This is a genomic window from Nocardia sp. NPDC056000 (genome assembly GCF_042269265.1).
In the GTDB taxonomy this organism is placed as follows: Bacteria; Actinomycetota; Actinomycetes; order Mycobacteriales; family Mycobacteriaceae; genus Nocardia.
On sequence record NZ_JBHJXS010000020.1, the window covers coordinates 1 to 56883 of the forward strand.

Annotated in this window: 54 protein-coding genes, 1 rRNA gene and 1 riboswitch (1 of these 56 only partly in view); of the genes, 25 read left to right on the top strand and 30 right to left on the bottom strand. The window is 66.6% G+C overall.

Annotated elements, in window-relative coordinates:
* Positions 1 to 85 (bottom strand): 16S ribosomal RNA (locus tag ACFC4D_RS42495); the annotation flags it as partial.
* A 500-nt stretch (positions 86 to 585) separates the two neighbouring features.
* Here ACFC4D_RS42495 and ACFC4D_RS42500 point away from each other — a divergent pair.
* Positions 586 to 867: a hypothetical protein gene (locus tag ACFC4D_RS42500; protein WP_375960810.1), complete on the top strand. Its 282-nt coding sequence runs from the start codon at positions 586 to 588 to the stop codon at positions 865 to 867.
* 81 nt (positions 868 to 948) lie between these two features.
* Here the strand turns inward: ACFC4D_RS42500 and ACFC4D_RS42505 are convergent, their stop codons facing one another.
* Entirely contained in the window at positions 949 to 1380 is a 432-nt protein-coding gene (locus ACFC4D_RS42505) for a DUF4189 domain-containing protein (RefSeq protein WP_375960812.1), read from the bottom strand.
* 208 nt (positions 1381 to 1588) lie between these two features.
* On the opposite strand from ACFC4D_RS42505, the gene ACFC4D_RS42510 reads away from it, so the two are divergent.
* Entirely contained in the window at positions 1589 to 1999 is a 411-nt protein-coding gene (locus ACFC4D_RS42510; RefSeq protein ID WP_375960814.1) for a VOC family protein, read from the top strand.
* A gap of 51 nt (positions 2000 to 2050) precedes the next feature.
* On the opposite strand, the gene ACFC4D_RS42515 is transcribed toward ACFC4D_RS42510, so the two are convergent.
* The 8 genes from ACFC4D_RS42515 to ACFC4D_RS42550 all read right to left on the bottom strand — a co-directional run bounded on the left by ACFC4D_RS42515 (position 2051) and on the right by ACFC4D_RS42550 (position 9666).
* Positions 2051 to 3376 (bottom strand): RNA polymerase sigma factor, encoded by a 1326-nt coding sequence (locus ACFC4D_RS42515; protein ID WP_376072121.1) that lies wholly within the window; start codon positions 3374 to 3376, stop codon positions 2051 to 2053.
* Between the two features lie 12 nt (positions 3377 to 3388).
* Positions 3389 to 3808, bottom strand: coding sequence for a YciI family protein (locus ACFC4D_RS42520; protein ID WP_375960818.1), 420 nt, complete (start codon positions 3806 to 3808; stop codon positions 3389 to 3391).
* A 201-nt stretch (positions 3809 to 4009) separates the two neighbouring features.
* Positions 4010 to 5632, bottom strand: a complete 1623-nt coding sequence (gene groL / locus ACFC4D_RS42525) for a chaperonin GroEL (protein WP_375960820.1) — start codon at positions 5630 to 5632, stop codon at positions 4010 to 4012.
* A 235-nt stretch (positions 5633 to 5867) separates the two neighbouring features.
* Positions 5868 to 6167, bottom strand: a complete 300-nt coding sequence (locus ACFC4D_RS42530) for a hypothetical protein (RefSeq protein WP_364649566.1) — start codon at positions 6165 to 6167, stop codon at positions 5868 to 5870.
* Positions 6168 to 6213: 46 nt separating this feature from the next.
* On the bottom strand, positions 6214 to 6948 hold the full coding sequence (locus tag ACFC4D_RS42535; RefSeq protein ID WP_376072124.1) for a Clp protease N-terminal domain-containing protein: 735 nt from the start codon (positions 6946 to 6948) through the stop codon (positions 6214 to 6216).
* Positions 6949 to 7012: 64 nt separating this feature from the next.
* The gene (locus ACFC4D_RS42540; RefSeq protein WP_376072127.1) at positions 7013 to 8101 is read right to left on the bottom strand and encodes an NAD(P)/FAD-dependent oxidoreductase; all 1089 of its coding nucleotides are present in this window, start codon (positions 8099 to 8101) and stop codon (positions 7013 to 7015) included.
* Between the two features lie 181 nt (positions 8102 to 8282).
* On the bottom strand, positions 8283 to 9182 hold the full coding sequence (locus ACFC4D_RS42545) for an RNA polymerase sigma-70 factor (RefSeq protein ID WP_376072130.1): 900 nt from the start codon (positions 9180 to 9182) through the stop codon (positions 8283 to 8285).
* A gap of 52 nt (positions 9183 to 9234) precedes the next feature.
* Positions 9235 to 9666 carry a hypothetical protein gene (locus ACFC4D_RS42550; RefSeq protein ID WP_376072132.1) on the bottom strand — a complete coding sequence of 144 codons (432 nt, stop codon included), beginning with the start codon at positions 9664 to 9666 and terminating at the stop codon, positions 9235 to 9237.
* Between the two features lie 177 nt (positions 9667 to 9843).
* Between ACFC4D_RS42550 and ACFC4D_RS42555 the strand changes: the two genes are divergently transcribed.
* Positions 9844 to 10653, top strand: coding sequence for an alpha/beta hydrolase (locus ACFC4D_RS42555; protein WP_376072135.1), 810 nt, complete (start codon positions 9844 to 9846; stop codon positions 10651 to 10653).
* Between the two features lie 84 nt (positions 10654 to 10737).
* On the opposite strand, the gene ACFC4D_RS42560 is transcribed toward ACFC4D_RS42555, so the two are convergent.
* The 4 genes from ACFC4D_RS42560 to ACFC4D_RS42575 form a co-directional block, all read right to left on the bottom strand.
* Positions 10738 to 11100, bottom strand: a complete 363-nt coding sequence (locus tag ACFC4D_RS42560) for a UBP-type zinc finger domain-containing protein (protein WP_375960831.1) — start codon at positions 11098 to 11100, stop codon at positions 10738 to 10740.
* A 15-nt stretch (positions 11101 to 11115) separates the two neighbouring features.
* Positions 11116 to 12591 carry an ATP-binding protein gene (locus ACFC4D_RS42565; protein WP_375960833.1) on the bottom strand — a complete coding sequence of 492 codons (1476 nt, stop codon included), beginning with the start codon at positions 12589 to 12591 and terminating at the stop codon, positions 11116 to 11118.
* Positions 12592 to 12601: 10 nt separating this feature from the next.
* On the bottom strand, positions 12602 to 14275 hold the full coding sequence (locus ACFC4D_RS42570; protein WP_375960834.1) for an FAD-dependent oxidoreductase: 1674 nt from the start codon (positions 14273 to 14275) through the stop codon (positions 12602 to 12604).
* Between the two features lie 102 nt (positions 14276 to 14377).
* On the bottom strand, positions 14378 to 14584 hold the full coding sequence (locus ACFC4D_RS42575; protein WP_364649591.1) for a hypothetical protein: 207 nt from the start codon (positions 14582 to 14584) through the stop codon (positions 14378 to 14380).
* Between the two features lie 223 nt (positions 14585 to 14807).
* Here ACFC4D_RS42575 and ACFC4D_RS42580 point away from each other — a divergent pair, with 223 nt between their 5' ends.
* Complete coding sequence (locus tag ACFC4D_RS42580; protein ID WP_375960836.1) at positions 14808 to 15260, top strand: SRPBCC family protein; 453 nt, start codon at positions 14808 to 14810, stop codon at positions 15258 to 15260.
* 48 nt (positions 15261 to 15308) lie between these two features.
* Positions 15309 to 15992, top strand: coding sequence for an SIMPL domain-containing protein (locus tag ACFC4D_RS42585; RefSeq protein WP_364649597.1), 684 nt, complete (start codon positions 15309 to 15311; stop codon positions 15990 to 15992).
* Here the strand turns inward: ACFC4D_RS42585 and ACFC4D_RS42590 are convergent.
* Positions 15989 to 17047, bottom strand: coding sequence for a beta-ketoacyl-ACP synthase III (locus ACFC4D_RS42590; protein WP_376072139.1), 1059 nt, complete (start codon positions 17045 to 17047; stop codon positions 15989 to 15991). The two genes, ACFC4D_RS42585 and ACFC4D_RS42590, sit on opposite strands and share 4 nt — an antisense overlap.
* Before the next feature lie 284 nt (positions 17048 to 17331).
* Here ACFC4D_RS42590 and ACFC4D_RS42595 point away from each other — a divergent pair, with 284 nt between their 5' ends.
* The 4 genes from ACFC4D_RS42595 (at position 17332) to ACFC4D_RS42610 (ending at position 22708) form a co-directional block, all read left to right on the top strand.
* Positions 17332 to 18048 (top strand): phosphatidylserine decarboxylase, encoded by a 717-nt coding sequence (locus ACFC4D_RS42595; protein ID WP_364649842.1) that lies wholly within the window; start codon positions 17332 to 17334, stop codon positions 18046 to 18048.
* Positions 18048 to 18926: a CDP-diacylglycerol--serine O-phosphatidyltransferase gene (pssA, locus tag ACFC4D_RS42600; RefSeq protein ID WP_375963719.1), complete on the top strand. Its 879-nt coding sequence runs from the start codon at positions 18048 to 18050 to the stop codon at positions 18924 to 18926. Before ACFC4D_RS42595 ends, pssA begins: the two co-directional genes overlap by 1 nt.
* A gap of 103 nt (positions 18927 to 19029) precedes the next feature.
* A complete protein-coding gene (locus ACFC4D_RS42605) occupies positions 19030 to 21264 on the top strand; it encodes an AAA family ATPase (protein ID WP_376072142.1) in 2235 nt (744 codons plus the stop codon).
* Positions 21265 to 21352: 88 nt separating this feature from the next.
* On the top strand, positions 21353 to 22708 hold the full coding sequence (locus ACFC4D_RS42610) for a hypothetical protein (protein ID WP_375960842.1): 1356 nt from the start codon (positions 21353 to 21355) through the stop codon (positions 22706 to 22708).
* Here the strand turns inward: ACFC4D_RS42610 and ACFC4D_RS42615 are convergent.
* From ACFC4D_RS42615 to ACFC4D_RS42635, 5 genes are all read right to left on the bottom strand, one after another.
* Complete coding sequence (locus tag ACFC4D_RS42615; RefSeq protein WP_375960844.1) at positions 22674 to 24029, bottom strand: DUF5933 domain-containing protein; 1356 nt, start codon at positions 24027 to 24029, stop codon at positions 22674 to 22676. The two genes, ACFC4D_RS42610 and ACFC4D_RS42615, sit on opposite strands and share 35 nt — an antisense overlap.
* Positions 24030 to 24191: 162 nt before the next feature.
* Entirely contained in the window at positions 24192 to 25337 is a 1146-nt protein-coding gene (locus ACFC4D_RS42620) for a glutamate--cysteine ligase (RefSeq protein WP_376072145.1), read from the bottom strand.
* 14 nt (positions 25338 to 25351) lie between these two features.
* On the bottom strand, positions 25352 to 26032 hold the full coding sequence (locus ACFC4D_RS42625; RefSeq protein WP_364649621.1) for a superoxide dismutase family protein: 681 nt from the start codon (positions 26030 to 26032) through the stop codon (positions 25352 to 25354).
* Positions 26033 to 26179: 147 nt separating this feature from the next.
* On the bottom strand, positions 26180 to 26761 hold the full coding sequence (locus tag ACFC4D_RS42630) for a LytR C-terminal domain-containing protein (RefSeq protein ID WP_364649624.1): 582 nt from the start codon (positions 26759 to 26761) through the stop codon (positions 26180 to 26182).
* 37 nt (positions 26762 to 26798) lie between these two features.
* Entirely contained in the window at positions 26799 to 27068 is a 270-nt protein-coding gene (locus ACFC4D_RS42635) for a DUF3263 domain-containing protein (protein ID WP_375963722.1), read from the bottom strand.
* A gap of 267 nt (positions 27069 to 27335) precedes the next feature.
* On the opposite strand from ACFC4D_RS42635, the gene ACFC4D_RS42640 reads away from it, so the two are divergent.
* The 3 genes from ACFC4D_RS42640 to ACFC4D_RS42650 are packed head-to-tail and all read left to right on the top strand — an operon-like array spanning position 27336 to position 29747.
* Positions 27336 to 27926: a peptide deformylase gene (locus ACFC4D_RS42640; protein ID WP_364649630.1), complete on the top strand. Its 591-nt coding sequence runs from the start codon at positions 27336 to 27338 to the stop codon at positions 27924 to 27926.
* Positions 27916 to 28884: a GNAT family N-acetyltransferase gene (locus ACFC4D_RS42645; RefSeq protein ID WP_376072147.1), complete on the top strand. Its 969-nt coding sequence runs from the start codon at positions 27916 to 27918 to the stop codon at positions 28882 to 28884. Before ACFC4D_RS42640 ends, ACFC4D_RS42645 begins: the two co-directional genes overlap by 11 nt.
* A gap of 47 nt (positions 28885 to 28931) precedes the next feature.
* Positions 28932 to 29747, top strand: a complete 816-nt coding sequence (locus tag ACFC4D_RS42650) for an exodeoxyribonuclease III (RefSeq protein WP_375960851.1) — start codon at positions 28932 to 28934, stop codon at positions 29745 to 29747.
* 15 nt (positions 29748 to 29762) lie between these two features.
* Here ACFC4D_RS42650 and ACFC4D_RS42655 read toward each other — a convergent pair whose 3' ends face one another.
* The 4 genes from ACFC4D_RS42655 to ACFC4D_RS42670 form a co-directional block, all read right to left on the bottom strand.
* On the bottom strand, positions 29763 to 30401 hold the full coding sequence (locus tag ACFC4D_RS42655; RefSeq protein ID WP_364649639.1) for a hypothetical protein: 639 nt from the start codon (positions 30399 to 30401) through the stop codon (positions 29763 to 29765).
* A 166-nt stretch (positions 30402 to 30567) separates the two neighbouring features.
* Positions 30568 to 32394 carry an acyl-CoA dehydrogenase gene (locus ACFC4D_RS42660; RefSeq protein WP_375960853.1) on the bottom strand — a complete coding sequence of 609 codons (1827 nt, stop codon included), beginning with the start codon at positions 32392 to 32394 and terminating at the stop codon, positions 30568 to 30570.
* Between the two features lie 185 nt (positions 32395 to 32579).
* On the bottom strand, positions 32580 to 33530 hold the full coding sequence (locus tag ACFC4D_RS42665; protein ID WP_376072150.1) for an oxygenase MpaB family protein: 951 nt from the start codon (positions 33528 to 33530) through the stop codon (positions 32580 to 32582).
* A 20-nt stretch (positions 33531 to 33550) separates the two neighbouring features.
* A complete protein-coding gene (locus tag ACFC4D_RS42670) occupies positions 33551 to 35467 on the bottom strand; it encodes an acyl-CoA dehydrogenase family protein (protein ID WP_376072152.1) in 1917 nt (638 codons plus the stop codon).
* A gap of 192 nt (positions 35468 to 35659) precedes the next feature.
* On the opposite strand from ACFC4D_RS42670, the gene ACFC4D_RS42675 reads away from it, so the two are divergent.
* The 4 genes from ACFC4D_RS42675 to ACFC4D_RS42690 all read left to right on the top strand — a co-directional run bounded on the left by ACFC4D_RS42675 (position 35660) and on the right by ACFC4D_RS42690 (position 41165).
* Positions 35660 to 36286 (top strand): TetR/AcrR family transcriptional regulator, encoded by a 627-nt coding sequence (locus ACFC4D_RS42675; protein WP_375960859.1) that lies wholly within the window; start codon positions 35660 to 35662, stop codon positions 36284 to 36286.
* 74 nt (positions 36287 to 36360) lie between these two features.
* Complete coding sequence (locus ACFC4D_RS42680; protein WP_376072155.1) at positions 36361 to 37566, top strand: homogentisate 1,2-dioxygenase; 1206 nt, start codon at positions 36361 to 36363, stop codon at positions 37564 to 37566.
* Positions 37567 to 37594: 28 nt separating this feature from the next.
* Positions 37595 to 38767: a fumarylacetoacetase gene (fahA, locus tag ACFC4D_RS42685; RefSeq protein WP_375960863.1), complete on the top strand. Its 1173-nt coding sequence runs from the start codon at positions 37595 to 37597 to the stop codon at positions 38765 to 38767.
* Positions 38768 to 38888: 121 nt separating this feature from the next.
* Positions 38889 to 41165: an MMPL family transporter gene (locus ACFC4D_RS42690; RefSeq protein ID WP_376072158.1), complete on the top strand. Its 2277-nt coding sequence runs from the start codon at positions 38889 to 38891 to the stop codon at positions 41163 to 41165.
* Here ACFC4D_RS42690 and ACFC4D_RS42695 read toward each other — a convergent pair.
* On the bottom strand, positions 41132 to 41830 hold the full coding sequence (locus tag ACFC4D_RS42695) for a TetR/AcrR family transcriptional regulator (RefSeq protein ID WP_376072160.1): 699 nt from the start codon (positions 41828 to 41830) through the stop codon (positions 41132 to 41134). The genes ACFC4D_RS42690 and ACFC4D_RS42695 overlap by 34 nt on opposite strands.
* Positions 41831 to 41925: 95 nt before the next feature.
* Here ACFC4D_RS42695 and ACFC4D_RS42700 point away from each other — a divergent pair, with 95 nt between their 5' ends.
* The 4 genes from ACFC4D_RS42700 (at position 41926) to ACFC4D_RS42715 (ending at position 47494) form a co-directional block, all read left to right on the top strand.
* On the top strand, positions 41926 to 43323 hold the full coding sequence (locus ACFC4D_RS42700; protein ID WP_376072164.1) for a lipase family protein: 1398 nt from the start codon (positions 41926 to 41928) through the stop codon (positions 43321 to 43323).
* 76 nt (positions 43324 to 43399) lie between these two features.
* A riboswitch (TPP riboswitch) is annotated at positions 43400 to 43526 on the top strand.
* On the top strand, positions 43518 to 45185 hold the full coding sequence (gene thiC, locus ACFC4D_RS42705) for a phosphomethylpyrimidine synthase ThiC (RefSeq protein WP_376072166.1): 1668 nt from the start codon (positions 43518 to 43520) through the stop codon (positions 45183 to 45185). Its footprint overlaps the riboswitch before it by 9 nt.
* Positions 45186 to 45367: 182 nt before the next feature.
* A complete protein-coding gene (locus tag ACFC4D_RS42710; RefSeq protein WP_376072169.1) occupies positions 45368 to 47092 on the top strand; it encodes a hypothetical protein in 1725 nt (574 codons plus the stop codon).
* A gap of 12 nt (positions 47093 to 47104) precedes the next feature.
* Positions 47105 to 47494 carry a hypothetical protein gene (locus ACFC4D_RS42715; RefSeq protein WP_376072172.1) on the top strand — a complete coding sequence of 130 codons (390 nt, stop codon included), beginning with the start codon at positions 47105 to 47107 and terminating at the stop codon, positions 47492 to 47494.
* Here the strand turns inward: ACFC4D_RS42715 and dmpI are convergent, their stop codons facing one another.
* The 4 genes from dmpI to ACFC4D_RS42735 form a co-directional block, all read right to left on the bottom strand.
* Complete coding sequence (gene dmpI / locus ACFC4D_RS42720; RefSeq protein WP_376072175.1) at positions 47495 to 47761, bottom strand: 4-oxalocrotonate tautomerase DmpI; 267 nt, start codon at positions 47759 to 47761, stop codon at positions 47495 to 47497.
* Between the two features lie 33 nt (positions 47762 to 47794).
* Positions 47795 to 48697 (bottom strand): LysR substrate-binding domain-containing protein, encoded by a 903-nt coding sequence (locus ACFC4D_RS42725; protein WP_376072177.1) that lies wholly within the window; start codon positions 48695 to 48697, stop codon positions 47795 to 47797.
* Positions 48698 to 48731: 34 nt separating this feature from the next.
* Positions 48732 to 49547, bottom strand: a complete 816-nt coding sequence (locus ACFC4D_RS42730) for a peptidylprolyl isomerase (RefSeq protein WP_376072305.1) — start codon at positions 49545 to 49547, stop codon at positions 48732 to 48734.
* Positions 49548 to 49768: 221 nt separating this feature from the next.
* Positions 49769 to 50419 carry a TetR/AcrR family transcriptional regulator gene (locus ACFC4D_RS42735; protein WP_376072180.1) on the bottom strand — a complete coding sequence of 217 codons (651 nt, stop codon included), beginning with the start codon at positions 50417 to 50419 and terminating at the stop codon, positions 49769 to 49771.
* An 87-nt stretch (positions 50420 to 50506) separates the two neighbouring features.
* Here ACFC4D_RS42735 and ACFC4D_RS42740 point away from each other — a divergent pair, with 87 nt between their 5' ends.
* Both ACFC4D_RS42740 and ACFC4D_RS42745 read left to right on the top strand, forming a co-directional pair.
* Positions 50507 to 51643 (top strand): epoxide hydrolase family protein, encoded by a 1137-nt coding sequence (locus tag ACFC4D_RS42740; protein WP_376072183.1) that lies wholly within the window; start codon positions 50507 to 50509, stop codon positions 51641 to 51643.
* A 119-nt stretch (positions 51644 to 51762) separates the two neighbouring features.
* Complete coding sequence (locus ACFC4D_RS42745) at positions 51763 to 52386, top strand: NAD(P)-dependent oxidoreductase (RefSeq protein ID WP_376072186.1); 624 nt, start codon at positions 51763 to 51765, stop codon at positions 52384 to 52386.
* Positions 52387 to 52389: 3 nt separating this feature from the next.
* Here ACFC4D_RS42745 and ACFC4D_RS42750 read toward each other — a convergent pair whose 3' ends face one another.
* Positions 52390 to 53538, bottom strand: coding sequence for a GTP-binding protein (locus ACFC4D_RS42750; protein WP_376072189.1), 1149 nt, complete (start codon positions 53536 to 53538; stop codon positions 52390 to 52392).
* 77 nt (positions 53539 to 53615) lie between these two features.
* Between ACFC4D_RS42750 and thiD the strand changes: the two genes are divergently transcribed.
* From thiD to ACFC4D_RS42765, 3 genes are all read left to right on the top strand, one after another.
* The gene (gene thiD / locus ACFC4D_RS42755) at positions 53616 to 54467 is read left to right on the top strand and encodes a bifunctional hydroxymethylpyrimidine kinase/phosphomethylpyrimidine kinase (protein ID WP_376072190.1); all 852 of its coding nucleotides are present in this window, start codon (positions 53616 to 53618) and stop codon (positions 54465 to 54467) included.
* Between the two features lie 133 nt (positions 54468 to 54600).
* Positions 54601 to 55842 (top strand): glycosyltransferase, encoded by a 1242-nt coding sequence (locus tag ACFC4D_RS42760; RefSeq protein WP_375960891.1) that lies wholly within the window; start codon positions 54601 to 54603, stop codon positions 55840 to 55842.
* 129 nt (positions 55843 to 55971) lie between these two features.
* Positions 55972 to 56883, top strand: the beginning of a protein-coding gene (locus ACFC4D_RS42765; RefSeq protein ID WP_376072192.1) for a glycosyltransferase family 39 protein. 1170 nt of this gene lie beyond the right edge of the window; the window shows 912 of its 2082 coding nt (coding positions 1-912); its start codon is at positions 55972 to 55974; its stop codon lies beyond the right edge, outside the window.

Sequence of the window (56883 nt, forward strand, 5' to 3'; positions counted from 1 at the left end):
ACCCCGAAGGGCCTTACCGCTCGACTTGCATGTGTTAAGCACGCCGCCAGCGTTCGTCCTGAGCCAGGATCAAACTCTCCGTTGAAGACTCTCAATCCCTGTCCGAAGACAGTAATTGGAAGAATTAACCAGAGTCCGAAAACCTTGGCAAAATCAAACGCCAGCAAAAGTATTTGCTGACTAAATGTCCGAACCAATCCACACGGGGGTGTGGAAGGCCGGAACCAATAAATTATTGGCACTGACATTCATCGACACACTATTGAGTTCTCAAAGAACACACGCACACAGAACTTCGCGGGCTCTTTGTCCCGGTCAGTCTCTGAGGCAACTTTTACAGCTTAGCTCTTACATCGCAGCAGAACCAAATCCGCTGGTCAGTGGAGCTAGTGTGACTGTCAGGCGCTCCTCGTACAACCTCGTTTCCCAGGCCCTTGGGGCTCCGGGTCGGTGTCCGTGTCGCTCTGACCTGGAATAAGTTACGTGTCGCTACGAACGAAGTCAAATCGGCTGGTCAGAGGCTTGAACCGGGCAATCCGAACGAATGGTCTTACCGATGCGCGGCCGAAGCGCACCCTTGTTCGTGTGTACGTCTGCGATTGGTCGATAACGAGCGGTGTCATCGGCGAGTTCGCGGAGCGAATACATCGCGAGGGTGAGGCGCAGTGGCGAGTCAGCTGGCTGCCCGGACGACTGCTCACCCGGGAACAGGCGCTCGCCGCCATCGAATTGGTGGAACTGCTCTACGACACCACCCGCGCGGATGACGCTGACGCCCGCACCGGGATCGCGGCGGCCGCCACCCTGCTCGGCATCCGGCCCATCGACGCCGCGGCCGCACTCTCCGAACGACATCCCGGACGATGACTCCCCCGGCAACGCCGAAGGCCGGCTCACCCAGTGGGTGAACCGGCCTTCGTGGAAACGCGAAAATCAGATCAGCTGAGATCAGTTCGCGTTACCCGTGCACTTGGAGACGACCAGGATGCCCTGGCTGCCCGCGGAACTCATCGTGCCCGGGCGAGTAGCGCCCGCGATCGCCTGACGCTCGGCTTCGAAGCGGGTCGGCGCGGTGCCCCAGAAGTAGCGCGCGTTCGAACCGGAGGTCTTGGCGACGGCGCCGCAACCGTCCTTGAAACGCACCGCGATGTGGCAGTACGTGGAATCGCCGCAGTCGCTGAGCGCGTCGCGGTCCGCCTCTTCCCAGTTCGGGTAGTTGTAGGCGGCGTGCCAGTCCTCGGTGTCATCGGTGTACTCGAGGATGGCGATCGAACCGTAGAGGCTGCCGTCCGGGCCAGCCTCGGCGTTGGCGGACCCAGCGCCAACCATGGCTCCGGCCAGCGTCGCGACGGCGGCCAGGCCCAGGGCAACCTTGCCCATTGCAAACATTCAGTACTCCCCATCAGAAACGGCCTCATTTGCAAGACCGGATCTGATCTTGACCGCTCGTATCATGAAAAGTCCAGCGGAATCTCATTCCCAGGGAACTCATCGGGAATTCAGAGAAAGCTCGAGTGCACCGATTAGTTTCGGCGGGGTCGGACGTCAGTACCGATGTTCCCAGTTCGAGCACAGAAAAGAGCAGCCCATGAGCACCGACCTCGCCCTCACCCACGTCTCACTGCTGGTCGACGACCAGGACAAGGCCCTCGAGTTCTACCGCGATGTCATCGGCCTCGAAGTCCGGCAGGACATGGCGTTCCCCGGCGGCCGCTGGCTCACCGTCGGCCCCGCCGCCCAGCCCACCATCGAATTCATCATCGAGAACCCGGCGATGAACCCCACCCCCGAAGCGTCGGCGGCCGCCGCGGCCCGGCTCGCCAGCGGTGCGCAGGGCACCCTGATCTTCCGCGTCGAGGATGTCACCGCACTGTTCAACCAACTCCAGGAAGCGGGCGTCCGGGTCGACCAGCCCCTCATCGACCAGCCGTACGGCATGCGCGACTGCGGCTTCCTCGACCCGTGGGGCAACCACCTGCGGTTCTCCCAGGTGCTCTGAAACTCATCCCAGAACTCAATACTGTTGCCCTGCAATGCCTTACAACGGGCATCAATCGAGAGCGGTGACCTTGCGTAACAGCAGGTCCCGCTCTCGGTCGTTCGCGCAGAGTTTCGCGGCCCGCTCGAGCTCATCGCGCGCCTCATCGGTGCGATCCAGGCGGATGAGCAGCTCACCGCGAACAGCCGGGAGCAGATGCGAATTCGGCAGCGCGTCGGCGGCCAGCAGTTCATCGACGATCGGCAGGGCCGCCGCCGGACCCTGCGCCATCGATACCGCCACCGCACGATTGAGATCGACGATCGGGGACGGTGTGAGCCTGCCGAGCGCCTCGTAGAGCAGCACTATGCGCTCCCAATTCGTGGCATCGACGGTCGGTGCGACGGCATGGCATTCGGCGATCGCGGCCTGCAAGCCATACGCGCCCAAACCCCGGCCGAGCTGACCGGCGCGCGCCAATGCGGCCCGGCCGCGGCGGATCGCGGCTCGATCCCAGCGGCGGCGATCCTGATCCTCCAGCAGCACCGGCTCACCATCTGGGCCGGTGCGGGCCGGAAAACGCGCCGCCGTCAATTCCAGCAGCGCCGAAAGACTGTGCGCCTCGGGCTCATTCGGCACCAGATGGGTCAGCACGCGCGCCAGCCGCCGCGCCTCACCGGCCAGATCGAAGCGGATCAGATCGCCGCCCGAACTGGCCGAGGAGCCCTCGGTGAAGATCAGGTAGACCACGCTCAGCACGGATCCGAGGCGTGCCGCCCGCTCGGCGGCGGGCGGCACCTCGAACGGAACCCGCGCCGCCCCGAGAGTTTTCTTCGCCCGGGTGATGCGGGCCTGCACGGTGGCGGTCGGAACCAGGAACGTCTTGGCGATCTCATCGCTGGTCAGACCGCCCACCACCCGCAGGGTGAGCGCCACCCGGGCCTCACGCGACAGCACCGGATGGCAGGAGATGAAGATCAGCGCCAGCACATCGTCGTCGATCTGGTCCGGATCCCACAGCACATCGGCATCCGTCGCCGGTTCGGCCGCGGTACCGCCCGATACGGCTTCGCCCTCACCCAGGTCACGGGCCAGCGCGGAGTACCGCTCATCGAGTGCGGACCTCCGGCGGAAACCGTCGATCGCGCGGCGGCGGCCGACGGTCAGCAACCAGGCCGCCGGATTGCGCGGCACTCCCTCGCGCGGCCAGGTCACCAGCGCTTCGGCCAGCGCCTCCTGCGCGAGATCCTCGGCCAGCGCGAAATCGCCGGTATAGCGCGCGAGCGCACCGACGATTCGCGCCGACTCGATCCGCCAGATGGCGGCGACGGCCTCACGGCCCGTGGCGGTGGGCTCGCGGCCTGCGGCGATGGCCTCGCGGCCGGCGGGATCGGTCATCAGTGGTGTCGCTCAGAGCTGACCGGTGGCCTCACGCCACTTGCGTTCCTTCTGAATCCACTCGTTGTCCTGCGGAAACTCATCGATGGTGGTGACCCGGCGAATCTCGGTCTTGAACCCCGGACCCGTCATCGGAGACCGCTTGGCCCATTCGATGGCCTCCTGCTTGGACGCCACATTCAGGATGTAGAAGCCGCCGAACAGTTCCTTGGTCTCGCCGTACGGACCGTCGGTGATCACCGGGGTTTCGGAGGAGAAGTCGATGACCACGCCCTCGGACGGATCGTCCAGGCCCTCGGCGGCGAGCAGTACGCCCGCGCGGATCATCTCGTCGTTGTAGGCGCCGACGCTGTTGATGACCTCGGTGAAATCGGCGGTCATCATGCTTCCCAGCGCTTCGTCGGTGGCCCGGAAAATCAGCATGTACTTCATGGCTCTGTACTCCTCAGGTCGACGGGTCCCGTTCGGACCCTTTCACCACAAGGTCGAATAGGGAAGGACGCGGATCGACACAGCCGGTGAAGTTTTTTCCACGAATTTTTTCGCCGGGCCCGTGACCCGGAAACGCCGGAAGCCGGCTCGCCCGCAGGCGAACCGGCTCCCAGTTCGAAAAGTGTTGCCGGAAGGCAGGACTCAGAAGTCCATGCCACCCATGCCACCGGTCGGGTCGCCCGCGGGGGCGGCCTTCTCCGGCTTGTCGGCGACAACGGCCTCGGTGGTGAGGAACAGCGCGGCGATGGACGCGGCGTTCTGCAGCGCCGAGCGGGTGACCTTGACCGGGTCGGCAACGCCGGCGGCCAGCAGGTCCTCGTACTCGTTGGTCGCGGCGTTCAGGCCGTGGCCGTCGGGCAGGTTGGTGACCTTCTCGGCGACGACGCCGGGCTCCAGGCCCGCGTTGAAGGCGATCTGCTTCAGCGGCGCGGACAGCGCGACGCGAACGATGTTCGCGCCGGTGGCCTCGTCACCGGTCAGCGACAGCTCGTCCAGAGCCGGAGCCGACTGCAGCAGGGCCACGCCACCACCGGCGACGATGCCCTCTTCGACGGCGGCCTTGGCGTTGCGCACGGCATCTTCGATGCGGTGCTTGCGCTCCTTGAGCTCGACCTCGGTGGCGGCACCGGCCTTGATGACCGCGACGCCGCCGGCCAGCTTGGCCAGCCGCTCCTGCAGCTTCTCACGGTCGTAATCCGAGTCCGAGTTCTCGATCTCGGTGCGGATCTGCGCCACGCGGCCCTTGATGGCCTCCGGGTCGCCCGCGCCCTCGACGATGGTGGTCTCGTCCTTGGTGATGACGACCTTGCGGGCCTGGCCCAGCAGCTCGATGCCGGCGGTCTCCAGGGAGAGGCCGACCTCTTCGCTGATGACCTCGCCACCGGTGAGGATGGCGATATCGGCCAGCATGGCCTTGCGACGGTCACCGAAGCCCGGCGCCTTGACGGCGATGGACTTGAAGGTGCCACGGATCTTGTTCACGACCAGGGTCGAAAGCGCTTCGCCCTCAACGTCTTCGGCGATGATCAGCAGCGGCTTGCCGGCCTGGATGACCTTCTCCAGCAGCGGCAGCAGGTCCTTGACGGTCGAGATCTTCGAACCGACGAGCAGGATGTAGGGATCCTCCAGGGAGGCTTCCTGACGCTCCGGGTCGGTGACGAAGTAACCCGAGATGTAGCCCTTGTCGAAGCGCATACCCTCGGTCAGCTCCAGCTGGAGCCCGAAGGTGTTGCTCTCCTCGACGGTGATGACACCTTCCTTGCCGACCTTGTCCATGGCCTCGGCGATGAGCTCACCGATGGACGAGTCGCCGGCCGAGATACCGGCGGTAGCGGCGATCTGCTCCTTGGTCTCGACCTCCTTGGCGGTGGCGAGGAGGCGAACGGTGACGGCCTCGACGGCCTTCTCGATGCCACGCTTCAGACCCAGCGGGTTCGCGCCGGCCGCGACATTGCGCAGGCCTTCGCGTACCAGCGCCTGGGCGAGCACGGTGGCGGTGGTGGTGCCGTCGCCAGCGACGTCGTCCGTCTTCTTGGCAACTTCCTTGACGAGCTCCGCGCCGATCTTCTCGTACGGATCCTCGAGCTCGATTTCCTTGGCGATGGAGACACCATCGTTGGTGATGGTGGGGGCGCCCCACTTCTTCTCCAGCACGACGTTGCGGCCCTTCGGGCCCAGCGTCACCTTGACAGCGTCGGCCAGGGCGTTCAGACCCCGCTCGAGACCGCGGCGAGCCTCTTCGTCGTACGCAATTGTCTTGGCCATTGCGTTGAGATCCTCCAGATCAGGGGATTGACACGATCTGGCCAGGCGCGGTGCCCGCGACGGACGACCTTGTTGGGCCTCACCGTCCCGACCTAGCACTCACAGGTCAGGAGTGCCAAAGCCATTTCTAGCACTCACACCCCTGGAGTGCAAGGTCGGGGAGGGCGCTGACGCCAGGTCCCGGGGGCTACGCCCCCAAACCCCCGGGAGGGGGATGGGAGATTCCGGGAGTGCGCTAGCGCACCAGACGGTCGTCGACCCGTAGGAGAAGGGCGATCAGGGCGTCGGTGCGGCGTTCCTCGGGGGTGCGCGGCTCGCCCTGATCGATGGTGACCAGTTCGGCGTCGTTCAGCAGGAGCTCGGCTTCGATGCGCATGATGGCCCGGACGAAGGCCGGGGCGATGTCCGGTGGGAGGTCGCCGTTGACGATGGTGCCGCCGTCAGGAGCGTCTTCCATGGAGACATAGGAGAGCGCGCGCACCAGATCGCTGCGCTTTTCCCCGGCAACCAGGTCGGAGATTTCCTCGTCCGCCATACCCACATGGTATCGGGCGTGGCCACTGGGACGGGTGAGGCGGGGTTTATTGCGAGTCTTCGGCCGGAACGGGCAGCGAGGCGAGCAGTTGCGCGAGGTCCTCGGACACGCCCTCCTTCTCCAGACCCAGACCGGACAACACGCCGCTACCGGCCTCCGTTTCGAGCAGCGCGAGCAGCAGATGCTCGGTGCCGACGTAGTTGTGGCCCAGGCGAAGTGCCTCGCGGAAGGTGAGTTCCAGAACCTTCTTGGCCTGAGAATCGAAGGGAATCAACGCCGGAATGGTGTCCGCGCTCGCGGGCAGGGCCGCGGTGGCCACCCGGCGGACGGCGTCGACGCTCACGCCCTTGCCCTGAATGACATGCACGGCAAGCGATTCCGGCTCGTGCAGCAGACCGAGCACGAGATGTTCGGGGGTGATCTCGGCATTGCTCGCATCGCGGGCTTCCTCCTGTGCACCGACCACGACCTTGCGGGCGCGCGGGGTGAAGCGAGCGAAACCGGCGCTCGGATCCATGGTCGCGGCGGCCGCGTCACCCGGATTCTTCGGGACGAAGCGCTTCTGCGCGGCCTGTTTGGTGACGCCCATGCTGCCGCCGATATCGGTCCAGGAGGCGCCGGAGCGGCGGGCCTGATCGACGAAATGGCCGATCAGATGATCGGCCAGATCACCGAGGTGTCCGGCGAGCACGACCGCGTCGGAGAGCTGTTCCAGGGCGTTGTCGGGGCGGGCTTTCTTGATGCCGTCGATCAGATCGTCGAGGCGGAAGGGATTCGTCATGCGTCAACTGTAGGTTGACCACGTAATGGTGGTCAACCTTTGGTTGACGAATATTTCGGCGAATTCAGGGCTTCGCCGCCATGCGGATCGCACCGTTGACGATCTGTTCCTTGACCCAGACCCCGGTCCGGCCGGTCAGCACCGTGCGGGCCGGGGAATCATCGGCGCGCACGAACTGGACGACCCCGTCGCGGCGACCCAGGCTGATGCACTGGAGGTGGTAGCGGAAACTCCACGGCGCGGGCGTCTTTCCGGCCAGGCGAGCGGTAAGCGCGGTGGCCGCGTACTTCCCGGTGGGCAGCGCGGTGGCGCACGCCATGCGCAGATCGCGCTCGGCGGGACCGGCGACCACCGCGGCATCGCCCGCGACGTAGATCTCCGGATGCGACCGGGAACGGAGTTCGGCGTCGACCAGCACCCGGCCACGGGCGTCCACCGCCAGGCCCGAATCCGCCGCGACCGCGGGGACCGCGAAACCCGTTGTCCAGAGCACTGTTTCGGCGGGCAGCTGGGTGCCGTCGACCAGTTCGAGACCGAACGCGGTGACCGCCGCGACCTTCGCACCGGAATGCACTCGCACGCCGAGCCGATCCAGCACCGCGCGAATGTGCTTGTGCGCCTTGGGTGAAAGCCAGGACCCCGGCTCCTCGGCGCTGACCAGCAGCACGTCCAGATCCGGGCGAGCCTCGGCCAATTCGGTGGCGGTCTCGATACCGGTGGAGCCGCCGCCGACCACCGCGATGCTGCCGGACAGGGCGGGGATGCGCGCCACATCCTCCGGGGTCGCGATCGGATAGGCGTATTCGGTGGCTCCGGGAACCGCGCTGGTATCGGCGTGACTGCCCAGGGCGTAGATGAGCGAGTCGTAGGACACCGACCAATCGCCCTGGAGGCGCACGACGCGCTCGGCGGTGTCGATGGTGCGCACCCTGGCCTGCACGAACTCGATACCTTTGCGCTCCAGCAGTTCTCCGAGATCCCAGCGGGCGATGTCCTGCCCGGTCAGCGCCTGATGCAGCCGCACCCGCTCCACCAGTTCCGGCCGCGCGTCGATGACGGTGACGCGCACGCCTTTCGCCTTCGCTGCCTGGCGTGCCGCCGACAAACCCGCGTATCCCGCGCCCAGGACGACGACTCGATGTGCTGTGGTCATGGGACCGACTCCTTCCGGCTGGACCGGCTCTCGCACCGGTTCCGACACCCTCTAGACCGGATAGGGGCGCGATCCCTGACAACCCCGGGGTGTGTGCCGCGTCACCGGGTGTGGATCCCGGGCCACAAGCACGCCGGGATGACGGGGTGCGCGGGGCGATGGGCCGACGCGGCGGTGTAGGTCAGGCGGTGCGGGAGGCGATGTGGTCGGCGCGCTGGAAGTAGGCCAGTTTGTCGGGGTTGACGACCAGGTGGAGGGCGGATACCTGGCCGTCGGCGAAATCGACGCCGACGACGCCGATGACGGCATCGCCGGTGCGGGCGACCAGGGCGGGCGCGCCGTTGACATCCTCGGCGGTGAGGGACAGTCCCGGGAAATCGCGGGAGAGCAGGCCGACCAGGTAGCGGGCCACCCGGCTCGCCCCGACCACCGCGCGGCGGGCCGCGTTGATCTTGTCCCCGCCGTCCGCGACCGAGACGATATCCGCGGTGAACATCGCTTCCAGCGCCCCCACATCACCGGATTGCGCTGCGGTCAGGAACTTTTCGATGAGGGCGTAGGCGTGCGCGGGCGCCGGGTCGAAGCGGGTGCGGTCCTCGCGCACGCGCTGGGCGGCACGGCGGTACAGCTGCTGGGAGTTGGCCTCGGACAGCTCCAGCATGTCGGCGATCTCGCGATGCGCGTACCCGAACGCCTCCCGCAGTACGAAGACCGCGCGCTCGGCGGGCGTGAGGCGTTCGAGCAGCGTGAGAAAGGCCAGCGAGACCAGTTCGCGCTGCTCCACCGATTCCAACGGGCCGAGTTCGCCCGCACCGGTCGCCACCGGTTCCGGAAGCCACGAGCCGACATAGGTTTCGCGGCGAGCGCGGGCCGAATCCAGGGCATTACGGCAGATATTCACCAGGATGGTGGTCAACCATGCTTCGGGGGAACGGATTTCGGCGTTGGCACTGCCCGCCCAGCGCAGATAGGTCTCCTGGACGGCGTCCTCGGCCTCGCTCGCAGAGCCGAGCATGCGGTACGCGAGCGCGAACAGGCGCGGCCGGTGCCGCTCGAACTCCACCACTGCACCGGCGTCCATGGGTTCACCTGTCCTCGCCCAACCTGATTGGACTTGGACATTACGCCCTGCGCTATTTCGCCGCCCCGATGGCGTTGGCGACGGGGGTATCGGTGTAGGCCGAGGCCAGGCAGGCGAGTTTGGCGGTGCCGAGGGCGACATTGGGGCTGCCGTCGAATTTGGAACCCGGGTTGGCGGCCAGCACCTGCTGGATGACCTGCTTCTCGGTGTCGCCGTCCAGGTTCCGGAATTCGCCGCAGGTGGTCTTCGCACCGTTGGGTGCGGTGGTCTGTTTGACCGCGGCGGTGCTCGCGGGAGCCGCGGTGGGCGGCTCGACCGGGGCGGCGGCGGGGGTGGAGGCTATCGGGGCGGCGGATTTGACCGCGGCGGAGGTGGACGTTTCCTTGCGTAGCTCGCTCGCATCGGTGGACTTGTCCGATCCACACCCGGTGAGGCCCAGTACCAGCGCGCCCGCGGCGAGGGCGACGATCGCAATCTGTTTCATAACCCTTTTCCGAGACCGTTCGCGCACCGGTCCGGCCCGGCGCTCGCAGCAGAGTACCCGGACACGGCGGGGCGGCGCACCGGGGTGCGAGGCAATCCGGCAGTGCCGGCCATAGCCGTCACGTATCGTCATTACGAGGCGAAATGAGACGAATTACCTTCAACCAGAGGAGGTCTCATGCCCGCACCGAAAACCCCCATCATCTTCGTGCACGGTCTGTGGATGCATAGCGACAGCTGGACCCCGTGGCTCGAATACTTCGACCGCGCGGGATTCGCGACCGTCGCACCCGGCTGGCCCGGCGACGGACCCGATCCCGGCAGCACCCGCGCGAATCCGGACGCGATCGCGAATCGCGGCATCGCGGAGATCACCGACCAGTACGCGAAATACATCGCCGACCTGCCCGCGCCTCCCATCGTGATCGGCCATTCCTTCGGCGGCCTGATCGCGCAGCGACTACTGGCACAGGGCAGCGCCATCGGCTGCGTCGCCATCGCACCGGCGCAGTTCAAGGGCGTCTACGCGTTGCCGCCCGCCCAATTGCGCAGTGCCGGGCCGATTCTCGCGCAGCCGTGGCTGCGGTCCAAGACCTGGTCGCATACCGCGGACAGTTACCACCGCTTCTTCGCGAATTCGGTGCCGCGCGCGGAATCCGATCAGCTGTTCGCGCAGTACGCGATTCCGGCTCCGGTGAAACCGCTGTTCCAGGCGGCGCTGGCGAATGTGAGCCCGAAATCCGAGGCGACCGTGGACGTGCTCGCCCCGCGCGGGCCACTGCTGCTGATCGCGGGCACCGAGGACCGCACCGTTCCGGCGGCCATCGTGCAGTCGGAATACACACTGCAGCAGAAGAATTCGGGTATCACCGAGTTCAAACTGCTGGAGGGGCGGTGTCACTCGATGGCCGCGGATCACGGCTGGCATTCGGTCGCTGATCTGGCGCTGGAGTTCCTGTCCGACCAGAAGCTCGCGCCCCAGGAATGAGTCGCACGCTTCAGTAATGAGCAAAGCCCCTGGGAGACAGTGTCTCCCAGGGGCTTTCACACGCCGTCGAGCAGAGCGGATCGCTCAGTTCAGGTGGCTCTGCCAATCCGCGGGCACCCGCTCGCGCGGGCCGGGGACCGTCTGCGTGGCCGGATGATGGTGCGGCGCGGCCAATTCCGGCCCGTCACCGTACATATCCTCGGTCTGATAGTTGTAGAACCAGGTCTCACCGGGCTCATAGCTCTGCGCGAACGGATGTCCGCTGCTCGCGGCGTGCTTGGAGGCGTGCTGCGACGGTGAACTGTCACAGCAGCCCACATGCCCGCACTGCGCGCAGCGGCGCAGGTGCAGCCACCAGCCCGCATTGGCGTCGCATTCCACGCATCCGGCGCCGCTCGGGGGCACACCGGGATCGATGCCCTCGATCTCCGCCGACTTGTCCGACATCATTGGCCTCCTGTATCAGCTTGCCGGGCTTGCTGTTTCGATGTTCTCAGGTGCGACCGCATCCGATGAGCCTTCCAGCGGCAGGCGCACGATGAACCGGGTATCGCCCGGTTCGGATTCCACCCGGATATCGCCGTGATGCTTGTTCACCACGATGCGGAAGGAGATGTCCAGGCCCAGGCCGGTGCCCTCGCCGACCGGCTTGGTGGTGAAGAACGGTTCGAAGATGCGGGTGCGGATCTCCAGCGGCACACCCGGCCCGGTGTCGCCGATTTCCACTGCGGCGCAGTCACCTTCACGATAGGTGCGAATGGTGAGCGTGCCCCGCCCGGCCATCGCCGAGATGGCGTTGTCGATCAGGTTGGTCCACACCTGATTCAGTTCCGCGGCGTAGCAGGGCACCGCGGGCAAAGCGTGGTCGTACTCCTTGACCACCTGGATATCGTCACCGATCTTGCGGCCCAGCATGACCAGCGTGCTGTCCAGCAGTTCGTGGATGTCGACGACCTGGAAGGGCGCGCGATCCATCTGCGAATACTGCTTCGCCGCGTTCACCAGCGTGGAGATGCGGGTGGTGGAATCCGCGATCTCGTTCATGAGCAGTTCGGTCTCGACGGTGTAGTTGAGCCAGCGGATCGCGCCCTCGAACACCGCGCCCTCACAACCGGTGAGCGTGCCGTGCACCTTCTCCAGCCAGTCGATATCGAATCCGGCCTGTACGAAGGTCGGCGCGATATCCCAGCCGTTGCGGATATCGTGCGCTTCGAGCCAATCGCCGAGTTCGTCCTCGCGATCGGCCGCCTCCATGGGCGTGAGGGTGGGAGCCTTGGCCACCTGCGCGGCGGCCTCCTCCTGCAATCCGGCCAGCGCGTCCATGGTCGCGGAGTCGAACTTGCCCTGCGACATCATCTTCAGCTTGTGCCGCATTCCGGCCACGCGTTCGCGCAGGGCGGACGTGGCGCGCACCGCGGCGGCGGCCGGATTGTTCAGCTCGTGCGTCAGGCCCGCCGAGAGTGAGCCCAGCGCGAGCAGCCGCTCGCGCTGGCCGATGCGCTCATTGGCATTGCGATTGCCGAAGAAGACGCCCTCCAGCAGATGCACCGCCATCGGGAACCATTCCTGCATCATCTTCGAGAAGACGCCCGCGTCCAGCACGAAGAATTTGGACGGCTTGGTGACGTAGAACGATCCGGCGTAGTGCTGGTCGACCTTATCGCCCATATACGCGGTCCACGCGCCCGAATAGGACCCGTGATGATCGGTGCGGACGAGTTCGATCTCCTCGCCGCCCGACATCTTGGTCAGCCGGACCTCGCCCTCCATGAGCACGTAGAAGCAGGTGCCCGGATCACCTTCGCGGTACACCAGACCGGGTTCGAAGCGTTCGACGCGGCCGTCCTTGCAGAGCCAGGCCAGCTGTTCGTCGTTCAGCTTCTCGAACAGGAATAGGTCCCGCAGTTCCTCGGGATCACAGATCAATGACTGTCCCACGGTTCAACTCCTACTGTTTCGCGATCCAGCGGTGCACCAGCATGACGGCCATCGCGCCCTCACCCACGGCCGATGCCACTCGCTTCGCCGATTCCGACCGTACGTCGCCCGCCACGAAAACTCCGGGAACGCTGGTCTCCAGATGTTGCGGCGACCTGGTCAGCTCCCAGCCCGCGGGCTTGTTGCCGTCGATCATGAGATCGGGTCCGGCGAGCACGTAGCCTTTGTCGTCGCGATGCACCACGCCGTCCAGCCATTCGGTTTCCGGCGCGGCGCCGATGAACAGGAACAAACGCTCGGCGTCGACCTTTTCTTCCACGCCCGTGGCGTTATCGCGCAGCACCAGGCGTTCGAGGTGATCGTCACCGTCGGCGGAGACGACCTCGGTGCGCGCGTGCACCTTGATATTCGGAATCTGCTCGATCTGCTGAATCAGGTAGTGCGACATGGAATCCACCAGGGATTCCGCGCGCACCAGAATGTGCACGGTGCGCGCGTGCCGGGACATGTAGACCGCCGCCTGCCCGGCCGAATTCGCGCCGCCGACGATGTAGATGTCCCGATCGGTGCAATCGGACGCCTCGGTCATGGCCGAGCCGTAGTAGACGCCGCGACCGGTGAAATCATCAACGCCGGGAGCGGGGTGATGCCGGTAGTTGACGCCGGTGGCGATGAGCACGCTGTGCGCGGAGATGCTGCCGCCGTCGGCGAATTTCACCACTCGCGCCGAACCGCACGGTTCCAGCGAGACCACTTCGCGCGCGGTGATGAGTTCGGCCCCGAATTTCACGGCCTGCCGCCGGGCGCGATCCGCGAGCTGTGCGCCGGAGAGCCCGTCCGGGAAGCCGAGGTAGTTCTCGATGCGCGAACTCTGGCCTGCCTGGCCGCCGGTGGCGGTGCGTTCCACCAGCACCGTGCGCAGGCCCTCGGACGCGCCGTACACGGCCGCGCCCAGTCCGGCGGGTCCGCCGCCGACCACGATGAGGTCGTAGAACTCGTCGACGGGGGCGATATTCAGTCCGACCGCCTCGGCCAGCTGCGCGTCGGTGGGCGTGCGCAGTACCTCGCCGCCCTGGTTGATGATCACCGGGCAGTCGTCCTCGGTGGCATCGGCGGCGGTGAGCAGGCGTGCGCCCTCGGGCTCGTCGACCTGGTACCAGCGGTAGGGCAACTGGTTGCGCGCCAAGAACTCCCGCACCTCGGAGCAGCGGGCCGACCAGCGGTGCCCGACCACCTTGGTCTCGGTGACGGGCTTGTGGTCATCGCTGCGCCAGGCGTCGAGCAGCGCGTCGATGACCGGGTAGAGCTTCTCCTCCGGCGGATCCCACGGCTTGAGCAGGTAGTGGTCGAGGTCGACCACATTGATGGCCTCGATGGCCGCGTCGGTGTCGGCGTACGCGGTCAGCAGCACCCGCCGCGCGTACGGGTGCAGGTCCATGGCCTGCTCCAGGAATTCGACGCCGTTCATATTCGGCATGCGATAGTCCGCGATCAAGACCGCGACCGGCTGGCCGCGCAGTTTCAATTCCCGAAGTACCTCGAGCGCGTCCGCGCCCGACTCCGCCCGCAGAATCCGGTAATCGGCCCCGTACCGGCGGCGCAGGTCACGGACCACGGCACGTGAGACGCCCGGGTCGTCGTCCACGCTGAGGATGGCCGGCTTGGCGGCAGCTGGTGAAGTCACCTAACGAGTATGAGCCGCGTAGGCAAGTCGGATCGGTCCTGTATGTCCGCCATGCGCGAACGGTGAAGCGGGGCGGGGCTGCGCTCGAGGGTGCTCACCCGGTCAAATCCGGTGGTGCTGAACCAGATCCAGCTCGTTCGGGGTGAGCAGTCGTTCCAGTCGTTCTTCGGACTGACCATTCGGTTTTGATCGCCCGGGTCGCCGGGGAAGCTGGGAGGCATCGCGCTCATCGAAGGGCAGGAGCGGGACCGTCTCGGCATTTCCGCCGGAGACTCTGGTCTTGCGATGCAGGAGCGAACGCAGTTTCACGGCCGATCACCTCACGTTTCGCATCGGAAGCTGGTGGCCTTGTCTGTTATTTCGTCTATCCCACATTGTGCGCTGCCCATTACATTCGCCAGTACGGCAACACCGGAATGTGATCTAGTTGATTTTCAGTGTTCGGATGGTCGCCCGATGTTCGATTGACCCGATATGTCGGTACAGAACTAGGATTCGTAGTACTGACAGTCACATCTTCTCGGAGGCAGCGTTGCCGAACACTCTCGAAGCCACCATCGACATCGCCGCGGCGCCCGAACAGGTCTGGAACGTAGTCTCCGACCTCAAGCGCATGCCGGAATTCAGCCCCGCGACCGTGCGCATGCAGCCGCTCGGCAAGACCAAGACCGGCACCTGGACCCTCAACCTCAATCGTGACGGGGCCAAGTTCTATCCGACCACCTCGCGGATCGTGCGCTTCGAGCCCAATCGCGCGATCGCCTTCCGGATGAACGAGAACCGCACCATCTGGAGCTTCACCCTGGAGCCCACCGCCGACGGCGGCACCCATCTGGTGCAGCGCCGCGATATCCCCAACGGCGTCAATCCGATCGTGCGCAAGATGATCGACGCCGTCCTCGGCGGCGAACAGGTATTCGAGGCGAACCTCGTCAGCGGCATGAACGAAACCCTCGGCAGGATCAAGCAGACCGTCGAGAAGTGATGTGCGTGTTTACCCCTCGACCGCGAGGCTGATGCGTAGGTTCGCGTTATGCGACGACGTATAGGGATCTGCGCCGCGGCCACCGGACTCGCGCTGCTGCTCACCGGATGTGGTTCCGACGGCGACCGTTCGGTGACGGTGGTCGGCAATGGCAAGGTGTCCGGCGTGCCGGATGTGCTCAATGCCGATCTCGGCGCCGAGGTGAGCGCGGCGGATGTGTCCACCGCGGTCGACGGGGTGAACGACAAGGCCAAGGCCATGACCGACGCCATGGTCAACGCCGGGGTCAAACGCGAGGACGTGAAGACCAGCGAACTCTCCGTGCAGCCCACCTATGGGCCGGAGGGACGCACCGTGATCGGTTATAAGGCAAGCAATTCCGTGCATATCGCGGTGCGCGATCTACCCAAGGCGTCGGCCATCCTGGACGCGGCGGTGAAGGCGGGCGGCAATGACACTCGCATCTCCTCGGTCGCGTTCGGGCTCGAGGACAATACGAAACTGCTCTCGGACGCGCGGGCGCGCGCCTTCGACGATGCCAAGGCGCGGGCGCAGCAGTACGCGGATCTGGCCGGGCTGAAGTTGAAGAGCGTCAAGACGATCAACGAGGGCAGCAGTGGCGGGCCCACCCCGATGTTGCGCCAGGCCGCCCCGAGCGCCGGTGATTTCGCGCTGGAACCGGGCCAGCAGACGGTGACCTTCGATGTCACCGTCGTCTGGGAACTCGGCTAGCCCTCCCGGGTGCCCAGTTCCGGCTGGCTCCGCCAATTCGGCAGTGTCACAACCTGTGCCGCGTAGGACAGGCCCGCGCCGAAGGCGATGAGCAGGGCGGTGCCGCCGGGTTTGGCATCGCCCTGGCGCAGTAGCGCCTCCATGGCCAGCGGTATCGAGGCGGCCGAGGTGTTGCCGGTCTCCTCGATGTCATTGGCGAGGGCGCAGTGGTCCGGCAGGTGCAGCACCCGGGCCATGATCTCGATGATCCGCCCGTTGGCCTGATGCGGGATCATGGCGTCCAGCTCATCCGGGGTCAGGCCCGCGCGGTCGATGGCGTCCCGGCAGACCTTCTCCAAAGAGTGTGCGGCCCAGCGGAATACGGCCGTACCCTCCATGGCGAGATACGGGCGGACGGCATCGAGGCCCTTCGCGTCGATCTCGCGGAAGAATTCCATCCAGTCCTTGTCCTGGCGGATGGCGTGATGCTGGGTGCCGTCCGAACCCCAGACCGTCGGCCCGATGGCGGGTTCCTCGGACGCGCCGACGATCACCGCGCCCGCACCGTCCGCGAACAGGAACGCGGTGCCGCGGTCGGCCGGATTGATGGTGTCGGTGAGCCGTTCCACGCCGATGACCAGGACATTGCGCGCGGTGCCGCCCTTGACCAGGTCCGAGGCCACCGCCACCGCGTGACAGAACCCGGCGCAACCGGCCGAGATGTCGAATGCGGCAATGCCGTTGAGCCCGAGTTCGGTGGCGATCTGCGGTGCCGCGGCCGGGGTGAGTAGCAGCCAGGTCGAGGTCGCGACGATGACGCAGTCGATCGTGCTCGCGTCGATCTCGGCGGCTTCGATGGCGTCACGCGCGGCGGCGGCGCTCATGCTGATGATCGTCTCGTCTTCCGACGCGAAGCGCCGGTTGCGGATGCCGGAGCGGGTCCGGATCCACTCGTCAGTGGAATTGATCGGCCCGGCGACCTCATCGTTGCTGACGATTCGAGCCGGGCGGTACACGCCGAGCCCGAGCATTGCGGTGTGCTCTACCCCGCTGATCGAGGCAATTCGAGCAGCCATGGTGCATCTCCTATGTACTGCGCGTCGAACATGACCTTCATCGGGTTCCCCACCCCCCGCGGGACGCGAATGCCGCAGACATGAGGCCCCCTCATATTAATCGGAACAGCCTCTCATGGTTGTGCGTTCCCTCACAATTCGCCGCCGATGCCGGACCGGTCACCATGGTGTAGGGGACGGAGAACGCGAGTGCTGGGCCACCTTCCCGTATCGTGTGAGCGCGGTGCGCACAGTGTGGATATCGCGGTGCGCAACCCACCTACCCGCGCATGAAAGAGGAGCTTGTGGCCCGCCGTCCCACCCCGCCCGGCACTCCCGAAACCACCGGACTCGGCCACGTCGCCGACCTGGTCCGCTCCGCCATCCCGCCGCTGCACCCGGCCGGTCTGCCCTTCGTGGCGGCCCCGCTCGCGGTCGCCGTGCTGGGTTTCCGGCGTAAGTGGGTGCGGCGCACGGGATTGTTCGCGGCCGCGGCGACCGCCACCTTCTTCCGGCATCCGCATCGGGTGCCGCCGAATCGCCCCGGCGTGGTCGTCGCGCCCGCCGATGGTGAAGTGGCGCTGGTGGATACGGCCGTACCGCCCGCCGAGTTGAATCTCGGTGATCAGCCGCTGCCGCGCGTGAGCATCTTCCTGTCGGTGCTGGACGTGCACGTGCAGCGCATGCCGATCTCCGGCAGCATCGACAACATCGTCTACAAGAAGGGCGAGTTCCTCTCCGCGGACCTGCCCGAGGCCAGTGACGCCAATGAGCGCAACTGCATGGTGGTGCTGACCGAGAACGGGCAGCGCCTGGTGGTGGTGCAGATCGCCGGACTGCTGGCGCGGCGCATCGTCTGCGAGCCCAAGATCGGCGACAAGCTGTCCATCGGCGAGACCTACGGGCTCATCCGGTTCGGCTCGCGCGTGGACACCTACTTCCCGGCCGGGACCAAACTGCTGGTGGTGCCCGGGCAGCGCACCATCGGCGCGGAAACGGTACTGGCCGAACTGGATTCATGATGGAACAACTCGCGCCGACACCGGCGCTGCGCCGCTCGGCTCGCAATCGCACCGTGCGGCTGCTGCCGAGCATGGTCACCATTCTGGGACTGTGCTCGGGGCTCTCGGCGGTCAAGTTCGCCATGCAGGGTCAGTTGGCGATCGCGCTGGCGCTGGTCGGCGCGGCCGCCATCTTCGACATGCTGGACGGGCGCATCGCCCGCATGCTCGACGCCACCACCAAGATGGGCGCGGAACTCGATTCGCTCTCCGATGCCATCGCGTTCGGCGTCGCGCCCGCCCTGGTGCTGTATGTGACGTTCCTGCACGCGGACAGCATCGGCTGGATCGTGGCGCTCATGTTCGCGGTCTGCATGGTGCTGCGGCTGGCCCGCTTCAACACCCTGATGGACGATGACAGCCGCCCGGATTGGCAGCGCGAGTACTTCACCGGTGTGCCCGCGCCCGCGGGCGCGCTGATCGCACTGCTGCCCATCGCGCTGTCCGAGCAGTTCGGCGACGGCTGGTGGGTGAGCTTCCCGGCCGTGGCGGTGTGGGTGGTGCTCACCGGCCTGCTGTGCGTGAGCACGCTGCCGACGCTGGCGATCAAATCGGTCTCGGTGGCCCCGCGCACCGCGCCGGTGCTGCTGGTGCTGGTGGCGCTGGCCGCCGCCCTGCTGGTCACCTACCCGCTGATCCTGATGATGGCGCTGGTGGTGCTGTATCTCGGGCATATCCCGTTCGCCGTGCATTCGGCGCGCTGGGTGGCGGCCCGCCCGGAGACCTGGGATCACAAGCCCGCCGAACGCCGGGCGCAGCGGCGCGCCCAGCGCCGCAGGCCGATTCGCAGCATCTCCACCGCGCGCCTGCGCCTGCGCCGCCCGGGCGGACGGCTCTAGTCACACCTGTTTCCGAATGCCCCTGGTTCTCGTGAACCAGGGGCATTCGGCTTTTCGGACCGAGGACGGGTGCTTGCCCGCGCGGTTCCAGCACAATGGTGGCGTGCCCGAACTCTCGTTGACCGCACGACTCAATATTTCCGCCGCCGACGCCCGGAGGGGGTTGGTGCGGCTGCATCCCGAAGCGCTGGCGGCGCTGGGGTTGCGGGAGTGGGATGGGATAGCGCTGATCGGAGCGCGGCGCACCGCGGCGGTGGTCGCCGTCGCGCCCGCCGGAACGCCGACGGGGGTGGCGCTGCTCGATGATGTGACGCTGTCGAATGCGGGCGTGCGCGAGGATTCGATGGTCACCGTCGCACCCGCGACGGTATTCGGAGCCAGACAGATTTCGGTGACCGGTTCCACCCTGGCCACCGGGTCCATACCGGAGACCACGCTGCGGCAGGCGCTGCTGGGCAAGGTGGTCACGGTCGGCGATACGGTCTCGCTGCTGCCCCGCGATCTCGGCCCCGGCACCAGCACTTCGGCTGCGGCGCAGGCGCTTTCGCGGGCGTTCGGAATCGCGTGGACCTCGGAGCTGCTGACCGTGACCGCGACCGACCCCTCCCCCGGGCCGGTGAGCGTGCAGCCCAATAGCGCGGTGGTGTGGGGTCCGGGCATCGCGGCGACGGATTCGCCGCGTTCGCTCATGGGCGATACGGCGGCGCAGGCCCCGGATCGCCGCGATCGCCCGATCGACCCGACGCGTGCGGCCTCGCCCGCACCGGTGACGGCGGTGGCGGTGGCCGATCTGGCGGGCGTGCAGGCGCAGGCCGCCAAGCTGACCGAATGGCTGAACCTGGCCCTCGACGAGCCGGAACTATTGAAAACCCTTGGGGCGTCCTCACATCTGGGTGTGCTGGTCACCGGCCCGGCCGGGGTCGGCAAGACCACCCTGGCGCGCGCGGTGACGGGTTCGCGGCGGCTGGTGGAGTTGGACGGGCCGTCGGTCGGGGCGACCGAGAGCGGCACCCGGCTGCGCGAGGTGAATCTCGCGGTGTCCGATATCTGTTCGGGTGCGGGCGGGGTCCTGCTGATCACCGATATCGACGCGCTGCTGCCCGCCACGGCGGAACCGGTGGCCACGCTGATCCTCGATCAATTGCGGGCGGCGGTGGCGTGCCCGGCGGTGGCCCTGCTGGCGACCACCTCGCATCCCACCGAGGTCGATGCCCGGCTGCGCGGGCCGGAACTGTGTGATCGTGAGGTGTCCCTGCCGCTGCCGACGGCGGCCGTGCGCGCGGCGCTGCTGGAGCAGCTCTTGCGCCGAGCCCCGACCGCGGAGCTGCAACTGGACAAGATCGCCGCGCGCACACCGGGTTTCGTGGTGTCGGATCTGGCGGCGCTGGTGCGCGAGGCAGCGCTGCGGGCGGCGTCGCGGTCGAGCCGGGAGCATTCGGAGCCCATGCTGCGGCAGGAGGATCTCGAAGGGGCGCTGGAGGTGATCCGCCCGCTGTCTCGTTCGGGGTCGGAGGAATTGGCCATCGGCTCACTGGGTCTCGACGATGTCGGCGATATGGTCGAGACGAAGCAGGCGCTCACCGAAGCCGTGCTGTGGCCGCTGCGGCATCCGGATTCGTTCGCGCGCCTGGGCATCGATCCGCCGCGCGGTGTGCTGCTGTACGGCCCGCCGGGCTGTGGCAAGACCTTCCTGGTGCGCGCGCTGGCGAGCACGGGTCAGTTGAGCGTGCACACCGTCAAGGGTGCGGAGCTGATGGATAAGTGGGTCGGCTCCTCCGAGCGCGCGGTGCGCGAATTGTTCCAGCGCGCACGCGATTCCGCGCCCTCGCTGATCTTCCTGGACGAGGTGGACGCGCTGGCTCCGCGCCGGGGCCAGAACAGCGATTCGGGTGTGACCGATCGGGTGGTGGCGGCCCTGCTCACCGAACTCGACGGCGTGGAACCGCTGCGCGATGTGGTGGTGGTCGGCGCGACGAATCGGCCGGAATTGATCGATCCGGCGCTCACTCGTCCGGGCCGGTTGGAGCGCCTGGTTTTCGTACCGCCGCCCGATGCCGCGGCGCGCGCGGAAATCCTGCGCACGGCCGCGAAATCGGTGCCGTTGGCGAAAGAGGTGGATCTGCGCAAACTCGCGAAGGATTTGGATGGATATTCGGCCGCGGATTGTGCGGCGCTGCTGCGGGAATCGGCGTTGTCGGCGATGCGGCGCGATGTGGACGCGGCCGATGTGACCGCGTCGGATGTCGCGGCGGCGCGGGCCGCGGTGCGCCCGTCGCTGGATCCGGTGCAGGTGGAGGCGTTGCGGTTGTTCGCGGCGCAGCGGGCGGCCTCGGGCTAGCCGGAATTGGTAACTGGATCTTCCACTCGAATTATTAATTAGGCGAGTCGGACTGATCGGTACGCGATAGCACGGTATTTTCACCCAGGTGAGGCCGTATCAGGTAGCGACCGAGACGATCACCGCACTGGTCGCGACGACGGTTGCTGGACTTTCGCTAGCCATGCCGATCGATTTCGGCTGGACCTCCAATACCTCCGCGCTGCAATTGGATCTGATGGCATATACGCTGCCGCGCGCCATCGGTGCGGGCGTACTGGTGGCCATGATCTCCGCGGTGCTGATCACCACCCTCGGCAGCATTGTCATCGCCTGGTCCACCGCGCTCGGCGGGCTGCTCGCGCTGACCGTGAACCACATCTTCGGGCATGAGAGCCCACCGGTCGGCGCGCTGTCCACCATGAATTTCATCGACGCGCTGGCGGGCGGGCTGGTGCTGGGCTCGCTCGGCGCGGCGGTGCTGCATCATCGTTTGCCCGCGTACGGCTGGACGCTCGGGGTCATCACCAGTGTGCTGCTCGGCTCGGTCAGTCCGATCCCGCATCTGGGCGGGGTGCTCAAGGACGGCTCGGGCGACAGCGCCTGGGAGGCGATGGATATGCCGCCGCTGTGGATGCTGGAGACCGCGCTGGTGCTGGTGGCCATCGGCACGCTGAGCAATCGCAATCGCAAACCGGCCGAACGCCCCTCGATCGAATTGCCGCTGGCGCCGATTCTGGCGGGTGTGGTGCTGGTGCTGGTCACGGTGGCCAGTGCGGAATGGCTGTCGCGGCACGGTGACAGTTTCGCCGGTGTCGGGCTGGCGGTGCTGACCACGGTGGCGACCGCGCTCATCGCGGCCATGCTGCTGCCGGGTCGCGATGGTGAATTGGTGCTGGTGATCGTGGGTTTGGCGGCGGTGGGTTCCTCCGCGCTGGCGGCGGAATTGCCCGCCTGGACCATTCCGGTCGCGGTCGCCATCACGGTGTTCGGCATGTGGTACGGCACCCGCCGGGGTGCGCCGATGACGTGTCTGGTGCTGATACTGCTGCTCGGCCTGTTCACCGCGATGACCGCGGATTCGGATTGGGCGGTGCTGACGGTCGGCGGTACGGCGGTGCTGGCCTGGCTCACCGGCTACGGATTGACCTCGGCGAACCCGCGTTTCGTGCCGAACCGGGTGCTGGCCACCATCATCGTGTTCATTCCGTCGGCGGTGCTCGGCCTGCGCGACTACGTGGCCCGCGGGCACTACGCCATGCAGGATTCCAGCCGGGCGGTGGTGTGCACGGTGGTCTCGGAGGACACCTCCGCGCCCGCGTGGACGGCGAGCCTGATCGTGATCGGCTGCATCGTCGGCCTGTATGCCCTGCGCCGCAATCGTTCCGCGGCGACTCCCGAAGCCGAGGCGAGTGCCGCGGGTACCCCGGTTACCGAGCCACCTGGTTCAGCGGCAGCGGATTGACCGCGGGTTCGGCCGCGAACCAGGTGCGATAGAACAGCGTGACGTATCCGGCGAGCAGGCCGAGGATCACCACACCGGCGGGCACCGGGTTCTGCGCGATCTCCAGCGACAGATACCGGTAACCGAGCAGCAGCAGCGCCACCAGAGCCGCACCGCCCGCGACCAATTGCACGCGGGCGCGATCCCAGCCGCGCTCGGGTTCGCGCAGCGCGGATTCGATGGCCAGGCACAGCACCGCGCCCGCGACCAGATCCGCGCCGTAGTGGTAGCCGAAGCCGAGCGTGGCCGAGAGGGTGGCGATGAGCCAGAAGGTGCCGCCCCAGCGCAGCCAGGTCGGTGCGGGCGCACCGTCGGCGTCGCGGCGGGAGTGAATGAAGATGGTCAGCGCCCACGCGGTGTGCAGCGAGGGCATGCAATTGCGCGGTGCGAGGTTGCCGAACGGGAGCGCGCCGGGGTGAAGATCGATGGGCGGCACCACATTCGGCCAGTAGTCGCCGAGCGCGAAGCCCTTGCCGTCCGCGCCGTAGGCGAAGATGGGGCCGACCACGGGGAAGATCACGTAGAACAGCGGGCCGATGAGTCCGACCACCAGGAAGGTGCGAACCAGGTAGTGCCCCGGCCATTTTCCGGTGGTGACGACGCCGCGCAGCTGCCAGATGGTGACGATCATCGCGCCGACGGGCAGTTCGATGTACACCCAGTGCAGGACGAAACTCGCTATCGGCCCGAGGAATTCGAGCACCTGCCCCATCACCCAGGACGGATTGCCGAGGGCGTGGTCGACCAGCACCACGTGTTCGTCGAGCACCTTGGGCCCGGCCATCATGGTGACCATCAGCCAGACTTCGGCGACCTTGCTGGACAGCGTGAGCAGGATGCCGAGCGCGGCGGCGTGCAGGGCATTGCGTTTATCGGTGCCCTCCCAGCCGAAGTTCGCGATCAGCACGATGGCGGTGAGCACGATGACCGGACCGTTGCCCAGGGCCAGCGGTCCGCCGCTGAGGCTGCGCACCACCTGGTAGACCAGGTCGATCCCGGCGGCCGCGCCGACGGCGATGAAGCGCCGTCGCCAGTTCAATCCGATCAGGGCCAGGCCGAGTCCGGCCCACGGCACGGTGACCGATTTGGGGGTGCCCGCGTAGTCCGCCCAGAGGCTTTCCAGCGGGCCGAGGAAGTCATTGCGGGCCGCGACGATCTGCAGTGCGATGAGCAGCACGGGGACGGCGGTCAGCAGCGCCGTGAGCTGGAGGCGCCGCGAGGGCAGCCATGAGGTCCGGCGTGCTCCACCCACCGTTTCGGGACGCGGACCGTCGAGCAACACCGGACCATAGTAAACGCCGTGTGAACGCCAGCCCCCGGGCCCGCTGAACACGAGCGGTCATCCCCGCCGCGCAGCTCCCGGTCAGCCCTGGCCAGCGCATACGCCGTTCAACCTGGCGTAACCGAAATCACACCCGCGCGAAACGGGCGCGGTGCGCGAAACCTACTGTGCCAGTTCCTTGACGAGGGAGTCGACGACGCTGACCAGATCGCCCTGATTGGCCGCGGCGACCCGGCGCTGGCGCTGATACGAGGCACCGCGCTTGGGGATATCGGCGACCAGTGCCAGCTCGTTCTCACAGCCCAGGCTCTTGGCGGTCGGTTCCAGCCGGTTCAGCAGTTCCATCAGGTCATCGGTGACCAGCCGCTCATTGCTCGCGGCGTCGGTGATGATGATGGCGTCCAGCCCGTAGCGGGCCGCGCGCCACTTGTTCTCCTGCACATGCCAGGGCGGGATGGTCGGCAGCGTTTCCCCCGCTTCGACGCGGCGGTCCAGATCCACGATGAGGCAGTGGATGAGCGCCACGATGGCGGAGAGTTCGGATCGGCTCGGGGTGCCGTCGCAGATGCGGACCTCGATGGTGCCCCATTTGGGCGCGGGGCGGATGTCCCAGTGCATGCCGCCGATCTGTTCGAACACACCGGTTTTCATCTGGTCGTGCGCGAAAGCCTCGAACTGCGTCCAGTTTTCGAATTGGAAGGGCAGTCCGGCGGTGGGCAGCTGCTGGAACATGAGCGCGCGATTGCTGGCGTAGCCGGTGTCGACGCCCGCCCACATCGGGGAGGAGCTGGACAGCGCGAGCAGGTGTGGATACGACAGCAGCAGGCTGTTCAGGATCGGGAAGACCTTCTCCGGGTGCGAGATTCCCACGTGCACGTGCACGCCCCAGATCAGCATCTGGCGGCCCCACCACTGGGTGCGCTCGATCAGTTCGTCGTAATGCGGACTGCGCGTGAGCTGTTGGGTGGACCACTGCGCGAACGGATGGGTGCCCGCGCAGAAGAGGTCGACGCCCAGCGGATCGGCGGCGCGGCGCACGGCATCCATGGTGGCGTGCAGTTCGTCCACCGCTTCGCCCGCGGTGTCGTGCTTACCGGTGACCAGCTCGACGGTATTGCGCAGCAGTTCCTTGGTGATCTGCGGATGACCGTCCCACGAGCGGAGATCGCCGCACGCCTCGAAAACCGCTGCGGCCGTGTTGGAAAGGTCGCGCGTCTGCTTGTCGACGAGCGCGACCTCCCACTCCACGCCGAGCGTGGGCCGAGGCGAACTGTTGAAGTGGACCTTCGAAATGCCTGCCCCGGCCATGGTTCACCTATGGGTTATGCGATCACGCCGCAGGCGACGCGAGCGCCAGCGTCACCGGTCGCCAGTGTTTCGGCGTCCGGCCCGGCGGCGCCACCGGCCTGGGTGTATCGACTCGGAATATTGCCGAAGTTGTCCGCACCCGCGTGGATGATCAGGGCCTTGCCCTTGAGCTCGTCCAGTGTCACGGAGTCGGTGGTGGTGACCAGCTTGGCCGTACCGTCGTTCTTGACCTCGAGCGAGGTGAGGTCACCGCTGGCCGGATGGGTATTGGCGTCGCCGGCCTGGAAGTGCCCACCGGCGGAGAGGAAGTCACCGGCAGCGCCGCCGGTGGGTGCCACGGAGTTCGGCTCGCACTTGCCGACCTGATGCACGTGCAGACCGTGGAAGCCCGGCTTGAGGCCGTGCGCCTCGACCGTGACCTCGAGGTGGTTGCCGACCTTGCCGAAGGTGACGGTGCCGACGGCCTGGCCGTTCGAATCCTTCAGCGTGGAGCTGACGGAATCGGTGGGCGGGGTGGTGAGGCCACCGTGTGCCGCGCCCGCCGGTGCGGGAGAGCTGGTGAAGACCGGCGGGGTCGTCCCCTTGACGTCACTCGATTCCTGGCCGTTCGAGCATCCTGCGATGCCGAAGACCGCGACCGCGAGCACCGGGGTCACAGTCCACCAGGACGGGCGACGAGTTGTGGACGGGGCCATCGGGGAACTCCTTTACGAGTCCGAGTTTACGAAAAGCTGGACGGACATGATTACTACTCGGACAAGATGATGCCAGAGCCGTGACCCACTCCCCCGCAGGGGCTGGCGGGGTGTTCGAGCGCCGTGCGGTTGCCGCCGGCAAGCGGGTCAGTTGCCGGTCACTATGACGATGACACCGGGCGGGCTGTCCAGTATTCCGGCGAATCGCGGTTCCGCGGCGACGCCGAGCTGCGCGGCGATGGCCTGCGCGGCGGCCTTCTCGCCGGGCGAAGTGCCGTAGTACACAGTGGTTTTCGGGATGACGCCGGAACCGTAGTTGCCGGTCTCGGCGATATTCCAGCCGTTCGCGACGAGATCACCGGCGGTTTTGGCGGCCAGGCCCGCGACCATGCTGTTGTTGAAAACCCTTACGGGAACGGACTTGTCGACCGCACCCGCCGGCGGGGTGGTGGTCACCGGGGGCGGGGTGGTGGCCGGCGGAGTGGTCTCCGGGGCGGCGCTGCTCACCGGTGGCGTGGTCACCACCGGCGGCAATGATGATGAAAGTGCCGGTGCGAGTGTGGTACTCGGCACAGTCGTGGAGGGTCCGGTCGAGGCGTCGGCGTCGGAGGAGTCCGAACTCGACAGCGACATCGCGCCGATTCCGGCGAAGACGATTGCCAGCGCGATCAACACCATGGCCAGCGCCCGCAGCGGCGGACCGCCGGACGGCGAATTCGGAGTGCTCACGGCGTGGAGCCTAATCGCTGCGTCGGCTCGGGGCGGTTCACACCTGGAATCCGAGACGGCGTGCGGCCCTGGTCTTCTGACGACTGGCCCGCAACCGGCGCAGGCGCTTCACCAGCATGGGGTCCGCGGCCAGGGCTTCGGGCTTGTCGACGACGGCGTTGAGCACCTGGTAGTAGCGGGTGGCGGAGAGGTCGAACAGCTCCCGGATGGCTTCTTCCTTGGCGCCGGCGTACTTCCACCATTTGCGCTCGAAGTCGAGGATGTCGAGTTCGCGTCGCGAGAGGCCGTGCGCGCCATCCGCGCTCATCGCCGTGGCGCCGGCCGCGCTGTCCGCGCTCACGGAAAGGTCGTCCCCGCTTGCGGAAATGTTCCGGGCCGCTGCGCTGTCCATAGTGCTCCCTCGCCGAGTGGTCACCAGACGAATATGGTGCTTGTGTCCGTCGCCCATTCAACCACGCGGCGCAGACTTCCCGGCGCGTACCGTTCGGCGTGTTTTGGTGAACAAACCCCCGGCGTGTCGGGCTGTCGGAAGGTCGTTTCAAGGGGCCCGTAACCTCCCGGTAGGGTGTTCTACATGGCTATTCTCCCGATCGTCATCGTCGGCGACCCGGTTCTGCACAACCCGACCGAGAAGGTCGAGCAGACACCCGAGGAACTGGCCGAGTTGATCGCGGACATGTACGAAACCCTCGATGCCGCGCACGGTGTCGGCCTGGCCGCCAATCAGGTCGGCGTCCCGCTGCGACTGTTCGTCTACGACTGCCCCGACGAGGGCCCGGACGGCAAGATGGTGCGCCGTCGCGGCGCGGTGATCAATCCGGTGCTGGAAACCTCCGCGCTGCCCGAGACCATGCCCGATCCGGATGACGACGAGGAGGGCTGCCTCTCGGTTCCGGGCGAGCAGTTCCCCACCGGTCGCGCCGACTGGGCCAGGGTCACCGGTATCGACGAGCACGGCGAACCGGTCGATATCGAGGGCGAGGACTTCTTCGCGCGCATGCTCCAGCACGAGGTCGGCCATCTGGACGGCTTCCTGTACGTGGATGTGCTGATCGGCCGCAACGCGCGCGCCGCCAAGAAGGCCATCAAGCGGAACGGCTGGGGCACACCGGGTTTGAGCTGGATCCCGGGCACCGTCCCGGATCCGTTCGGGCATGACGACTGACCCCCCGTCGCCCGATCCTTCGCTGCCACCACTCGGACGCCGGGTGGTGGTGCGCTATCGGCTGCCCGAGGGTTATCCACAACCGCTCACAGATGTGATCGGTGAACTCGTCGCGACCGATCCCCTCACCGTGCGCACCGGCGACGGTCAGGTGGTCTCGGTGGCCTGGGATCGCGTGGTGGCGTGGAAGGAATTGGGCCCCAGGCCCATTCGGACCAGTGAGATCCGCGCGCTGGAGGCCGCGGCCGCCGATGGCTGGCCCGGGGTGCGGCGCGCCTGGATCGACGGCTGGCTGCTGCGTGCCGGCGACGGTTACACCGGGCGGGCGAACTCCGCTGTGCCGCTGGGCGGTTCGGACGGTCCCGCGCTGACCTCCACCGAGACCGTGCACAAGATCGGCGAGTGGTACACCGCGCACGGGTTGCCGCTGCAATTGCTGCTGCCGGATCGGCTGGCGCTGGTGCCCGCGGGCTGGCGCACCTGGAGCGAAACCCTGGTGCTGGCCGTCGATATCGCGACCATGGTGCTGCCGCCGGGTCCGCCCATGGTGCGGATCGCGAGTGAGCCCGATGGCGCGTGGCTGTCCATGCATCGGCATCGCGGCGGCGACAACACCATCGGCTCGACGCCGACGGTGGATGTGCTCACCGCCGTGCGCGACGGCGAATTGGGTTTCGCCACACTGGGTTTGCCCTCACCGCTGGCCATCGGCCGGGCCGCGGTCACCACCGCGCCGGACGGCCGCCGCTGGGTGGGGCTGACCTGTCTCACGGTCGCGGCCGAACATCGCAGGCACGGACTCGGTGCGCTGGTGTGCGCCGAGCTGATCCGCTGGGGCGCGGCGCGCGCGGCGACACACGCGTACGTTCAGGTGGAGGCCGGTAATGAACCGGCGCTGGCGCTGTACCGCGAACTGGGTTTCGTCGACCACCATCGCTACCGGTACGCCGCGCCCTGAATTTCCGAAAGTACATAGCTCAGTACATATTTCCGAAAGGCTTTGCTGTGCGTCTCGCGACCTGGAACGTGAATTCGATTCGCTCCCGGCAGGATCGGGTGCTGGCCTGGCTGGATCGGTCGGATATCGATGTGCTGGCCATGCAGGAAACCAAATGCAAGGACGAGCAGTTCCCGTTCGAGGCGTTCGAGGCCGCCGGGTACGAGGTCGCGCATGTGGGCTACAACCAGTGGAACGGGGTGGCCATCGCGTCGCGCATCGGTCTCGACGATGTCGAGATCGGCTTTCCGGAGCAGCCCGGCTTCGATAAGGACGCGGGCGAATCCCTGCTGAGCACACCGGTGGTGGAGGCCCGCGCCATCGGCGCGACCTGCGGTGGCGTGCGGGTGTGGAGCCTGTACGTGCCCAATGGCCGGGCGCTGGACGATCCGCACTACACCTACAAGCTGGAATGGCTTGCGGCGCTGCGCAATGCGGGCGGCAAGTGGCTCGCCGAGGATCCGGACGCGCGGATCGCCCTGGTCGGCGACTGGAATATCGCGCCCACCGACGCGGACGTGTGGTCGCCGGAGTTCTTCGAGGGCAAGACGCACACCTCCGCCCCGGAGCGCGATGCCTTCGAGGCCATGACCGAGGCGGGCTTCACGGACGTCATGCGGCCGTACCATCCGGGGCCGGGCGTCTATACGTACTGGGATTACACGCAGCTGCGCTTCCCCCGCAAGGAGGGCATGCGCATCGACTTCATCCTCGGCTCACCCGAGCTGTCGTCCCGGGTGAGCGATGCGAACGTGGACCGCGAGGAGCGAAAGGGCAAGGGCGCCAGCGATCACGCGCCCGTCGTCGCCGATATCGCGGACTGAGCCGATCGGCTCGGACTAGGCCGGGCGCGTCTTGATGGCGTCCCGGGAGATGAAGACGTCATAGCTGCCGCCGGTGGCGATGACGGCATTGCCGTACGCCGAGCGCACGAACGGCTTGGTGTACCAGGTCTGATCCTTCATATCCTTGAAGAAATCGCCGTCGCCGCCATTGAGGAAGATCTGGTTCTGCTTGGTGGCGATGCCGTCCAGGCGCTGACCGTAGAGCCGGGTGACCTTGTAGCCGGAGTTGAAGCCGAGCGCGTTCACCCACGGTTCCAGTTCGACGATATTGGCCTGGAGCACCCACATATCGCCCTCCACTTGATATTTCAGGTGCTGCTCGTCGTGGTCCTTGTCCCCGTAGAGGGTGAGGTCGACGTCCATCAGATGTTCCTGCCCGGCGACGGGCGTGGTCACGATGTGCGCCGCCTTGATCTCACCGGTGAGGCCGAGGAACGTTTGCAACAGGGTGGTGATCCAAAGGATCACCACCGCAACGAGAATCAGCGAGACAGCGCCCGCGCCGCGCCCGGCGATGACTTTGAAGCCCACCTTGCGTGCCTTGAACAGCGCAGTAACCAACAGGGCGATCGCACCGATCGCGAGCACGGCAATCAGGATCTGAATCCAGCCGAAGGACACCGGGAAGACCATGCGGTAGTTGTACCCGGTTCTACCGACACATCACAGCAGGTAGGGCAGAGAAATGGCGTGTTGCGTCGGCGAGTCGCCAAACCCACCGCGCTGAAACACTTCTCACCCCCCATAACAGTCCGACCCCCGCACCTCGGGTGCGGGGGTCGGGAGAGTCGCAGAGAGGTCAGAAAGCCGCTTCGTCCAGCTTCATGATGTCGTTGTCGATGGCCTCGACAACCGCGCGCACACCGGTGATGAGCGGCAGCTTGTTCTTGGCGAAGAACGACGCCACCGCGACCTTGCCGGTGTAGAAGTTCTTGTCCTTCTCGGCGGCTCCGGCATCCAGCGCCGCCTGCGCGATGGCCGCGTGCTCCAGCAACCGCCACGCGATGACGAGATCGCCTACGGCGTACAGGAATCGGACCGAACCGAGGCCGACCTTGTACAGCTCCTCCGGGTTCTGCTGCGAAGCCATCAGGTACCCGGTCAGCGCCGCCGCCATGGCCTGCACATCGGCGAGGGCGGTGCCGAGGAAACCGCGCTCGACCTTGAACTGGTCCGGGCCGCCCTCGACGAACTTCTGGATCAGCCCGGCGACGTGCGCCAGCGCGACGCCCTTATCGCGAATGATCTTGCGGAAGAAGAAGTCCTGCGCCTGGATGGCGGTGGTGCCCTCGTACAGCGAGTCGATCTTGCAGTCGCGGATGTACTGCTCGATCGGGTAGTCCTGCAGGTAGCCCGAGCCACCCAGGGTCTGTAGCGATTCGGTGAGCGTCTCGTACGCGCGATCGGAGCCGCAACCCTTCACGATCGGCAGCAGCAGATCGTTGACCCGCTCGGCGGTTTCGGCGTCGATACCGTAATTCGCCTGTGCCACATCGGCGTTCTGGTAGGAGGCGCAGTACATGTACAGCGCGCGCAGGCCCTCGGCGTACGCCTTCTGGGTGGCCAGCGAGCGGCGCACATCCGGGTGGTGGGTGATGGTGACGCGCGGTGCGGCCTTATCGGTCATCTGGGTCAGGTCCGCACCCTGGACGCGCTGCTTGGCGTACTCCAGCGCGTTCAGGTAACCGGTGGACAGTGCGCCGGTGGCCTTGGTGCCCACCATCATTCGCGCGTTCTCGATGACCTTGAACATCTGCGCGATGCCATTGTGCTTATCGCCGACCAGGTAACCGACGGCCGGGATATCGCCGCCGAAGGTGATCTCACAGGTGGGCGAGGACTTGATGCCCATCTTGTGCTCGACGCCGGTGACCAGCGCGCCGTTCTTCTCGCCGATCGCCATGGTCTCGGGATCGAAGTGGAAGCGCGGCACGATGAACAGCGACAGGCCCTTGGTGCCCGGCCCCGCGCCCTCGGGGCGGGCCAGCACCAGGTGGAAGATGTTGTCGGCGGTATCGCCGACGTCGCCGCCGGAGATGAAGCGCTTCACGCCTTCGATATGCCAGGTGCCGTCGGACTGCTGCACGGCCTTGGTGCGGCCCATGCCGACATCGGAGCCGGCGTCGGGCTCGGTGAGCACCATGGTGCCGCCCCAGCGGTTCTCCCAGGCGTGCGCGGCCCAGCGCTGCTGCTGTTCGGTGCCCTCGTCGAAGATCACCTTGTGCATGAGCGGGCCCATGTTGAAGAAGCTGGCCGAGTTGTTCGCGGCCACGATCATTTCCTGGATGCCCCAGATGAGCGCGTTGGGCGCGGGCACACCGCCCATGTCCTCGGACATGCCGAGACCGGAGTACCCGGCGTCGTTGACCGCGGCGACGGTCTTGCGCAGCAGGTCCGGCACGATGATGGTGTTGTTCGCGGCATCGAATTCGACCGGGGTGCGGTCGCCTTCGACGAAGGATTCGGCGACCGGGCCCTCCGCGAGCCGCAGCACCTCGGTGAGCATGTCGCGGGCGGTCTCGCCGTCGAGATCACCGTAGGCGCCCGTATCGAGCAGCGCCCCGATTCCCAGTACTTCGAACAAGTTGAACTCGATGTCTCGCAGGTTCGCCTTGTAATGGGACACGGGAATGGCCTCCTCGCCTAGGTCTTCTTGATCAGAGCGAAGTTTGCCGTACGGCCGTTCGGCTACGCCACCGTAGCCATGAGTGCCGCCGGTCACGTCTTGCTTTTTCGAGAATTGGTCACCTGATCAGCGGGAACCGGTCGCGAAGCGTTCCCGGCCGGTTCCCATTGATCTTGGTAAAGAGGTTACGCGGTGCCCCGCGCGGCACGGCCGTACAGGGCGCGCGCCTGTGCCGGAGTCACCGTGACCGGGTTGGCCGGGACGCCCGCGGCGATGTGTTCGCGGAGCAGGCGGCCGGTCATGGGGCCCAGGACGCCGTGGGCGACACGGACTTTGAAGCGGTCGCTCTTGAGCATGGCCGTCACCAGGCGAACGGCGCGCGGGTACGCCCTGTCGAGAATGCCCGGCTGATCGAAACCGCCGGTCTCGCGCATCCACTTCGGCAGCGACGCGATGGCGGCCGGGGCCACGATGCGACTGCCGATCCACAGCTTCACGCCCTTGGCGCGCGGGGTGAAGAGCAGGTAGTGCATGCCTTCGCGCGCCCGCTCCGAGGTGCACAGCTTGGGCCGCATCATGGCGAAGTACTCGCGCACTTCCTCCCGCGAGGTCGGCACATCGGCGGGCTTGCAGGTCTGCAATTCGGCCGCGGTGACGCAGTCGGCCCAGTACTGCCGCTCCTCCTCCGGGGTCAGCTTGCCCGGCCCGTACATCTCGTAGCATTTGAGCACCGAATGCCAGCCGGTGACGTGAATCCACAGCTGTGAGTCGGGATTGTTTGCGCTGTAACGCTTTCCGCTGATCGGCTCGATGCCGTTCGCCTTGGCGTGCACCTGCATCAGATGTTCGGACGCCTCGATGCACATGCGGCTGTCGCCGACGGCGGCGATCAGGAAATACGCGAAGGTGTGGTCGAGCCGCCCGCGCGGATCACTGTAGATACCGCCGACATCCGCGACCGCCGCCGTGAGCGCGGGATCGAAATGCTCGAGGGTGACCGCGCGCTGGAATCCGATGATCGCGGTCGGTGCGGTCCACACCTTCCAGGTGGGCGAGTCCGGCCCGAAGAAGCCGTAGTCGACCTCCCGGATGGTGCGGGCGGGTGCGTCGAACTGGGGACGCTCGTTCACCGTCATCGTCTGCTCCTTTGCAGCGCTCAGGGGTTCATCTCATACTGCCCTGCGAGGGCTCTGACCTGCTTCAACACGGACTCGAAGCGGGTCGCGTCCGCGATCGGCCTGCGGACCAGATCGAGGGCGCGGGTCTGCTGCGCCTTGGTGGCGGAGGGCTTGGCGCTCAGCGCGACCGCGTGCTTGGAGAAGTCGCGCACGAAGATGTCGAAGAGCTGATCGAGGACCTCGGCGTCGGCTCCGGCGATATCGGCCTGCTCCAGGATGAGCTGGGCGTACGGGACCATCGTGAAGAGTTCGCCGAGACCGAAGAGAAAATCGACATCCGCCTGCTGCGCGCGAGTCGGGGTGGCCGCGGCCAGCAGGGTCTGCAGGCCGAGGGCCTGCTCCAGGAAGACCGCGACATTCGGGATGTGCGCGAACTTCTCGAAGACCGGACGCCAGTCCGCGAAGCGAATGCGGCCCAGGCCCGAGCTCGGACCCTGCCGCCAGAGGAATTCGTCATCCGCGGCATCACGCCGGGTCGGCACGGGAGCATATGCGGCACTGGACAATTCATCGCGCAGCTTGGGCACCAGATTGCCCGCGCGCGGGGTGACGCGGCGGCTGGTCCAGCTCAGCGCCTCCGCGGCGGCGCGGGCCGCACCCTTGGGAGCGGCACCGGGCAGGTAGCGCAGCGCTGCGAGCGCGGCATCGGACGGATGGAACATGTAGTTGGGCATGAACTTCAGCGACAGCGCCATATTCACGTGCACGGTGCCCTCGAGCCGGGGCAGGCCGAACATGCCGACCATGGCCATCGGGAAGTACATATCGTTCTCGAAGCCGCGCGCGGCGATGACATCGGCGAGATCCTCGTAGATCTTCTGCCCGGTGCGGGTGACCGACATCTTCTCGATGGCGCTCACCAGCAGGTATCGCCGGTCGTTCGGGTTGGCCGAGCGCATGTAGTCGATGGCACGCTCACTGTAGAGCTTCATGCCGATCAGGCGCGCGAAGCTGTCCGCCAGCAGCGATTTCACCTGCGGGAACTCGGTGACCTTGTGCCCGAACAGGATTCGGTTCTCGGCATGGGTGACGGCCTCGTACATGGCGTGCTCGCACGCGCCGACCGCACCGAAGCCGAGGTTGAACTTGCCGACGTTGACGGTGTTCATGGCGGCGTCGAAGGCGGCGCGACCGGTGTGCAGGATATCGGCCTCGGCGACCGGGTATTTGTCGAGTTCGAATGCGGCGACGTACATCTGGGAGTCGACGACGTTCTTCTGCAGCTTGTAATTCTTGTGCCGGGAGTCGGCGGCGAAGAACAGGTAGCCCGAGTATTCCTCGTCGGTCATCTTCCGCTGGAAGTCGGCGGAGTCGATGATCGGTTTGTCGGCGCGGCGGCCGAATACCGAAACCATCGCCGCCGCATTGCCATTGCCGATGTAGTACTTGCCGCCGGACGCGGTGAACCCGCCACCGCGGGTCTTCGGCTCCAGGATCATGTCGGTGGAGTACACGTCCGCGCCGTGCGCCTGTTCGGACAGGCCGAAGGCGAAGATCTCACCGGAGTCGAGCGCGGCGGCCGCGCGCGCCTTGGCCTCGGCGTTCGCGCTCTGCCAGATCGGCCCGAGGCCGAGGATGGTGACCTGCCAGACGTACCAGTACTGCATGCCGTAGAAGCCGAGGATCTTGCTCATCATGGCGATGCGCGCGGTGTCCCAGCGCTTGTTCGGATCGCCGTTGCCCTCGGCGGCCGGGGTCAGGAAGGTCGCGAAAACCCGTTCGCTCTTGATGAAGTCGAGGAAATCGGAGTACCAGACGCGGTCGCGGCTGTCGGCGAGCAGCCGGACCTTGCCGTGGCTCTCGAACCAGTTGACGGTGGCGCGCAGCAGTCGACGGGTCTCCGCGTCGAACTCCGCGAACTCATGGGTCTTCGGGTTGAACAGGGTCTCGGTCATCTCGTCTTCCTCGGAGCGGCGGGCGCGGGCGAACCACGGCTTTCCTTCGTGAATGTAGCATTATTATTCACGCCTGTAGGAAATGATCTCGCAACCGCCTCGGCGCACGAAGTTCACATACCGGGCCACCGCGCGCGTATGCCCCGCGACCAGCCGTTCACCTGCTCGTGCGCGCTGCTATGGTCGGTGCTCATGGGCACCGAATCGGCTGTACGACCCCGCCAGCGCGCGCGGCATCTGGGGCCCGAACGCCGCCGTCCGCAGGTGCTCGACACCGCGCTCCAGATCGCCGCCGACGATGGCATCGCGGCGGTCACCATCGCCGCGGTCGCCGACCGGATGAAGGTGACCAGGCCCGTGGTCTACGCCTGCTTCGCCGATCGGGTCGAACTCATCGAGGCGCTGTTGCGCCGCGAAGAGGACCTCATGCTGGCGGGCGTGCTGGACGCGCTACCCCGCCGCCGGGTCGAAGCCGATGAGGCCGTTTTCGTGGAGGGCTTCCGCGCCCTGCTGCACACCACCTCCGCGCGACCCGATGGCTGGCGACTGCTGTACGGCAACCCCGATCCGGCCGTGGCGAGTTCCTTCGGGCGGGCCCGGGAATTGGCCGTCGAGCGCTGTACCCGACGACTGCGCCCGACGCTGCGCGCCTGGGGCACCGTCGATGCCGAGCGCAAACTCGCCGCACTGGTCGAATTATGGGTATCGGCCGGGGAGGGAGCGGTGCGCACCATGCTCACCGATCCGGGCGACTGGACCCCGGATACCCTCGGCGAATTCGTCGGCGCGGCGGTGTATCGAGCACTCCGCAACGCCTGAGCAATTCTCCAGCCGCACCGGCAATTCGGTGGCTACGATGGGCAAGGGACCATCAGTCAGCGGGAGGCTCGGCGATGACGTTCTATCGACAGGTCGGGTCGGTGCCGCCCAAGCGGCACACCCAGCACCGGAATACCGAAGGCAAGCTCTACTACGAGGAGCTGATGGGTGAGGAGGGCTTCTCCGGCGACTCCTCACTGCTCTACCACCGCGGATTGCCGCCCGCCATAGTGGATTCCAGCGTCTGGGCGCTGCCCGATCAGACGCTGCATCCGAATCATCCACTGCGGCACCGGCATTTGAAACTGCATGAGCTGTTCCCCGAGGGCAAACCCGCCGAGACCGATATGGTGGACGGACGGCGGCTGATCCTCGGCAATGCCGATGTGCGCATCTCCTATGTCGCGGCGCTGCGCGAATCCCCGCTGTACCGCAATGCCATCGGCGATGAGCTGGTCTATATCGAATCCGGCGGCGGCGTGGTCGAAACGGTATTCGGGACCTTGCGGGCGCATCGGGGGCATCAGGTGCTGCTACCCCGGGCCACCACGCATCGCTGGCTACCCGACGGTCCGGAACCGTTGCGCGCCTACATTATCGAGGGCACCCGGCATATCACCCCACCCAAACGCTACCTGTCCAAATACGGGCAATTGCTGGAGCACGCGCCCTATTGCGAGCGCGATCTGCACGGCCCGGACGAACCGTTCGAAGCCACCGGAACCGATGTGGAGGTGCTGGTCAAACACCGGCCCGCCGGTGAAATCGTCGGCACCCGCATGATTTACGCCTCGCACCCCTTCGATGTGGTGGGCTGGGACGGCTGCCTGTATCCGTTCGTCTTCGATATCGCCGACTTCGAGCCGATCACCGGCCGCGTGCATCAGCCGCCGCCCGCGCATCAGGCGTTCGAGGGCAGCAATTTCGTGATCTGCAATTTCGTACCGCGCAAGGTCGACTATCACCCGCTGTCGATTCCGGTGCCGTACTACCACTCCAATGTGGACTCCGACGAGATCATGTTCTACTGCGGCGGAAATTACGAGGCGCGCAAGGGATCCGGGATCGGGCAGGGTTCGGTATCGGTGCATCCGGGCGGATACGCGCACGGTCCGCAACCGGGTGCGTACGAGCGCAGCATCGGCCTGGAGTTCTTCGACGAATTGGCCGTCATGGTCGACACCTTCCATCCGCTGCGACTCGGCACGGCAGCATTGGCCTGCGAGGACACCGGATATGCCTGGACCTGGTCCGGACGCGGACCGTCGGAATGGATTTGAGGCGACTTGACCCATACGAGAGGTGGATATGAATAGCCGGGTGCGGATCGATATCCCCGAGGGCTCCGGATTCGGCCTGGCACATCTGCCCTACTGCGTATTCCGTCCGCTGGGTGAGGAACCCCGGGTGGGAGCGCGCCTGGGTGACAGCCTGATCGATCTGGCGGTGGCGCTGGATGATCCGATGTTCGCCCAGCCCAGCCTGAACGCCTTCATGACCCAGGGGCCGCAGTGCTGGCGTGAGGTGCGGGAACTGGTGCGGGCGGCGGCCGAGGCCGAATTGCCCAATACCGCAGTGCATTCGGTGTCCGCGGTGCAACTGGATCTGCCCGTCCGCATCGGCGACTACGTGGACTTCTACGCCAGCATCGATCACGCCACCGCCATGGGCCGCATCTTCCGGCCCGATGGTGAAGCGCTGCTGCCGAATTGGCGGCATCTACCGGTCGGCTATCACGGCCGGGCGGGCACGGTGGTGGTATCCGGCACCGAGATCCACCGGCCCGAGGGGCAGTTGCGAACCGATTCCGGCACACCGGATTTCGGCCCGAGCCGACGGCTGGATATCGAAGCCGAGCTGGGGTTTCTGGTGGGCGCGGGATCACCGCAGGGCACCCCGATCCGGACCGAGGACTTCGCCGAGCACGTCTTCGGCGTCGCGCTGGTCAACGACTGGTCCGCGCGCGATATCCAGGCGTGGGAGGGTCAGCCGCTCGGGCCGTTCCTCGGCAAGTCCTTCGCAACCACCCTGTCGGCCTGGGTGACACCGCTGGAAGCCCTGGAACCGGCGCGCATCGCGGTGCCCGAACAGGATCCGGAGCCACTCCCCTATCTGCTGGAGAAAGCGCCGTGGGGTCTGGACATCGACCTCGAGGTGCGGTGGAACGGGCAGCGGGTCTCCACACCGCCGTTCCGCCGGATGTATTGGTCGCCCGCGCAGATGCTCGCGCATATGACGGCCAATGGCGCGTCCACCCGCACCGGGGATCTGTTCGCCTCCGGCACCGTCTCCGGTCCCGAACGCGATGAGCGCGGTTCGTTCATGGAGATGAGCTGGGGCGGCACCGAACCCATCGAATTGGACGGCGTGCAGCGCACCTTCCTGGAGAACGGCGATGAGGTGGTCATCACCGCCACCGCGCCCGCGGCCGACGGCGGGCGTTTGAGCCTGGGCGAGGTCAGGGGTCGCATCACCGGCTGACACCGCCCTATAGCCGATCGATAGCTGATGGATATGGCCATGACCATGGTCACTGTCCATCGCTTCGGCGAGATCTGGAACGCTACCGTTCCGAGGTCCAGACCTCGGAGGATGTGCGTCAATGTTGACCAGTCTCGCCCGGTTCGCCATGTCCCGGCCCCGCGCCGTCCTGGTGGCCGCCCTGTTGCTGATGATCGTGTGCGGTGGCTTCGGCGCCACCGCCAAATCGCATATGGTCGGCGGCGGCTACCTCACGCCCGAACTGGAATCGGTGCGGGCCAATGACTTCATCGACGAGCACTTCCCGGGCGGCAATCCCAACCTGATCGTCATGGTCACCTCCGACGGCGGTGTGAACAGTCCGGAGTCGCGGCGCGAGGCGCAGAGTATCGCCGATGTGCTCGGCCGGGACTCGAATGTGACCGGCGTGCAGTCGTATTGGACGAACCTGACCGCGCGGCCGGATCTGGCGACCGCGCTGCGCAGCACCGACGGTAAACGCGGTCTCATCATGGCGACAGTGCTCGGCACCGATAACGAGGTGCAGAACCGGGCGGTGGCGCTGAGCGAGCGGCTGGACGGTGATCGCGATGGCGTGCAGGTGCGGGTCGGCGGTATGGCGGGCACCTTCGCCGATATCAATCATCAGGTCGAGAAGGATCTGATTCTGGCCGAGGCCATCGCGGTGCCGGTCTCCGGAATCCTGCTGGTGCTGGTGTTCGGCAGTGTGATCGCGGCGGCGCTGCCGCTCATGGTGGGCTTCTTCGCGATCGCGGCGACGCTCGGCATTCTGCGGTTGATGACGCTGTTCATGGACGTATCGATCTTCGCGCTCAATATGACCAGCGCGCTGGGATTGGCGCTGGCCATCGATTACAGCCTGTTCATCGTGAGCCGGTACCGTGAGGAACTCGGCAATGGCCTCGATACCCGGGCCGCGATTCAGCGCGCGGTGCAGACCGCCGGGCGGACCGTGGTGTTCTCCGGGCTGACCGTGGCGCTCGCCCTGGCGGCGCTGGCGGTGTTCCCGCAGCCGTTCTTCAAATCGTTCGCCTACGCGGGCGTCGCGGTGGTGGCGGCCGCCGTCGGCGCGGCGGTACTGCTGTTGCCCGCGGCGCTGATCCTGCTGGGCGATCGCGTGAATGCCTGGGATCTGCGCAAACCCCTGCGGCGCGTGCTCGGTCGCGGCGAGCGGACCGCGGTGCGACCGGAGGACAGCGGCTGGTACCGGCTGGTTTCCGGGGTGATGAAGCGTCCGCTGCCGGTCGCGGTGGCGACCACCGCCATTCTGCTGTTGCTCGGAACCCCGTTCCTGTCAGCGCATTTCGGCACCCCGGACGATCGGATGATCGGCACCTTCGCCTCCAGCCGCCAGGTCGGTGACGCGGTGCGCGAGGATTTCAGCGCGAATATGGCCTCCAGCGCGGTGGTGGTACTGCCGGGATTCCACGGCGACACCACCGAAATCCGCCAGTACGCCATGGAATTGGCGGCCGTGCCCGGTGTGCCCGCGGTGCTCTCCAGCGACGGCGTGTACGCCAACGGTGATACCGGCGTCCGCAAGGTGGCGGCGGGCATCGCGCAGATGGCCGGACCGGATGGCGCGTACCTGTCCGTCGGCACCAGGGAAGCGCCCTTCACCGAACAGGGCAAAGCCCAACTCCGCGCCCTGCGCGCGGTTCCGGCTCCCGGCCCGGTGCTCTTCGGCGGCGCGGCGGCGCTCAACGAGGACACCATGGATTCGGTCATCTCCCGGCTCCCGCTGGCGGCCGGTTTGATCGCGGTGATCACGCTCATCCTGCTGTTCCTGTTCACCGGCAGCGTGGTGCTCCCGGTGAAAGCGCTACTGCTGAACGTGCTTTCGCTGACGGCGACCTTCGGCGCGATGATCTGGATCTTCCAGAGCGGCCATCTCGCCAGTGTACTCGGCTTCACCCCCACCGGCAGCCTCGACCTGTTCATGCCGATCCTGATGTTCTGTCTGGCCTTCGGCATGTCCATGGACTACGAGGTCTTCCTGCTCTCCCGCATTCGCGAGGAGTGGCTCGCCTCCGATCGGGGCGCCGCCGCCAATACCCGCTCGGTCGCCCTCGGCGTCGCGCGCACCGGCCGAATCTTCACCGCCGCAGCGGGTTTGATGGCGGTCGTACTGCTCGCGGTCGCCACCTCCGAGGTGACCGCCATGAAGCTGTTCGGCATCGGCCTGGCGCTCGCGGTGATCGCCGACGCCACCGTCATCCGCGGACTGCTCGCCCCGGCGCTCATGCGTCTGATGAGCACCGGCAATTGGGGGGCCCCCAAACCGCTCGCGGCGCTGCACAAGCGGATCGGGCTCGAAGAGGAGCCCGCGGAACACGCTCCCGCTCAGCCGGTTTCGACCCCGGTACTGGTCGACTGAGCCATCCGGCCGGTGTGCACGACGGCGATGAATCGGGTCAGATCCTCGGTGAGGGTCTCCACCGAATCCTGATTCCCGCCGTCGTCGTGGTGGTGCAGCCAATCCGCAACGAGTTCGAACATGCCGCCGATGGTGGCCAGGCAGAGCGCCAGCCCCTGCCGCTCGGTGAGCGAATCACCCTGGGGCCATTGCTGATTCAAGAAGGCCGCACCCCAGCGCCGGTTGCTTCGGCGCTGCGCCTCGACCGCGGGTGAGATGCCGCCCGCCTCACCGAAGGTCACCTTGGCCAGGCGCGGGTCGTCGGCGATGGCGTGCACGAAGGCCGCGACGAGGGCGCGCATGCGCTCATCCCAGTCCCGCCCGGCGGTTTCGGCGGCCGCCGTGGCGACCCGTTGCTGGATCTGTTCGGTGATCTGGGTCAGCAGCGCGGTGTAGCAGGCTTCCTTGCTCTCGAAGTGGTCGTAGAAGCCTTTGGTGCCGACGAATGCCGCCTGGCAGATCTGTTCGATGGAGGTGCCCGAATAGCTTTGCCTGGCAAAGAGTTCGGTGGCGGCGGCGAGCAACTGGCGGCGGCGCTGGGCGCTGCGCTCGTCCGCGTCGAGGCCGCGGATCCGGCGTCGCGCGGGGGTTCGGTCCGGCGCCGCGGCTGGTTTGCTGCGGGTCATGCCCACACGATAGCCGTCAGTGTTTCAGAAAGGCATCTTGTTGGTAACTCGGCATCGTGTTGTAATCGTCGTCACGTCGATGAAAGGGAATGGACGTGGCTATCAATGGGGATCGCCGAACGAGGGGGTGGCGGCGCTGGACCGCCGCCGCGCTCGCGACGGCAATGACGGCATCGGTCGCGGTACTGCTGGGGAGCGCGGCGGCCGGAACCGCTGCGGCACAACCGCAACCGGTGAATATCGATCCGTTCTACAGTGCACCGGACGGATTCGAGGCGGCCGATCCGGGCAGCATTCTGCGCTCGCGCCCGGTGCAGTTGGCGGTGCTCACCGTACTGCCGGTGCACATTCGAGCCTGGCAGCTGCTGTATCGCACCACCGATCTGTTCGGGCAGCCCACCGTCGCGGCGACCACGGTGGCAATTCCCGAGGGGGCCAACACTTCTCACGGCCGCCCGCTGGTTTCGCATCAATTCTTCTACGACAGCACCTCGCCGAATTGCGCGCCGTCGTACATCCTGCAACAGGGTGGCGGGCTGCCCGCGCTGGAAGGCATTCACTCCACGGCCGAGTATCTCGAGCTGGCGGCATCGATCAGCCAGGGCTACGCCATCAATATCCCCGACTACGAAGGGCTTCACGGCCATCTCGCGGTCGCCAAGGAACCGGGATACATGATCCTGGACAGCGTGCGCGCGGCCGAGGCGTTCGAGCCCCTCGGCCTGGACGGCGCGAATACCCCTGTCGCACTGTGGGGTTACTCCGGCGGCGGAATGGGCAGCGGCTGGGCGGCGGAAATGCAGCCGACCTACGCGCCCGAGTTGAATATCAAGGGCATCGCCATGGGCGCACCCGTCTCCGACGTGGAATCGCTTCTGCACGTGAACGGTTCGATGTTCGCGAGTCTGATCGGCGTCGGCATCGCGTCACTGCGCAACGCCTATCCGAAGTTCGCCGAGGCCACCGAGCGCTATCTGACGCCGGAGGGCAGGGCGGTCATGGATCGCACCGCCGACCAGTGCCTGGTGCGCAATGTGCTGAATCTGATGTTCACCGACTATCAGCGGCTGCTGACCATCCCGATCGCCGATTTCCTGGCGTTGCCCGAGGTCAAGGAGATCTTCGATTCGACCGTGCTGGGCGACAATCCGCCCACCGCGCCGACCATGGTCTATCAGGGCGTCTACGACGAGGCCGTGCCCTGGTACACCAATGACCGCCTGGTGCGGCGCTGGTGCGACGGCGGCACCTCGGTCTACTACAAGCGCGATCACCTCAGCGAGCACCTCACCCTCACCACGCTCGGCATGGCCGATGCCTTCAACTGGATCAAGTCCCGGTTCGTCCCGGGCGCACCCGATCCGGTGGGCTGCCGCACCGAGAACGTGGTCACCATGCTCGCGAACCTGGACGCCCTCGCCACCCAGACCGAGATCAGCCTGAACGCCACGTTCGGGGCGCTCGGTTGGCCGATCGGACCACAGGAACGCTGATCGAGCGGTCCAGGACTGTGTGAATCCACGCCTCACGCGATTCGGCTACCCGGTAAGGTCGGCGGCGGTAATCAACCATTTTGCCAACGGGGGCTCGCACCAGCGGGCTGAGAGGACGGCTAGCCCTATCGGGCGGAGCAGGGCCGTCGACCGTATGAACCTGACCGGGTAATGCCGGCGTAGGGAGGATTCACATGTCATCGAGTTCTGTCGTGTCCAAGGGCGGATCCGCCCCGGTCGACACCGTGACAACCGGCCCCATCCAGGGCAGCGTCAAGCACTACGAGCAGGTGGAGGCCGACGGCACGACGCTGCGGATTCCGGTGCGGCGCATCAACCTCACCAATGGCGAGAAGTTCGACGTGTACGACACCTCCGGGCCGTACACCGACGACGCCGCGGTCATCGATCTGGAGGCGGGGCTACCCAAGCTGCGCGACTCCTGGACCAAACCCGATGTGGCCGGACCGCGCACGCAGCTGGCGTGGGCGCGGCAGGGGATCATCACCCCGGAAATGCGCTTCATCGCCGCGCGTGAGGGCGTCGATGTGGAGCTGGTGCTGGCGGAGGTCGCCGCCGGGCGCGCGGTGATCCCGGCCAACCACAATCACCCCGAGGCCGAGCCGATGATCATCGGCAAGAAGTTCGCGGTGAAGATCAATGCGAATATCGGCAATTCGGCGGTGAGCTCCTCCATCGCCGATGAGGTGGAGAAGATGGTGTGGGCGACCCGGTGGGGCGCGGACACCATCATGGATCTGTCCACCGGTAAGAACATTCACGAGACCCGCGAATGGATTCTGCGGAATTCGCCGGTTCCGGTCGGCACCGTACCGCTGTATCAGGCGCTGGAGAAGGTGAACGGCGATCCCACCAAGCTCACCTGGGAGCTGTACCGCGACACCATTATCGAGCAGGCCGAGCAGGGCGTGGATTACATGACCGTGCACGCGGGCGTGCTGCTGCGCTATGTGCCGCTCACCGCCAAGCGCGTCACCGGCATCGTGTCGCGCGGCGGCTCGATCATGGCGGCGTGGTGCCTGGCGCATCACCGGGAATCGTTCCTGTACACCAACTTCCGCGAACTCTGCGAAATCCTGGCGAAGTACGACATCACCTTCTCACTCGGTGACGGCCTGCGCCCAGGCTCCATCGCGGACGCCAATGACGAGGCGCAGTTCGCCGAATTGCGCACCCTCGGCGAACTCACCACCATCGCGAAATCCTATGGCGTGCAGGTGATGATCGAGGGCCCCGGCCACGTGCCGATGCACAAGATCGTGGAGAACGTGCGGCTGGAGGAGGAGCTGTGCGAGGAGGCTCCGTTCTACACCCTCGGCCCGCTGGCCACCGATATCGCGCCCGCGTACGACCACATCACCTCGGCGATCGGCGCCGCCATCATCGCGCAGGCGGGGACCGCGATGCTGTGCTACGTCACGCCGAAGGAACATCTCGGTCTGCCCAATCGTGATGACGTGAAGGTCGGCGTCATCACCTACAAGATCGCCGCGCACGCCGCCGATCTGTCCAAGCAGCATCCGCGCGCACAGGAACGCGATGACGCGCTGTCCAAGGCGCGCTTCGAATTCCGCTGGCACGATCAGTTCGCGCTGTCGCTGGATCCGGACACCGCGCGCGAATATCACGATGAGACCCTGCCCGCGGAGCCCGCCAAGACCGCGCACTTCTGTTCCATGTGCGGTCCGAAGTTCTGTTCCATGCGCATTTCCGCGGATGTGCGCGAATACGCGGAGAAGCAGGGGCTGACCGATGTCGCCGCCATCGAGGCGGGGATGGCGGAGAAGTCGGCGGAATTCGCGACGACCGGCAATCAGGTGTATCTGCCCGTCGTTTCCTGATTCGGCCCGGATTCGAATCGGTGCGGGCGGTTGCCGCCCGCACCGGTTTTCCGGAAACAGCGCAGCTCGCGAATGACCTTGCTACCGTCGATATGCAAACGCACCACGGTAGGGGGACTGGTTGTGGGCGAACGCTTTTCGCATTTCCCGGTAAACGGACATAACGCCGCGGCAGGTCGATTATGACCCGCCGGGCCGCCACTGCCACCGATGAGGCGACGCGCTATCTCGCCTCGGCGGTACACCTCGATGACCGGCTCGCCGACGATCTCATCGACGAGCACATCAGCGAACCGCTGCGCGCGATACCGCCGACCACCGGGCTGCGCTCGGAATTGGTCCTGCGGGAGGCGCTCACCGCGCGGGTGCGGCGGGTCGTCACCAATGCCGTTCTGCTGGTGCTACTCATCGTGCTCGCGATCCTGGCTCCGCCGGTGGCCGCGTTATGGCTGGCCTCGGCGCTGGCCTGGAAACTCGCGGCGGCCGCGGTGACCCTGCTGGCCTGGAAGATGCTCGGCGACGATCGGGGCCGGGTGCCGCGCTGGGTGCACTGGTGGCTGACGTACCTGCTGTGGGGCCTCGCCTTCCTGGTGGTGGGGATCGCCGTGCTCGGGCCCACCCTGCTGGCGAGCGGCGGCTCCGATACCGGACTGTCCTCGGACAGCGTCGGCGTCGCCACCGATGACGCCGTCTTCGCGGCGGTAATCCTGGTGCAGCTCATACTGTTCGGCACGCTGTTGACCCAGGCACTGCTGCGCCGCCTGGTACTGGACAACCATTTCCGATTCGGCGTCTTCGATCCGGACGCGACACCGCGCCCGGCGGTGCAGCGCGCCTGCGGGGCGTTCACCGATCGACTGCGGCGCTACGGTGAGGCCGATGCCCGCGCCACATCGTTCGGCCCGGCCGAACTGGTGGTGTATCGCGGCTACGATCCGTTCGTGGGCAGCGGGATTCACCTGCCCAAATGGTCCTGGTCCATCACCCTGGAGCTGTATCCGGCGGACCGGTCCGCCGCCAACGGCACCGTGCCCGAGGTGCCCACGTTCGCGCCCATCGCACTACAGGATTACGTCACCGCGGATCTCATGGCGCTGCGGCAGACGCCCACGCTGACGCCGGGCTGGCGTTTCGAGGATCTGCACATCGCGCATTGGGCGGTGCTGTCCTCGGATTTCCTGCTGCATTATCCGGCCGCCGAACCGCTGCGGCGGCAACTGCTCGAACATACGAATCCGCAACTGAGCCTTACGGATTGGGCGACATTGGCGGACAGCTCACCGGAATGGCTGCGCTACTACCGCTGCTTCCGGGTGGAGGGCTGGGAACGGCAATTGGGCGTCTCCGGATTCCTGCACGTCGGTTATCAACAGCGCACCCTGTATCTGGAATGGCAGACCTACGCGCTGCCGCCGATCGATCCGGCGCATCGCGCGGTGGACACCATTCGCCCGCTGCTGCTGCCCGAACTGTGGCAGGCGCTGTGCGAATTCGCACTGCTGCCGCTCAGTGTGCCGGGGCGAATCGCCATGCTGTGGCGCTGGTTTCGGGATATGACCGGAATGGGGCGCGGGAATTGGCGCACCCCGGGTGAGGCGGCGTTCGCGTTCGGCACCGATCGCAATGTGCGCGAGGCCGGGGCCGGTACCGAGTACACGCATTTCTTCGAAGCCACCGATGTGGAGCGGTATCACCGCATCATGCAGAGCCGCATCTTCGACGCGGTGCAGCGCTTTCTCGGCGAAAAGGGTATCGCCACAGGAGGATTCGAATCCGCGGTGGTGCAGATCAATAATTCGACCCATGTCAGCGGCGGCACGTTCGTCGGCAGCGCGGTCGGCGGACAGCAGCACACCGTGGGGGTCGGCAGCGCCGTCGTCGGCACTCCCGCGCCCGCACACACCTAGAAGGAGCAGGCCATGCCGGACAATCTCGCGGGCGGAACGAATGTCTCGGGCGGAACCTTCATCGGTTCCCCGGTCGGCGGGGCCGGCCACACCAGCGCCATCCAGGGGCCGGTGACGGTCAGTATCGGAACCGATTCCGAACAGCTGGTCACGCTGCTGGCGCAATTGCGGTCCGAACTCGACCGTTTGCGCGCCCGGCTGCCCGCCACAGGGGGCCCGGACGCACATCCCGACGAGGTGGCCGAACTCATCGAGGAGCTCGACCGGCCCGAGCCGAATGTGGCTCGGGCCGCGAGCAAATGGGAACGCCTGATGCGGCGCATCCCGGCTTCGCTGCGCAGCGTCGACGGCATTTCGCGCATCGTGACGCTGTTCGGTCAGGTACAGGAGCTGACCAGCTGACTACTTGTCGGCGGTGAGGGTGCCCCCGATGGCCCAGCTGTCGGTGGGCACCTCCTGAATCCACACCTGGACGGCCTCGGCCGGAATCTGCAGTGCGTCCACGAAGGCGTCGGTGACGCGGCGCACCAGATCGCGCTTGAGTTCGACGGTGCGGGGACCCTGCTGAATGGTGACGATGGGCATGACTGTTCTCCTCGATACGCGATGGTGAATTCGATTGGCCGCCTCCGGTTTTCCGGATCTTCCGGTGGCCTGAGAACAGTTCACCGCAGAGCGGGCGCCCGGCCAATGGCCAGTGCGTTAGCGCTGCGATAAGCGATCCTTATCGTGAATCAGCTCGACGAGCAGATTCAACTGCGGCGAGACCGCGTCCGCCCGCACCGCGAGTCCGATGGGCAGGCTCATCCCCGGCTCGGCGAAGGGCCGGAACGCCACGCGCGAGTTGTGCACAAGTCGCGCGTTGGACGCGTAAATCACTGTCCACATGGGGATTCCGGTGCCGACCGCCGCCAGCGTGTCCTGCAAATTCCCCGCAGCCGGTGCGGGCGTCGGCTCGAAACCCGCACGCTGACAGGCGGATAGCACCAGATCCACAAGTGCGGGATGATTCCGCCGCTCGGTCATCCGCAATGGCAGGGCAGCCAGATCGGCGATCCGCACCGCCTCCTGCTCGACCAGCGCATGCCTGGCGGGCAAGGCCACCACCAGCGGATCCTCCCAGGCGGGCAGGAAATCCAGCTCCGGACTCTCCCCCGGCGCGGGCGACCGCACGAACGCCACATCCAATCGCCCGTCCGCGACCTGCCGCATCCGCTCCTGCACCGGCACCGCGACCAACTCCACCCGCACCTGCGGCGCGCGCTCGGCGAATCCGTCCAGCACCGCGTCGAGCCGCTCCCCCAGCCCGCTCACCGTCCCGATCCGGAAAACCGTCGCCCGCTCCCCCGCCAACTCCGCCACCGAGGCCCGCGCCTGATCCGCCGCCGCCAGCACCGCCCGCGCCCCCGGCAGAAACCTGATTCCCGCCTCGGTCAGACTCACCTTGCGCGGAGACCGTTCCAGCAGTTGAACTTTCAGCTCCCGCTCCAACCGCTGCACCTGCTGACTGACGGCGGGCTGCGCGATATGCAACCGCTCCGCCGCCCGCCCGAAATGCAACTCCTCCGCCACGGTCACGAAGTACCGCAGTTGCCGCAGCTCCACCTCGAACCTCCCGAACTTCTGACGGTTACGAAACCTATTTGGCGGCAATCGAATTGATCTGGACGGCCAAGCTCGGCGTGCCATCCGAACCGCCGCCCGCGACTCCGGCGGCGGCGACCCTGTCCAGGATCGACATGCCGGGCGCGTCCACCGTTCCGAAGACGGTGTATGCGGGTGGGAGTTCGGAATCGGCGTAGACCAGGAAGAATTGGCTGCCATTGGTGAATGGTCCGGCATTGGCCATGGCGAGGGTGCCGCGAGGGTAGATGATCGGAGTCACCAGGGTCGGGTCGGTCAGGCCGCTGTAGCTGTCGACCGGGTATTCGTCGTCGAATTGGTAACCGGGGCCGCCGGTTCCGGTGCCGGTGGGGTCGCCGCACTGGAGAACCTTCAGACCCTCCGAGGTGGTCAGCCGATGGCAGTTCGTGCCGTCGAAGTAGTGCTGTGCCGCCAAGCTGGTGAAACTGTTTACCGTGCAAGGTGATTCGGCGCTGTTGAGCAGGAGACCGATCGGGCCCTGCCCCGTTGCCATCTCGTATCCGATGCCGGTCTTGTTCGCCGGGACGCCATCGGTTTTCGGCGAGTCCGTAGCTTTCTGTCCCGGGAACGGGCTGGGGAGATAGCTACAACTCACCGTGGCAGGTCGCTGCGGAGGCGCGGGCAGGGTCGTTCCCGTCGGCAGCGTCAGCACGGGCGTGCTGGTCACCGGCGACGCCGCGGTCTCATCATCGCCACGGCTGACGTAGATCACCGCCGCGGCCGCGATGACCACGACGACGACCAGCAAAATCGGCAGCGCGACCAACAGCCACAACGGAACCCTGACACCACCGGGTCGGGGCTCCTGCACCGGATAACCGGGGGCGGGTCCATATACGGGTGGTCCGTATCCGGGCGGAACCTGTGGATAGGAGCCCGGCGGATACGCGCCCGCCTGTTGCGCGCCCGGCGGATAGGACCCCGGTGGCGGCGGCGGATAGCCGTCCTTGGCCGTATGCACCGGCTCCTGCGGCGGGATTCCGGCCGGGTCCTGATTCACGCTTTCCCCTCACACTTCGAGTCGCCGCGACCTTACCGGCTGTTCGGACGCCAGCGGTGGGCGAATTCGCCGGGGGCGGGTGGGGGGCCGGGGAGCGGGCCGGGGGTGGCGAGGCCGTCTATGAGGAGGGCGAGGATGCGGCGGCGGAGTTGGGCGGTGCGGGTGGGGTCGGGGAGGGTGATGGCGGCGCAGGATTCCAGGATGAGGCCGAGGTCGGCGGTGGTGATGTCGGGGCGGAGGCGGCCGGATTCGCGGGCGCGGCGCAGGATTTCGTCATTGAGTTCGGACGAGCGCATGACCGCGGGCAGGATCGAATCGTCGGGGGTGAAGGTGCCCGCGAGATGTGTTGTCAGCGAATGCACGTCGGCGTCGACCACGCGCTCGAGGAAGCCGACGAGTCCCTGCCAGCCGTCCGAATCCTCCAGGGCCGCTTCGGCTTCTACGTTGTACCGGTTCAGCCCGGCATAGCAGAGGGTGCGGAGCAGATCCTCCTTGCCGGGGTAGCGGCGGTAGAGGGCGCTGATACCGACCCCGGCGCGTTCGGCGACGGCCGCGATGGGGGCCTTGGGATCGGCGAGGAAGACATCGCGGGCGGCGGCGAGGATGAGTTCGTCATTGCGGGCGGCCTGCGCCTTGCGGCCCGGCAGGGCGCGCTGAGCTGGGGCTTCGACTGACTTCGGCATGAATCGAGAATAGCACTTGAACGGAATGATCCCTTCCGCTATGGTTGGTAACAGAACGAAACATTCCGTTCCACCAAGGAGAGAATGATGAACGCCATCCACCCCTTCCGCATCGACGTCCCGCAGGCCCAGCTCGACGATCTGGCCGACCGGCTGCACAGGGTGCTGTGGCCCAACGAGCTGCCCGGCGTCGCCGACGCGTACGGCGTGCCCAACGGCCGCGTCCGGGATCTCGCGGAGTACTGGGCCGGAACCTTCGACTGGCGGGCGCTGGAGGCGAAGCTGAACGCGTACCCGCAGTTCACCACCGAGATCGAGGGCGAGGACATTCACTTCCTGCACATTCGCTCCGAGCGCGAAGATGCCACCCCGGTCATCCTGACGCACGGCTGGCCGGGCTCGATCCTGGAATACCTGGATGTCATCGCCCCGCTCACCGCACCGGAATCGGCCGAGGATCCGGCCTTCCACCTGGTGATCCCGTCGCTGCCCGGTTTCGGTTTCTCCGGCCCGACCCGCAGCACCGGCTGGAGCCGGTACCGCACCGCCCGCGCCTGGGTCGAGCTGATGGATCGCCTCGGCTACCAGCGCTACGGCGCCATCGGCAATGACGGCGGTTCCATGGTCGCCCCCGAAATGGGCCGCATCGCCCCCGACCGGGTGCTGGGAGTGCATGTGACGCAGCTGTTCTCGTTCCCGTCCGGCGATCCGGCCGAGATGGCGGACCTGTCCGAGGAGGACATGGCCGGCCTGGCGCATCTGCAGTGGTTCTACGAGAACAAGATGTCGTTCAACAACCTGCACAGCCAGCAGCCGCAGACCATCGCCTTCGCGCTGGCGGATTCCCCGACCGGCCTGCTGGCCTGGAACGCACAGCTTTTCGGTGAGTCACTGGATTACGACTTCGTCATCGGAAACGTGGCCATCTACTGGCTGACCGGCACTTCCGGTTCGGCGCTGCGCTTCTACTACGAGGACGCGCACAGCGAGCAGCCGACCGAACCGACCACCGTCCCGACCGGTTTGGCCATGTTCAAGGGTGATTTCCAGTCCATCCGGCGGTTCGCCGAGCGCGATCACAAGAACATCGTGAGCTGGAACGCCTACGACGTGACGTCGGTGCATTCGACCAGCGCGAACGACGCGGCCGGACATTACGCCGCGCACGAGGCCCCCGAGGTGCTGATCGCCGATATCCGCCAGTTCTTCGCCCGGCTGAGCTGATCCGATATCCCGCGTGGAGCCTCTCGCATGTCGGCGAGAGGCTCGACGATGGTTCCGGCGCGCGCCCGTTGATGTACTGAATTCACCTTCAAGACAACGAATTACACGAGGTGAACACAATGCGAATCGCACTCTTCGGAGCCACCGGAACCATCGGCCGTCAGGTCGTCACCCAGGCCCTCGCGGCCGGTCACGAGGTCACCGCACTGACCCGCGACGCCGCGAATATGCCCGTCACCCATGAGCGTTTGCACGTGGTGGTCGGCGATGTGCTCGATCCGGCCGCGGTCGAACAGGTCGTACTCGGCCAGGAGGCGGTCATCGTCGCCCTGGGCGCGGGCCGCAAGGGCGTGGTGCGCGCCGAGGGCACCCGCGTCATCATCGAGGCCATGCAGCGCACGGGGGTGAAACGGCTCATCTGCCAGTCCACCCTGGGCGTCGGTGACAGCAAGGGCAATCTGAACTTCCTCTGGAAGTACGTCTTCTTCGGCATGCTGCTGCGGCAGGCGTTCGCCGATCACGTCCGGCAGGAACAGTATGTGCAGGCGAGCAATCTGGACTGGACCATCGTGCGGCCCAGCGCCTTCACCGACGGACCGGCCACCGGCGCCTACCGGCGCGGGTTCGGACCTTCCGAACCCGGTCTGTCCCTGAAGATCTCGCGCGCCGATATCGCGGCGTTCCTGCTCGAACAGTTGACCGACGACACCTACGTGCGCCGCACGCCCGGCATCTCCAATTGAGAATCAGGCGTGCTCATGCGCCTCGCCCCAGTGCGGGAAGGGATCCGGGAACGACAGCCACGCCTGTCGCCCGGATTCCATCTCCGCATCGGTGAGCAGGGCCGAATACAGCAGGTCCCGCACGTGTGGGCGATCGAGCTTGATGCCGATGAAGACGATCTCCTGTCCCGGCTGCATATCCAGGGACGTCCAGTACGCGCCCGCCTCGAAGGTCAGATTCGGGCCCGCCTGCGACCAGATGGCGGCCAGATCCGGGCGGCTCGCCAGCCAGAAGAAACCCTTGCTGCGCAACAGTCTCTGCAATTGCGCCAGCGCCGCCTCGAGGCGTTCGGGATGGAAGGGGCGATCGGCGGTGAAGGTGATGCTGCTGATCCCGTATTCCTCGGTCTCGGGGGTGTGCCCGCCCGCGAGTTCCTCATCCCAGCCGTCGAATTGGGCGGCCAGATCCGGATTGTAGAGTCCGGTGCCGAGCACCTCGGCGAGATCGACCACACCGTGCGCCGAATGCACAAGGCGCGCAGCGGGATTGAGTCGCTTGAGCGTAGCCTCCACCGTCCCTACGACTTTCGCGCTCACCAGATCGGTTTTGTTGAGCACCAGCACATTCGCGAACTCCACCTGATCCACCAGTAGATCGGCGATGGTGCGCGCGTCCCCCTCGCCCGCCTGCATATCGCGGTCGGCGAGCGCCTGACCCTTCACCACCTCGGCGAGGAATGTGGAGGCGTCGACCACGGTCACCATGGTGTCCAGCCGGGCCACGTCACCCAGCTTGAAACCGTCCTCGAATTCCCATTCGAAGGTGGCCGCCACCGGCATGGGCTCGGAGATGCCCGTGGATTCGATGACGAGCTGATCGAATCGCCCCTCCCGCGCCAGCTTGCCCACCGATTCGATGAGGTCCTCGCGCAGCGTGCAGCAGATGCACCCGTTGGTGAGCTCGACCAGTTTCTCCTCGGTCCGATCGAGATGCCCCTGCCCCGCGACCAGCGCCGCGTCGATATTCACCTCGCTCATGTCATTGACGATCACCGCCACCCGGCGACCGTCCCGATTGGCGAGGATGTGGTTGAGCAGGGTCGTCTTGCCCGCGCCGAGGAACCCGGACAGCACGGTCACGGGCAGCTGGGCGGGGCGCTGAGCTGAAGTCATACGTAAATGATAATCGTTTTCAATAATGCCGGAAGGGTCGGGTCCCGCACGCGGCGCGGAGATCGTAGGGTCGTCTCGTGAAGTTGCTGCCGCTCGCCCCTAACGGGCAGACCCCAGTCCGCGCGCTCACCATCGCGGGCACCGACTCCGGCGGCGGTGCCGGAATTCAGGCCGACTCGCGCACCATGGCCATGTGCGGGGTGCACGCGTGCGTGGCCGTGGCCGCGGTGACCGTGCAGAACACGGTGGGGGTCAGCGGTTTTCACGAGATTCCGCCGGAGATCGTGGCGGGGCAGGTGCGAACCGTGGTGAGCGATATCGGGATCGGGGCCGCCAAGACCGGCATGCTGGCCTCCACCGGGATCATCGAGGCCGTCGCCGCGGTGTGCGCGGAGGTCGGGATCGGGCGGGACGGGCATATTCCGCTGGTGGTGGATCCGGTGGCGGCGTCCATGCACGGCGATCCGCTGCTGCACGCCTCGGCACTGGATGCGCTGCGGGACACGCTGATTCCACTGGCCACCGTGATCACGCCGAATCTGGACGAGGTGCGGCTGCTCACCGGGATCGAGGTGGTCGACGATCTCACCGCGCACAAGGCCGCCGAGGCGCTGCACGCGCTCGGGCCGAAATGGGCCATCGTCAAGGGCGGGCATCTGCGCACCTCCGCGGTCAGCACCGATCTGCTGTTCGACGGGGAGACCTTCCACGAGCTGACCGCGCCGCGCATCGCCACCGGCAATGACCACGGCGGCGGGGACACCCTGGCGGCGGCCATGGCCAGCGCTTTCGCACACGGATATTCGGTGCCGGACGCGTTCGCCTTCGCCAAGGAGTGGACGCGGCGGTGTTTGGAGGCGTCGTACGACCTGGGCGCGGGGCACGGGCCCGTGTCGCCGCTGTGGCGACTGCATGAAGGTCCTCGGTAGCGAGGTGTGGATCCCGGCCGAAAGCATGCCGGGATGACGGGGGGTGGCTCCCGGGATGACGGGGCGGTAGCTCCCAGGAACCTCCCAGCTCCGCCGCAGGGGCGGCCCAGCGTACCGGACGACCGTAGTGATCATGTCCGACACCGTGACCGCCGTCCGGGCGGCGGAACCAGCCGAGTCCGTGACCACGCCCGTTATCGACGTGGTCGTACCCGTCTACAACGAAGAACGCGATCTCGGTCCGTGCGTGCAGCGCCTGCACGCCTTCCTCAATGACAATTTCCCCTTCACGGCGCGAATCACCATCGCCGACAACGCATCCACCGATGCCACCCTGCAGGTGGCGGAGTATCTCGCCGAGCAACTCGACGGGGTGCGGGTGGTGCATCTGGATCGCAAGGGCCGCGGCCGCGCACTGCGCGAGGTGTGGCAGGGGTCGGACGCTCAGGTCGTCGCGTACATGGACGTCGACCTGTCCACGGATTTGAACGCGCTGCTGCCACTGGTCGCGCCGCTGGTGTCCGGACATTCGGATCTGGCCATCGGTACCCGGCTCGCCTCCTCCTCGCGGGTGGTGCGCGGACCCAAGCGGGAGATCATCTCGCGCTGCTACAACCTGATCCTGCGCACCTCGCTGCAGGCCAAGTTCTCCGATGCGCAATGCGGTTTCAAGGCCATGCGCAGCCAGGTGGCGCGCATGGTGCTGCCGCTGGTGGAGGACGGCGAATGGTTCTTCGACACCGAACTGCTGGTGCTGGCCGAACGCATCGGGCTGCGCATTCACGAGGTGCCGGTGGACTGGATCGACGATCCGGACAGCCGCGTCGATATCGTCGACACCGCGCGCAAGGATCTGCAGGGCATCTGGCGGGTCGGGCGGGCGCTCGGGTCGGGACGACTGCCCATCAATGAACTGCGCGCCGCCATCGGACGCGAACCGCTGGTGGAGGGCGTACCGCTGGGCATGGTCGGACAGCTGGTGCGATTCGGCATCGTCGGCGTGGGGTCCACGCTCGCGTATCTGCTGCTTTACGTTGTGCTGCAATCGATTACCGGCGCACAGGTGGCGAACTTCCTGGCGCTGCTGATCACCGCCGTCGGAAATACCGCCGCCAATCGCGCCTTCACCTTCGGTGTGCGCGGATCGTCGCAGGCGGTCTCGCATCAGTTGCAGGGCCTGTTCATCTTCGGCATCGGGCTCGCACTCACCAGCGGATCGCTTTTCGCACTGCATCATTGGGCCCCAGACTCGGCCGTGCACGTGGAGCTGCTGGTCCTGGTGATCGCGAATCTGATCGCCACCCTGATCCGCTTCGTCGGCCTGCGCTGGGTATTCCGCAAAGCGGGAGCGCATGATTCGGCGGGCAGCCGGTGACGGCGGCCGACGAACGGGCCGCGAAAGTCGCGGCGGTGACTCCACCGCGCTATGGCCATGGGCAGTTGGCCCGCTGGCTGCACTCATCCACAGCCACTCTCACGAACCGCATGCCGGAGGAGGTGCATGATGACCGCGACATTGACTGAGCGACAGGTGGTTCCGCCGCCCGAGCGGGATACCGTCTCGAAGCCGCGCTGGGAGTATCCGGCGGTGGCGGCGCTGCTCATCGGCACCGCGATCGCGTATCTGTGGAATCTGTCGGTGAACGGCTGGGCGAATTCGTTCTATGCCGCTGCCGTGCAGGCGGGTTCGGTGTCGTGGAAGGCGTTCTTCTTCGGCTCCTCCGATGCCGCCAACTCCATCACGGTGGACAAGACGCCATTGTCGCTGTGGCCCATGGAGATCTCGGTGCGGATCTTCGGACTGCACAGCTGGAGCATGCTGCTGCCGCAGGCGCTGATCGGTGTGGCCTCGGTGGCGCTGCTGTGGGCCACGGTGCGGCGGGTGTTCGGCGCACACGCCGGACTGCTGGCCGGGCTCGCGCTCGCGGTGACTCCCGTTGCGGCGCTGATGTTCCGGTTCAACAATCCGGACGCGCTGCTGGTGCTGCTCATGATCGCGGCGACCTGGGCCATGACCCGCGCGGTCGAGGACGGGCGCTGGCGCTGGCTGCTGTACACCGGCTTGTTCATCGGTCTGGGCTTCCTCACCAAGCAGCTGCAGGTGCTGCTGGTGGTGCCCGCGCTGGCGCTGACCTATCTGGTCGCCGGACCGCCCAAGCTCGGCAAGCGCATCGCGCAGCTGTTCGCGGCGGGCGCGGCCATGATCGCGGGCGCGGCCTGGTGGGTGCTCATCGCCGAATTCTGGCCGGTCGACGATCGGCCGTACTTCGGTGGCTCACAGCACAATTCGATTCTCGAACTGACCTTCGGATACAACGGCCTGGGCCGGTTGAACGGCGATGAGACCGGCAGCGTCGGCCCGGGCGGTGAACTGCCCGCCGGCGGCAACGGCATGTGGGGTACGACGGGCATCACC

What these genes read in the sequence shown, in the direction of transcription:
- ACFC4D_RS42505 (WP_375960812.1), bottom strand. Translation starts at nt 1,380, where the DNA reads ATGGGCAAGGTTGCCCTGGGCCTGGCCGCCGTCGCGACGCTGGCCGGA.
- ACFC4D_RS42510 (WP_375960814.1), top strand. Translation starts at nt 1,589, where the DNA reads ATGAGCACCGACCTCGCCCTCACCCACGTCTCACTGCTGGTCGACGAC.
- ACFC4D_RS42515 (WP_376072121.1), bottom strand. Translation starts at nt 3,376, where the DNA reads ATGACCGATCCCGCCGGCCGCGAGGCCATCGCCGCAGGCCGCGAGCCC.
- ACFC4D_RS42520 (WP_375960818.1), bottom strand. Translation starts at nt 3,808, where the DNA reads ATGAAGTACATGCTGATTTTCCGGGCCACCGACGAAGCGCTGGGAAGC.
- groL (WP_375960820.1), bottom strand. Translation starts at nt 5,632, where the DNA reads ATGGCCAAGACAATTGCGTACGACGAAGAGGCTCGCCGCGGTCTCGAG.
- ACFC4D_RS42530 (WP_364649566.1), bottom strand. Translation starts at nt 6,167, where the DNA reads ATGGCGGACGAGGAAATCTCCGACCTGGTTGCCGGGGAAAAGCGCAGC.
- ACFC4D_RS42535 (WP_376072124.1), bottom strand. Translation starts at nt 6,948, where the DNA reads ATGACGAATCCCTTCCGCCTCGACGATCTGATCGACGGCATCAAGAAA.
- ACFC4D_RS42540 (WP_376072127.1), bottom strand. Translation starts at nt 8,101, where the DNA reads ATGACCACAGCACATCGAGTCGTCGTCCTGGGCGCGGGATACGCGGGT.
- ACFC4D_RS42545 (WP_376072130.1), bottom strand. Translation starts at nt 9,182, where the DNA reads ATGGACGCCGGTGCAGTGGTGGAGTTCGAGCGGCACCGGCCGCGCCTG.
- ACFC4D_RS42550 (WP_376072132.1), bottom strand. Translation starts at nt 9,666, where the DNA reads ATGAAACAGATTGCGATCGTCGCCCTCGCCGCGGGCGCGCTGGTACTG.
- ACFC4D_RS42555 (WP_376072135.1), top strand. Translation starts at nt 9,844, where the DNA reads ATGCCCGCACCGAAAACCCCCATCATCTTCGTGCACGGTCTGTGGATG.
- ACFC4D_RS42560 (WP_375960831.1), bottom strand. Translation starts at nt 11,100, where the DNA reads ATGTCGGACAAGTCGGCGGAGATCGAGGGCATCGATCCCGGTGTGCCC.
- ACFC4D_RS42585 (WP_364649597.1), top strand. Translation starts at nt 15,309, where the DNA reads ATGCGACGACGTATAGGGATCTGCGCCGCGGCCACCGGACTCGCGCTG.
- ACFC4D_RS42590 (WP_376072139.1), bottom strand. Translation starts at nt 17,047, where the DNA reads ATGGCTGCTCGAATTGCCTCGATCAGCGGGGTAGAGCACACCGCAATG.
- pssA (WP_375963719.1), top strand. Translation starts at nt 18,048, where the DNA reads ATGGAACAACTCGCGCCGACACCGGCGCTGCGCCGCTCGGCTCGCAAT.
- ACFC4D_RS42620 (WP_376072145.1), bottom strand. Translation starts at nt 25,337, where the DNA reads ATGGCCGGGGCAGGCATTTCGAAGGTCCACTTCAACAGTTCGCCTCGG.
- ACFC4D_RS42625 (WP_364649621.1), bottom strand. Translation starts at nt 26,032, where the DNA reads ATGGCCCCGTCCACAACTCGTCGCCCGTCCTGGTGGACTGTGACCCCG.
- ACFC4D_RS42635 (WP_375963722.1), bottom strand. Translation starts at nt 27,068, where the DNA reads ATGAGCGCGGATGGCGCGCACGGCCTCTCGCGACGCGAACTCGACATC.
- ACFC4D_RS42640 (WP_364649630.1), top strand. Translation starts at nt 27,336, where the DNA reads ATGGCTATTCTCCCGATCGTCATCGTCGGCGACCCGGTTCTGCACAAC.
- ACFC4D_RS42645 (WP_376072147.1), top strand. Translation starts at nt 27,916, where the DNA reads ATGACGACTGACCCCCCGTCGCCCGATCCTTCGCTGCCACCACTCGGA.
- ACFC4D_RS42655 (WP_364649639.1), bottom strand. Translation starts at nt 30,401, where the DNA reads ATGGTCTTCCCGGTGTCCTTCGGCTGGATTCAGATCCTGATTGCCGTG.
- ACFC4D_RS42665 (WP_376072150.1), bottom strand. Translation starts at nt 33,530, where the DNA reads ATGACGGTGAACGAGCGTCCCCAGTTCGACGCACCCGCCCGCACCATC.
- ACFC4D_RS42670 (WP_376072152.1), bottom strand. Translation starts at nt 35,467, where the DNA reads ATGACCGAGACCCTGTTCAACCCGAAGACCCATGAGTTCGCGGAGTTC.
- ACFC4D_RS42675 (WP_375960859.1), top strand. Translation starts at nt 35,660, where the DNA reads ATGGGCACCGAATCGGCTGTACGACCCCGCCAGCGCGCGCGGCATCTG.
- ACFC4D_RS42680 (WP_376072155.1), top strand. Translation starts at nt 36,361, where the DNA reads ATGACGTTCTATCGACAGGTCGGGTCGGTGCCGCCCAAGCGGCACACC.
- fahA (WP_375960863.1), top strand. Translation starts at nt 37,595, where the DNA reads ATGAATAGCCGGGTGCGGATCGATATCCCCGAGGGCTCCGGATTCGGC.
- ACFC4D_RS42690 (WP_376072158.1), top strand. Translation starts at nt 38,889, where the DNA reads ATGTTGACCAGTCTCGCCCGGTTCGCCATGTCCCGGCCCCGCGCCGTC.
- ACFC4D_RS42695 (WP_376072160.1), bottom strand. Translation starts at nt 41,830, where the DNA reads ATGACCCGCAGCAAACCAGCCGCGGCGCCGGACCGAACCCCCGCGCGA.
- thiC (WP_376072166.1), top strand. Translation starts at nt 43,518, where the DNA reads ATGTCATCGAGTTCTGTCGTGTCCAAGGGCGGATCCGCCCCGGTCGAC.
- ACFC4D_RS42710 (WP_376072169.1), top strand. Translation starts at nt 45,368, where the DNA reads ATGACCCGCCGGGCCGCCACTGCCACCGATGAGGCGACGCGCTATCTC.
- ACFC4D_RS42715 (WP_376072172.1), top strand. Translation starts at nt 47,105, where the DNA reads ATGCCGGACAATCTCGCGGGCGGAACGAATGTCTCGGGCGGAACCTTC.
- ACFC4D_RS42735 (WP_376072180.1), bottom strand. Translation starts at nt 50,419, where the DNA reads ATGCCGAAGTCAGTCGAAGCCCCAGCTCAGCGCGCCCTGCCGGGCCGC.
- ACFC4D_RS42740 (WP_376072183.1), top strand. Translation starts at nt 50,507, where the DNA reads ATGAACGCCATCCACCCCTTCCGCATCGACGTCCCGCAGGCCCAGCTC.
- ACFC4D_RS42745 (WP_376072186.1), top strand. Translation starts at nt 51,763, where the DNA reads ATGCGAATCGCACTCTTCGGAGCCACCGGAACCATCGGCCGTCAGGTC.
- ACFC4D_RS42750 (WP_376072189.1), bottom strand. Translation starts at nt 53,538, where the DNA reads ATGACTTCAGCTCAGCGCCCCGCCCAGCTGCCCGTGACCGTGCTGTCC.
- ACFC4D_RS42760 (WP_375960891.1), top strand. Translation starts at nt 54,601, where the DNA reads ATGTCCGACACCGTGACCGCCGTCCGGGCGGCGGAACCAGCCGAGTCC.